This is a genomic window from Pseudoalteromonas haloplanktis ATCC 14393 (genome assembly GCF_000238355.1).
Classification (GTDB): Bacteria; Pseudomonadota; Gammaproteobacteria; order Enterobacterales; family Alteromonadaceae; genus Pseudoalteromonas; species Pseudoalteromonas haloplanktis.
Window position 1 is genome coordinate 113832 of the sequence record NZ_AHCA01000002.1, and the last position, 57671, is coordinate 171502.

General features: G+C 41.1%; 52 protein-coding genes (2 of these 52 cut by a window edge). 27 read left to right on the forward strand and 25 right to left on the reverse strand.

The window, feature by feature from the left end:
- The 7 genes from PHAL_RS0104700 to PHAL_RS0104730 all read right to left on the reverse strand — a co-directional run.
- A protein-coding gene (locus PHAL_RS0104700) for an ABC-F family ATPase (protein ID WP_016707268.1) crosses the window boundary here: on the reverse strand, positions 1–1210 show its 5' portion. Its footprint begins 404 nt before the window's first position; only the first 1210 of its 1614 coding nucleotides appear in the window; it begins with the start codon at positions 1208–1210; the stop codon falls past the left edge of the window.
- Positions 1211–1361: 151 nt separating this feature from the next.
- A complete protein-coding gene (locus PHAL_RS0104705) occupies positions 1362–1979 on the reverse strand; it encodes an NUDIX hydrolase (RefSeq protein WP_016707269.1) in 618 nt (205 codons plus the stop codon).
- Positions 1980–2085: 106 nt separating this feature from the next.
- Positions 2086–3642, reverse strand: a complete 1557-nt coding sequence (locus PHAL_RS0104710; RefSeq protein WP_016707270.1) for a SulP family inorganic anion transporter — start codon at positions 3640–3642, stop codon at positions 2086–2088.
- Positions 3643–3766: 124 nt separating this feature from the next.
- Positions 3767–4225, reverse strand: coding sequence for an Lrp/AsnC family transcriptional regulator (locus PHAL_RS0104715; protein WP_016707271.1), 459 nt, complete (start codon positions 4223–4225; stop codon positions 3767–3769).
- An 89-nt stretch (positions 4226–4314) separates the two neighbouring features.
- Positions 4315–4956: an MBL fold metallo-hydrolase gene (locus PHAL_RS0104720; protein WP_016707272.1), complete on the reverse strand. Its 642-nt coding sequence runs from the start codon at positions 4954–4956 to the stop codon at positions 4315–4317.
- Positions 4957–4959: 3 nt separating this feature from the next.
- Positions 4960–6765 carry a M14 family metallopeptidase gene (locus PHAL_RS0104725; protein ID WP_029216025.1) on the reverse strand — a complete coding sequence of 602 codons (1806 nt, stop codon included), beginning with the start codon at positions 6763–6765 and terminating at the stop codon, positions 4960–4962.
- 185 nt (positions 6766–6950) lie between these two features.
- Positions 6951–8849, reverse strand: a complete 1899-nt coding sequence (locus PHAL_RS0104730) for a beta-ketoacyl synthase (RefSeq protein ID WP_016707274.1) — start codon at positions 8847–8849, stop codon at positions 6951–6953.
- Positions 8850–8975: 126 nt separating this feature from the next.
- Here PHAL_RS0104730 and PHAL_RS0104735 point away from each other — a divergent pair, with 126 nt between their 5' ends.
- Positions 8976–10001, forward strand: coding sequence for a GlxA family transcriptional regulator (locus tag PHAL_RS0104735; RefSeq protein WP_016707275.1), 1026 nt, complete (start codon positions 8976–8978; stop codon positions 9999–10001).
- Between the two features lie 18 nt (positions 10002–10019).
- Here PHAL_RS0104735 and PHAL_RS0104740 read toward each other — a convergent pair whose 3' ends face one another.
- From PHAL_RS0104740 to PHAL_RS0104765, 6 genes are all read right to left on the reverse strand, one after another.
- A complete protein-coding gene (locus PHAL_RS0104740) occupies positions 10020–10535 on the reverse strand; it encodes an MgtC/SapB family protein (RefSeq protein WP_016707276.1) in 516 nt (171 codons plus the stop codon).
- A gap of 14 nt (positions 10536–10549) precedes the next feature.
- Positions 10550–11656 (reverse strand): GNAT family N-acetyltransferase/peptidase C39 family protein, encoded by a 1107-nt coding sequence (locus PHAL_RS0104745; RefSeq protein WP_016707277.1) that lies wholly within the window; start codon positions 11654–11656, stop codon positions 10550–10552.
- Complete coding sequence (locus PHAL_RS0104750; RefSeq protein ID WP_016707278.1) at positions 11656–13050, reverse strand: RimK family protein; 1395 nt, start codon at positions 13048–13050, stop codon at positions 11656–11658. The genes PHAL_RS0104745 and PHAL_RS0104750 overlap by 1 nt, the downstream gene beginning before the upstream one ends.
- A 251-nt stretch (positions 13051–13301) precedes the next feature.
- Positions 13302–13778, reverse strand: a complete 477-nt coding sequence (locus PHAL_RS0104755; protein WP_016707279.1) for a GreA/GreB family elongation factor — start codon at positions 13776–13778, stop codon at positions 13302–13304.
- A 193-nt stretch (positions 13779–13971) separates the two neighbouring features.
- Positions 13972–14640 carry a DUF2987 domain-containing protein gene (locus PHAL_RS0104760; RefSeq protein WP_016707280.1) on the reverse strand — a complete coding sequence of 223 codons (669 nt, stop codon included), beginning with the start codon at positions 14638–14640 and terminating at the stop codon, positions 13972–13974.
- Complete coding sequence (locus tag PHAL_RS0104765) at positions 14633–15439, reverse strand: glucosaminidase domain-containing protein (RefSeq protein WP_016707281.1); 807 nt, start codon at positions 15437–15439, stop codon at positions 14633–14635. The genes PHAL_RS0104760 and PHAL_RS0104765 overlap by 8 nt, the downstream gene beginning before the upstream one ends.
- A 176-nt stretch (positions 15440–15615) precedes the next feature.
- On the opposite strand from PHAL_RS0104765, the gene PHAL_RS0104770 reads away from it, so the two are divergent.
- The 10 genes from PHAL_RS0104770 to PHAL_RS0104820 all read left to right on the forward strand — a co-directional run bounded on the left by PHAL_RS0104770 (position 15616) and on the right by PHAL_RS0104820 (position 27142).
- Complete coding sequence (locus tag PHAL_RS0104770; protein ID WP_016707282.1) at positions 15616–16905, forward strand: anti-phage deoxyguanosine triphosphatase; 1290 nt, start codon at positions 15616–15618, stop codon at positions 16903–16905.
- A 90-nt stretch (positions 16906–16995) separates the two neighbouring features.
- A complete protein-coding gene (locus tag PHAL_RS22785; protein ID WP_016707283.1) occupies positions 16996–18090 on the forward strand; it encodes a DUF481 domain-containing protein in 1095 nt (364 codons plus the stop codon).
- 10 nt (positions 18091–18100) lie between these two features.
- Positions 18101–19498, forward strand: coding sequence for a DcaP family trimeric outer membrane transporter (locus PHAL_RS0104780; protein WP_016707284.1), 1398 nt, complete (start codon positions 18101–18103; stop codon positions 19496–19498).
- A 171-nt stretch (positions 19499–19669) separates the two neighbouring features.
- Positions 19670–19981, forward strand: coding sequence for a DUF962 domain-containing protein (locus PHAL_RS0104785; protein ID WP_016707285.1), 312 nt, complete (start codon positions 19670–19672; stop codon positions 19979–19981).
- Positions 19982–20134: 153 nt separating this feature from the next.
- A complete protein-coding gene (locus PHAL_RS0104790; RefSeq protein WP_016707286.1) occupies positions 20135–21982 on the forward strand; it encodes an ABC transporter ATP-binding protein in 1848 nt (615 codons plus the stop codon).
- Between the two features lie 364 nt (positions 21983–22346).
- Positions 22347–23447: a tRNA 2-thiouridine(34) synthase MnmA gene (gene mnmA, locus PHAL_RS0104800; RefSeq protein ID WP_016707288.1), complete on the forward strand. Its 1101-nt coding sequence runs from the start codon at positions 22347–22349 to the stop codon at positions 23445–23447.
- Positions 23447–24049, forward strand: coding sequence for a high frequency lysogenization protein HflD (gene hflD, locus PHAL_RS0104805; RefSeq protein ID WP_016707289.1), 603 nt, complete (start codon positions 23447–23449; stop codon positions 24047–24049). The genes mnmA and hflD overlap by 1 nt, the downstream gene beginning before the upstream one ends.
- 32 nt (positions 24050–24081) lie before the next feature.
- Positions 24082–25452: an adenylosuccinate lyase gene (gene purB, locus PHAL_RS0104810; protein WP_016707290.1), complete on the forward strand. Its 1371-nt coding sequence runs from the start codon at positions 24082–24084 to the stop codon at positions 25450–25452.
- 73 nt (positions 25453–25525) lie between these two features.
- Positions 25526–26671, forward strand: a complete 1146-nt coding sequence (locus PHAL_RS0104815; protein ID WP_016707291.1) for a ribosomal protein uL16 3-hydroxylase — start codon at positions 25526–25528, stop codon at positions 26669–26671.
- 12 nt (positions 26672–26683) lie between these two features.
- A complete protein-coding gene (locus tag PHAL_RS0104820; protein ID WP_016707292.1) occupies positions 26684–27142 on the forward strand; it encodes a GNAT family N-acetyltransferase in 459 nt (152 codons plus the stop codon).
- A gap of 99 nt (positions 27143–27241) precedes the next feature.
- Here the strand turns inward: PHAL_RS0104820 and PHAL_RS0104825 are convergent, their stop codons facing one another.
- The 5 genes from PHAL_RS0104825 to PHAL_RS0104845 form a co-directional block, all read right to left on the reverse strand.
- Positions 27242–27706 (reverse strand): DUF4826 family protein, encoded by a 465-nt coding sequence (locus PHAL_RS0104825; RefSeq protein ID WP_016707293.1) that lies wholly within the window; start codon positions 27704–27706, stop codon positions 27242–27244.
- Positions 27707–27846: 140 nt separating this feature from the next.
- Entirely contained in the window at positions 27847–28638 is a 792-nt protein-coding gene (locus PHAL_RS0104830) for an SDR family oxidoreductase (RefSeq protein WP_016707294.1), read from the reverse strand.
- Positions 28639–28664: 26 nt separating this feature from the next.
- A complete protein-coding gene (locus PHAL_RS0104835) occupies positions 28665–29165 on the reverse strand; it encodes an Mpo1 family 2-hydroxy fatty acid dioxygenase (RefSeq protein WP_016707295.1) in 501 nt (166 codons plus the stop codon).
- Between the two features lie 87 nt (positions 29166–29252).
- Positions 29253–29666: a hypothetical protein gene (locus PHAL_RS0104840; protein ID WP_237709896.1), complete on the reverse strand. Its 414-nt coding sequence runs from the start codon at positions 29664–29666 to the stop codon at positions 29253–29255.
- A gap of 87 nt (positions 29667–29753) precedes the next feature.
- Positions 29754–30428 carry a Crp/Fnr family transcriptional regulator gene (locus tag PHAL_RS0104845; RefSeq protein WP_016707297.1) on the reverse strand — a complete coding sequence of 225 codons (675 nt, stop codon included), beginning with the start codon at positions 30426–30428 and terminating at the stop codon, positions 29754–29756.
- A gap of 50 nt (positions 30429–30478) precedes the next feature.
- Between PHAL_RS0104845 and PHAL_RS0104850 the strand changes: the two genes are divergently transcribed.
- Positions 30479–31804 (forward strand): amidohydrolase, encoded by a 1326-nt coding sequence (locus PHAL_RS0104850; RefSeq protein ID WP_016707298.1) that lies wholly within the window; start codon positions 30479–30481, stop codon positions 31802–31804.
- 57 nt (positions 31805–31861) lie between these two features.
- Here PHAL_RS0104850 and PHAL_RS0104855 read toward each other — a convergent pair whose 3' ends face one another.
- Entirely contained in the window at positions 31862–33748 is a 1887-nt protein-coding gene (locus tag PHAL_RS0104855; RefSeq protein WP_016707299.1) for a M61 family metallopeptidase, read from the reverse strand.
- Positions 33749–34038: 290 nt separating this feature from the next.
- Here PHAL_RS0104855 and PHAL_RS0104860 point away from each other — a divergent pair, with 290 nt between their 5' ends.
- The gene (locus PHAL_RS0104860; protein WP_016707300.1) at positions 34039–34665 is read left to right on the forward strand and encodes a trimeric intracellular cation channel family protein; all 627 of its coding nucleotides are present in this window, start codon (positions 34039–34041) and stop codon (positions 34663–34665) included.
- A 417-nt stretch (positions 34666–35082) separates the two neighbouring features.
- Here the strand turns inward: PHAL_RS0104860 and yejK are convergent, their stop codons facing one another.
- Positions 35083–36096 (reverse strand): nucleoid-associated protein YejK, encoded by a 1014-nt coding sequence (yejK, locus tag PHAL_RS0104865; protein ID WP_016707301.1) that lies wholly within the window; start codon positions 36094–36096, stop codon positions 35083–35085.
- Between the two features lie 62 nt (positions 36097–36158).
- Here yejK and PHAL_RS0104870 point away from each other — a divergent pair, with 62 nt between their 5' ends.
- From PHAL_RS0104870 to PHAL_RS0104900, 7 genes are all read left to right on the forward strand, one after another.
- Positions 36159–36371 carry a YejL family protein gene (locus PHAL_RS0104870; protein ID WP_016707302.1) on the forward strand — a complete coding sequence of 71 codons (213 nt, stop codon included), beginning with the start codon at positions 36159–36161 and terminating at the stop codon, positions 36369–36371.
- A gap of 5 nt (positions 36372–36376) precedes the next feature.
- Complete coding sequence (locus PHAL_RS0104875) at positions 36377–37873, forward strand: DUF3413 domain-containing protein (RefSeq protein WP_016707303.1); 1497 nt, start codon at positions 36377–36379, stop codon at positions 37871–37873.
- Positions 37874–37947: 74 nt separating this feature from the next.
- Positions 37948–38424, forward strand: a complete 477-nt coding sequence (locus tag PHAL_RS0104880; protein ID WP_016707304.1) for a DUF4124 domain-containing protein — start codon at positions 37948–37950, stop codon at positions 38422–38424.
- Between the two features lie 82 nt (positions 38425–38506).
- Complete coding sequence (gene aceK, locus PHAL_RS0104885) at positions 38507–40219, forward strand: bifunctional isocitrate dehydrogenase kinase/phosphatase (protein WP_016707305.1); 1713 nt, start codon at positions 38507–38509, stop codon at positions 40217–40219.
- Between the two features lie 15 nt (positions 40220–40234).
- A complete protein-coding gene (locus PHAL_RS0104890) occupies positions 40235–41173 on the forward strand; it encodes a LysR family transcriptional regulator (protein WP_016707306.1) in 939 nt (312 codons plus the stop codon).
- A 173-nt stretch (positions 41174–41346) separates the two neighbouring features.
- The gene (locus PHAL_RS0104895; RefSeq protein ID WP_016707307.1) at positions 41347–41790 is read left to right on the forward strand and encodes a ferritin-like domain-containing protein; all 444 of its coding nucleotides are present in this window, start codon (positions 41347–41349) and stop codon (positions 41788–41790) included.
- Positions 41791–42005: 215 nt separating this feature from the next.
- Complete coding sequence (locus PHAL_RS0104900; RefSeq protein WP_016707308.1) at positions 42006–42401, forward strand: ExbD/TolR family protein; 396 nt, start codon at positions 42006–42008, stop codon at positions 42399–42401.
- 56 nt (positions 42402–42457) lie between these two features.
- Here the strand turns inward: PHAL_RS0104900 and PHAL_RS0104905 are convergent, their stop codons facing one another.
- The 4 genes from PHAL_RS0104905 to PHAL_RS0104920 all read right to left on the reverse strand — a co-directional run bounded on the left by PHAL_RS0104905 (position 42458) and on the right by PHAL_RS0104920 (position 48136).
- On the reverse strand, positions 42458–45454 hold the full coding sequence (locus tag PHAL_RS0104905) for a TonB-dependent receptor plug domain-containing protein (RefSeq protein WP_016707309.1): 2997 nt from the start codon (positions 45452–45454) through the stop codon (positions 42458–42460).
- A 30-nt stretch (positions 45455–45484) separates the two neighbouring features.
- Entirely contained in the window at positions 45485–46561 is a 1077-nt protein-coding gene (locus PHAL_RS0104910; protein WP_016707310.1) for a FecR family protein, read from the reverse strand.
- Positions 46558–47115 (reverse strand): RNA polymerase sigma factor, encoded by a 558-nt coding sequence (locus tag PHAL_RS0104915; RefSeq protein WP_016707311.1) that lies wholly within the window; start codon positions 47113–47115, stop codon positions 46558–46560. The genes PHAL_RS0104910 and PHAL_RS0104915 overlap by 4 nt, the downstream gene beginning before the upstream one ends.
- Positions 47116–47245: 130 nt before the next feature.
- Complete coding sequence (locus PHAL_RS0104920) at positions 47246–48136, reverse strand: LysR family transcriptional regulator (protein ID WP_016707312.1); 891 nt, start codon at positions 48134–48136, stop codon at positions 47246–47248.
- A 113-nt stretch (positions 48137–48249) separates the two neighbouring features.
- Between PHAL_RS0104920 and PHAL_RS0104925 the strand changes: the two genes are divergently transcribed.
- Positions 48250–48897, forward strand: a complete 648-nt coding sequence (locus PHAL_RS0104925) for a peroxiredoxin-like family protein (RefSeq protein ID WP_016707313.1) — start codon at positions 48250–48252, stop codon at positions 48895–48897.
- A gap of 74 nt (positions 48898–48971) precedes the next feature.
- Positions 48972–49661 (forward strand): haloacid dehalogenase type II, encoded by a 690-nt coding sequence (locus PHAL_RS0104930; RefSeq protein ID WP_036980543.1) that lies wholly within the window; start codon positions 48972–48974, stop codon positions 49659–49661.
- Between the two features lie 82 nt (positions 49662–49743).
- On the opposite strand, the gene PHAL_RS0104935 is transcribed toward PHAL_RS0104930, so the two are convergent.
- A complete protein-coding gene (locus tag PHAL_RS0104935) occupies positions 49744–50346 on the reverse strand; it encodes a TetR/AcrR family transcriptional regulator (RefSeq protein ID WP_016707315.1) in 603 nt (200 codons plus the stop codon).
- A gap of 229 nt (positions 50347–50575) precedes the next feature.
- Here PHAL_RS0104935 and PHAL_RS0104940 point away from each other — a divergent pair, with 229 nt between their 5' ends.
- The 5 genes from PHAL_RS0104940 to PHAL_RS0104960 form a co-directional block, all read left to right on the forward strand.
- Entirely contained in the window at positions 50576–51778 is a 1203-nt protein-coding gene (locus PHAL_RS0104940; protein WP_016707316.1) for an efflux RND transporter periplasmic adaptor subunit, read from the forward strand.
- Positions 51779–51792: 14 nt separating this feature from the next.
- Complete coding sequence (locus tag PHAL_RS0104945) at positions 51793–54966, forward strand: efflux RND transporter permease subunit (protein ID WP_016707317.1); 3174 nt, start codon at positions 51793–51795, stop codon at positions 54964–54966.
- A gap of 109 nt (positions 54967–55075) precedes the next feature.
- Positions 55076–55687, forward strand: a complete 612-nt coding sequence (locus tag PHAL_RS0104950) for a hypothetical protein (RefSeq protein ID WP_016707318.1) — start codon at positions 55076–55078, stop codon at positions 55685–55687.
- 74 nt (positions 55688–55761) lie between these two features.
- Entirely contained in the window at positions 55762–56817 is a 1056-nt protein-coding gene (locus tag PHAL_RS0104955; RefSeq protein ID WP_016707319.1) for an agmatine deiminase family protein, read from the forward strand.
- Positions 56814–57671, forward strand: the 5' portion of a protein-coding gene (locus tag PHAL_RS0104960) for a carbon-nitrogen hydrolase (protein ID WP_016707320.1). It continues 36 nt past the right edge of the window; only the first 858 of its 894 coding nucleotides appear in the window; the start codon lies at positions 56814–56816; its stop codon lies off the right edge, out of view. The genes PHAL_RS0104955 and PHAL_RS0104960 overlap by 4 nt, the downstream gene beginning before the upstream one ends.

A 57671-nucleotide genomic window follows, 5' to 3' on the forward strand; every position in this document is an offset into this window, starting at 1 on the left:
AATCAAACAGGGTTAAATCGTTATCAAAATCTTTGCTGCTATCTTGCGGGCAATAACCAATAGAAGCATTTTCTGACCACTTAACCACGCCGTGGTTCGCTTCAAGCTCACCTACTAAGCAACGAATAAATGTTGATTTACCAACACCATTTTCGCCAATAATCGCCAGTTTCGAACCCGCTTCTAGGATCAGTTCGCCACCTTCAAACAGTACTTCTCCATCAAACCCATGACCAAAATTTTCTAAGATCAATGCCTGACGGTGCATTTTTTTACCTTCATCAAAATACAATGACGGCGCCATACGGCTTGAAGACTTCACTTCGTCTAAACTAATTTTCTCCATGCGTTTAGCACGTGAGCTCGCTTGCTTCGCTTTTGATGCATTGGCACCAAAGCGATTTACGAAGTCTTGTAGTTCTTCAATTTCTGATTGCTTTTTCGCATTACCAGCTAGTAGTTGCTCACGGATAAGCGTTGATGCTTCAATGAATTTTTCATAGTTACCAGGGTAAATGCGCAGCTCACCATAATCAATATCTGCCATGTGAGTACACACAGCATTAAGGAAGTAGCGGTCATGAGATATAATGATCATGGTACATTTACGTTGGTTCAGCTCTTGCTCAAGCCAGCTAATTGTATGAATATCCAAGTTATTAGTTGGCTCATCCAATAATAAAATATCTGGGTTGGCAAAGAGTGCTTGGGCTAGTAGTACACGTAATTTCCAACCAGGGGCAACTTGTGACATTAAGCCAAAATGAAATTCTTCCTCGATACCTGCTTTTAACAAAATATCACCAGCGCGGCTTTCTGCACTGTAGCCATCCATTTCAGCAAAAATACTTTCAAGCTCGGCGACTTTCATACCATCTTCTTCACTCATTTCAGGGAGCGAATAGATGCGTTCACGTTCTTGTTTTATTTTCCATAATTCAACATCTCCCATGATCACCGTATCAACTACTGTGTATTGCTCAAAGGCAAATTGGTCTTGGCTTAAATTACCAACCTTTAAGCCCGGTGTAATTGACACATTGCCTGAAGTAGGTGTTAGTGAGCCGTTTAATATTTTCATAAACGTTGACTTACCGCATCCATTGGCGCCAATTAAGCCATAACGGTTACCGTTACTAAATTTAGCTGAAATATTTTCGAATAAAGGTTCAGCACCAAACTGCATGGTAATGTTAGCGGTAGATATCAAGATGAATTTCCTAAGCAAATACTGGCAAGTAAACTGTTCGATAAATAAGGAAAAGTTAATACAGGCAATAACACGGTATAAAGAGGACGCGAATTATACAGGCAGCCTGCGCACTAGTCGAGCTTAGTCTTAGTTATTTGGGTAATGAGTGTTAATCAATAAACAATGCTTCGGTGGGCTGATAATAGTGGTGAAACAGCATCTGTATATCCTCAACGAGCACCCGGCCAACAGATAGCTCCGGTAAATTATCTAAAGCAAAAAAGCCAATTTCAGACACTTCTAAGTTAATTGTAGGTTCGCCGCCAATAAGCTCACACAGAAAAAATAATTTATAGATATGCTGTGCAGAGACAGGTAAGTATGGGTGAAGTGCCCGATCTTTTAAAGCGATTAAACGAGGATTCGTTACCTGATACCCAGACTCTTCTAATACTTCACGAATAATCCCTTCGCGAGGCGCTTCATTAACATCAGCCCACCCACCTGGTAACGACCATTTATCGTCAGTTCGTTCTCGTACTAGCAAGATTTTATTATCAACGATTACACCTGCACGCAAATCGACTTTAGGAGTCGGATAGCCTTGCTCATCAATAAATAGATTTTCAACCACACTGACAGGTTGCTCAGCAAGCGAAGCTAACATTTGGTGACTAATATCAGCTAATTGCTCATAACGTTCAATGTCATAACCATCTTTTGTATAGGCTTTACCTGTTTGACTAATGGCCTGTATTTGTTTGGCCCATGCTAACCACTGTGACATATGACTTTAATCTCGATTTAAGCGACCTATTTTGATTTTACACAATAAAGCATTCAATACAAAAAAGCGAAGGCAACTGCCTTCGCTTTTTACTCAAATAAACTGCTTAAGCAAGTTTGTCTGAGGCAACTTTATACGTTGGATCTTCAATCACATTTACTTCAACTAAGTCACGGGCTTTATGCAGTAGCTGAGTACAATCTTTACTAAGGTGGCGAAGATGTAACTGCTTGCCTGCTTTAGTGTATTTATCCGCTAACGCATCGATAGCTTCAATCGCACTGTGATCAGCTACACGACTGTATTTAAATTCAATGATCACGTCTTTAGGATCATTTTTCACATCAAACAATTCTGCAAACTTTTTCACCGAGCCAAAAAACAATGGGCCGTGTAACTCGTAAACTTTAGAGCCTTGTTCATCAATATAGTTTGTTGTGAAAATATGTTTTGCATGTTGCCATGCAAAAACTAACGCTGAGACAATCACACCCACACAGACGGCAATCGCTAGATCAGTGATTACTGTAACACCCGACACGAGCACAATCACAAAGGCATCTGACTTAGGTACACGCTTCATCATTTTGAAACTCGCCCACTCAAATGTGCCGAGTACCACCATAAACATTACGCCAACAAGTGCAGCCAATGGGATCATTTCAATTAAGCCCGCTGCAAACAGGATAAACGCAAGCAACATAACAGCTGCCGTGATCCCAGATAAACGTGAACGACCCCCTGAGTTAATATTGATCATAGATTGACCAATCATTGCGCAGCCCCCCATCGCGCCAAAGAAACCACACGTGACATTTGCAGCACCTTGGCCGATACACTCTTTATTACTTTGACCACGGGTCTCTGTTATTTCGTCAATTAAGCTCAATGTTAACAACGACTCAATTAAACCAATCGCCGCTAAAATAAGTGCATAAGGGAAAATAATTTTGAACGTTTCAAACGTAAACGGCACCATTGGAATATGAAATTCTGGTAAGCCACCAGCAATAGTCGCAGCGCTGTCCCCTGTCATATCTTTTAAGAAATCAAGTACAGTGCGCGCTTCAAGGTCCAAGCCCATCACAATGGCTGTCACAGTTACAATAGCCACTAAAGTTGAGGGCACTGCCGTCGTTAACTTTGGTAAAAAATGGATAATAGCCATTGTTAATGCTACCAGTGCAAGCATGATCATCAACGGAGTACCTGTCATCCATTGCACGCCGCCCGCGCCATCAGAGACTTTAAACTGGCCAAGTTGGGCAAGAAAGATCACAATCGCGAGTCCGTTTACAAATCCCAACATGACAGGGTGCGGAACCATCCGAATAAATTTACCGAGCTTAAACACCCCAGCTAATATCTGCAGGATCCCCATTAACAACACGGTCGCAAATAAGTATTCAACACCATGATCAAGCACTAAACTTACCATCACAACAGCCAGTGCACCGGTCGCACCAGATATCATGCCAGGGCGACCACCAAAGATAGCAGTGATCAGGCCAACAATAAATGCTGCATATAAACCAACCAAAGGCTCCACATTCGCAACAAACGCAAATGCAACAGCTTCAGGTACGAGTGCAAGCGCAACCGTAATACCTGACAAAATATCGTTTTTAGCAGAGCTTGGCGCCTTGCTTAGTAAGTTAAACATTGAATTCCTCTTGCGGATGTGGGATCAAAAAAGCGCCCAATTCTAACAAATTAAGCTAAGGTTAACAATTGCAGTAAGGGGTACAGGCTAAACACGAGAGTCGTTTTAGCCTGTTGGAATATAATTAAAGCGGTAGTGAAGTGCTGCGTTTTACGCAGGTCATCGTCACATTTGAATGAACTTCTTGGACAAACTCAAGGTTTAATAAATTATCACGAACAAACTGCTCGTAGCCTTCAATACCTTTTGAAATAATCCGCAACATAAAGTCCATAGTACCGGCCATGCTGTAGCATTCCGTTACTTCGTCGTAACTTAAGATCAATCGTTCAAACTCAGCAAGATTAGTACGGCCATGGTTCGACAAACGAACATGGGCGTACACTAACATATCAAAACCAAGTTTTTTCTCATCCAATAATGCAACCTTGCCTTTGATGTAACCATCTTGTTCAAGTTTTGCAATACGACGCCAACAAGGTGACTGAGATAAGCCTACTTTATCAGCAATATCTGCGGTCGAAAGACTTGCATCTTGCTGTAACAGTGCCAATATTTGGCGATCTACGTGATTTAGAGACATTTTATTTCTTTTTTATTTTACTAAATTGATTAAATTATACATTGCTTTATTAGCTGAGTCTTGTGTTTTTATGCATTTTTTATGCGTAACTAACCATATTTACCACTTATAAATGGATTCGATATGCGCTCTGTAACTACTTTAGTGTCAGGTCCATGCCCTGAAAGGATTTTGGTTTCATCTGGCAGAGTTAGGATTTTTTGTTTTATTGACGCAAGTAGCTGCTGTGCATCTCCTTTAGGGAAATCAGTACGCCCTACTGAGCCTTTAAAAATCACATCACCAACAATGGCCAACTGATGCTTTGCTTCATAAAAGACTATATGACCCGGCGTGTGGCCAGGGCAATGGCGAACTTCAAAGCGCAATTCACCCACAGGGAAAATATCCCCATCATTGAGCCAATGATGGGGGTAAAAAGGCGTTATTGGTGCAAAGCCAAACATTTGCGCTTGCATAGGTAATGCATCAAACCAAAATAACTCGTCTTGCTGTGGGCCCACAATATCAACTGAAAAATGTTCTGCCAGTATTTTTGCAGCACCCACATGATCAAGATGACCATGAGTCAGTAAAATACATTGCACACTCACTGAATGCTTAGCCAGCTCAGCAATAATTTTTTCAGCATCGCCACCTGGATCAATCACAGCTGCTTGGCGAGTCTGTTTACAAATAATAATTCGACAATTTTGTGCAAACGCAGTAACCGGTAGAGTAATAATTTCCATAAATTAATTCTTTTCTTGGGCGTGTTCTAAAAATGTCATAAGTACAGGATACTTTAAATAGGCTTGATCATAAAATGGCGTATGTTCGTAAAGCCAGTTCAAGCGCGCTTGCGGATCGTTTGCAAAAGCAGCATCTTCACGAATTTTTTTATCAAACTCTAATGCTAATGCCGGTTTGTCTTTTAACATCTGACGAGCATAAGGCGCTAACGCGTAGTTTTCCATATACTCAGTACGTTGAAAAATCGTATTAAACTCACCCCAAGCAAAAAATGAATCCGGTGCCTTTGGCTGTAGTAAATGCGTCGCTAATTCACCTAACGGTTGCGCAGTTTCGACTTTAGACCACCCGGTCAAATTCTTTTCCGTTACATCAACAAAGTCAAAATCAGCACTTACCCTAAAGCGACCTTCAAACGGCGTTTTAGCAAATTCATGACGTTTTACAATCGCCATTTTTAAATGGCTTGGTAGTGCATCTGCAGTCACTGTTTGTACTGCTATACCGTGTAGCTTTAACTTTTCGACAATCTGTGGATACGCTGGAGGAATATAAAATGCATTGGGTACTTTGATTGTTGTTTTTACTTCTTTCTGCCAAAAAATAGGTAATGCATCATAATGTTGCTTTTCACCAAGGTATTTTACTTCCATCTGGCCACTCAAAGCACTTTCACTACGTGTATATTTAATGCCTTCAAATATTAGCGTATTTGGCTCTTTAGCATAACCACGCTCAACAATCAGCTGGCTTGGTACAAATGCTAACTCTTTTTTAACCGCCTCCGTTAATTGTTGATGATGCTGCGCTAATGCTGAAATCGCGCCATCTAAAAACACGTAAGTACCAAGCACTCGTTGCTTATAAGGTTTAAGCGAATGGTTTTCAACAAGAATTGTAGGTAGTGAGCGTAAATCGCCCCAACCATTCGAATAACGAGGAGTCGCAACCCAGCCCGCTAGGCCTTTTTTAAAGTCGCGCTTATCCATAACAAAAACTAAAGGTCCAGGAAGATGACCTTGAGCCTGTAACTTTTTATCAATAACAGGTTTAAAATACTGATCCAATGCAGCTGAAACACTGGGTGATTCACTTGCAAATACAGGATTGTAACCATAGGTAACATCATACTGATAATCTGCCCCGTCTGTTACATGTACATCAATGTATAAGTCAGGCTTAAACTGCTTAATGACTTTTAATACGCCGCGTACTTCTGGGGTATCTAGCTTCGTGTAATCACGATTTAAGTTAAGGTTATTAGCATTAGTGCGAAAACCCATTTCTACTGGGCCACGTTGATTGATACGGTTGAATTGACTGCGACGCTCGTGACCATCCACATTCAAAATAGGAATAAACAAGATATTTACTTGGCTTAAAATGTCACGACGCTTACCGGTTGCGATATCACGTAGTAACATAAACGTCGCATCTTTACCGTCAATTTCACCTGCGTGAATACCCGCTTGAATGAATAGTGTTGGTTTTGTATTTTGCATCAGCTGAGAAGGCGTAAAAGCCCCCTCTTCACTGGCGACCAACATTTTTATCGCACGGCCGCTGGCACTATGGGCAATAGTTTGCACTTGAAATTGAGTCGGGTTTGCTGCTACAAGGCGATCAACAAACGCCATTGTTTGTTGGTAATTTGGCGAATTTAGCCCTTCGCTCAGTTCGAAGTCAGTGGTTAATGGGCCTTTTTGTTGTATCAGTGTCAGACTTTGCCCTTGCCAAGGTAGTAATGGCGGTAAATGGCTATCTAATGTGGCAGTAGTTGCACTTAACAATAATAAACTGGCGATCATAGGACTCTCAAACATTGGCCTCTTTAATAGGGTGAAATTATAACAAGGAAAAATGACAGATCGCGTAAACTGCGGTGATTCAACAAAAAAATGCAGCCAATGACAATTTGAAAACTTTATAGGGCTAATATTTATACATTAAAAAAGGCGCTATAAAAGCGCCTTGCCATTCAAGAATTATGTGCTTAAAACATATCTTGATAAGGATTGGTTTTAGTAAATGATATTGCTTTGTCAAATCCTGGGATCTGCATATCAGTTTCAGAAATAACAATGTCATTCTCTTCAATCATGCCATCACCAAAGCGATAAATAAGGTCATACTGACCTAAATCCGCTTGTTGCTGATAACTGGCTTGCGCAGCCGCAACGCTGTTATTGGCCACTGTGTATGCGTTCATTACATCACTGCCATGACGCTTTGCTAACATTTCCATGGTGACTTTAGGTGATAACACTGTCGCTGTCGCATTATTACCGCCAAAGCCTTTTGAATTGATAAAAGCAATGTCCATATCTGTACATTGGTAATGTGTTGTACGAATATCTAAATGTTGGTCATACACATCATCTGCCACTTTATCTATAGTGGTAATACCTGGCATAATATTGTGACTAAATACACCCAATGCCATGGCTAACTGATCGCCACTAGCAGGAGCAATAGTGTGCCCAACATACGCTTTAGGCGCAGCAACTTTCCAGTTATCAATTGCAAAGGTTTGCGCTACTCGATGATAAATTAGCGATTCAGTCACACGGTTTTGCGGCGTACTTGATCCATGCGCTAAAATAAAACTGCGTTGTTGAACCGCTTCAGTGCCTAAAATATTAGCCGCTAATGCCACCGATTTTGCCATAGTAATGTAGTTACCAGGTCCTGGTGCTGTGATCGACTTTTTCACACCATCGGCATTCACAAATACATCCGCTACAGCTCCCATAATATCTGCACCTAATGCTAATGCGAGCGCATCATCCATCAGGATAGCCACTTGTGCACCTTCACCAATTGTAAAGCCACAGTTTTCACCAAATGGACGGCTTGTACGGCGATGATCAACCGTCTCTGTATTATCTAAACGCTTCAGGCCTTCTTCGTTAGCCAGTGCGCCCATATTGCCAAAACCTTCAATGATCTCAGGTGTAATAGCACATTCAGAAGACGCTACAACAGCTACACGAGTACGCCCAGCTTGAATATCATTAACAGCTGCACGCAGATTATATAAAAACGTCGCGCAGGCACCGGAGGTGGTAAACGTAGTACCGACATTACCAGTTACATAGGCATTGATAAAATCGGTAGACATGGTATTTAAACCCAGTGCCAACTGCTTAGTGCTGACCCGCTCGCCTTGTTGGCGCGAACGAATTAAACCACCAAAACCTTCATCATTGACCTGCCCTGCCACAGATGCTGAATAGGTACCAATTTGGTCTGGCTCAACACTGTTCATAATATGCTGCCAATCAAGTCCTGTTGAGCGTATCGCATCCGTAGCAGCGAAAATTGTGGCTTGTAAACCACGCGGTTGGTAACGGCTATTGTACATAATGGCCGGATCAAAACCTGTTGGTAACTGACCTGCGGCTTTAATGGGGTTATCACGGGTGCTGTCATGCTTTATGTCTAGCTCAGCCGCAATAGTGACTTTAACTTTTTTATCAGTAATGTCTTCAATTAACCAACTTGACGGTACTGGTTGCGGTAAGTCACGACGACGTGCTTCAAATACAATCGCTTGCTCATCGCTAAGCGTTAATGTCATTTTTTGTTGCCATGGCGTCGCATCAACATCAAAATGATTTTTTTCAATTTTACGGATCAAAGTCCCCGCGATAATCTGTTCGCCAAACTGAGCCTCTATATCACTTTGTTTAATTGAGTTACCGTGTTGATCTTTTAATTCGCCCTCTTGTAATGAAACAAGATTCATTAAAGTCGCTAAGCCTAGAAACGTTTCTTGGCGTGCGTCGCCTGCTAAATTGTCTAACACGATACGACGATAACCTTGATGAAATGAGGTACGGCCCGCGGCGTTAATTCCGCCCATGCCGACAATAACGGGTAATGCTGTCATAATTTACCTTGAGAAAACGTGTTATAGGAGAAGTAACTAGTTTAGATGGATTTTACTGTAAGCATTGTGCTTAAATAGCCAAATAACAAGCTTAATAGGCCAGTAGCAACTGGTCGGAGCAATTAAATGGACAACAACTTCAAAGATAGCCCGTTACAGATCAGTATGTTGGTCTATCAGCATTTATTGATCACCAGTTTAACACTGCCCATCGAAATGCTTAGAGCAGGTGAAGCCTACGCAAAAGGTCATGCAAAAGGCCATTCAACCGCAACGCAATTTCGACCATTGCAGATCAATTTGATAGCTGAAGATCGACAGCCAATCCAAAATCGCAGTGGTTTGGCGATTATACCCGAATACACCTATGCCAATGCACCATACAGTGATTTGATCATAGTGCCCGGTATTTGGCGTAACCCGCGCCCCGTTGTTAGGGCAAACCAAGGGCTTGTGAAGTGGCTAACTTGTAGTTGGCAACAGGGTAGCTCGATTATTGGGGTCGGCACTGGTAACTGCTTAGTGGCTGAGGCAACGCTATTAAATGGTCATCCAGCAACAACTCACTGGCATTATGCAGAACAATTTAAACGCGATTACCCACAGGTATTACTCAAACCTGACTTTTTCATCACTCAGTCAGAACGTTTATACAGTGTGGCAAGTTTGAATGCATTAGCGGATGTCATTGTGCACATTATTAGTCAATACTATGGACAAGCTGCCGCTCAACATGTTGAACGTAACTTTTCTCATGAAATACGAAAACCTTATGAAGATCAGCGCTACCTTGAAGGTGCGGTGGATCGCCATCCCGACGAACTCATCGCTCAAATTCAATTTTGGCTAAAAAACAACTTAGCCACAGAACAAAGCTTAACCGAAGTGGCCCAATTATTTGGCTTAAGCTATCGCTCGTTTACACGACGCTTTAGAGTAGCCACCAATCAAAGTCCGATTGAATACTGGCAACAACTACGAGTGCAAACGGCAAAGGAGCTTTTAGCGTCATCAAACTTGTCGATTCAAGAAGTCGCATTAGAGGTGGGCTATAACGATCAGGGACATTTAACCCGAGTGTTTAAAAAGTTACTCTCGCAAACCCCTAGCGATTATCGCAACGTGGTCAGAAGAAAGTTATTTGGCAATTAATGATACAAATAACGCCACTTAATCGTGGCGTTCAGCTTCTTTTTTATTACTTCTGTAATACCGTTTTGAGTAAATTTTCACATGGCGATGTACACCTTTGCTCAAACTTTTGAATTTCGCTTCAAGCACATCAACACCATATAAAATACCCACCACGAGAATAGACAATTTAATCGCTGCCAGTAAATTATTCGTTGCAATCACAACTCCTATGGATGCCAATACCCAAATCGTTGCGGCCGATGTCACCCCCACCACAGCGCCATCTTTCGCAAGCATGACTCCAGCGCCTAAAAAGCCAATCCCAGTGATGATTTGACCAACCACCCGCGAATGGTCAATTACATCACCATGGAGCATAAACGCGGTGGCTAAAAACAAATACGTACCCAATATGATCAACACAGAGGTGCGGATCCCAACGGGTTTGCCTCGTAATTGCCGCTCCATGCCTATTAAGGCGCCACAAAAAGCCGCGCTACCAATTGCTGACCACGAATAAGGGGTAATATCTACTAATTCAAAAAAACTCACTCAACATCCTAAAATTACTTTATTTTTATAGCCAGTGCGGTACTCAAACGAGAGCTGCCAAAACTCGCCATTTTTACAAAATCACTTTTTGCAATGGGTACATGCTGGCAATCAATCGCTAGTTGTTTATCGTTTTCACAAAACGGATCATGCACATACAAGCAATGTTCATCTAGATGAGTCACACACACCCAATGAGGCGATTTTTTACCATCAAAGCGATATGTACTGATCAACAACACCACAGCCATTTTTTCAGCCAGCCAGCGCTCGATATGTTCCAGTGATAATTCCTGATATTTAACATCGAGTTTATGATTAATGGCTTCAACTACAAATTGATTATGCACAGTATGCAAAATCGCTTTTTTGTTGTCGTTTCTCACGCCACCTACAAATAAAGTATCACGGGTATTAATAACCACTTCAGCCTTAAAGCCACGTTTATTTGCCGCTAGTGCAAGCCCTAATGGATGACAACCACCATGTCCTGAAGTCATGAAAATAGTCGTTGCTTCACGCCATATCGCAAGTTCACTGACCTGGGTGATCACTGCTTTTTTTAGTGATGACATGGCCATCAATAACGCAGCAGGGCCACATGTAAACTCCGTGGTTTGCTGATACCAAGGAGTTTCTCGTGTAAACTCAAGTTCATTGGTGTTACGAATGTTTTTTTGCATTCGTAGCGCATCGCTATGGTCGTCGTAATAATCACTGTATTGCCCGAATACCCGATACCCCAGTTTCTTATACAAGGCAATGGCGGCTAAATTATTTACCGCCACTTCAAGGCGCATAAACACCCTACCGCGCTCTGCAGTAGCACGTTCAAGTGAACTTAGTAACTGCTGTGCAAGACCTTTCCCCTGCGCCTGCGGTGCTACTGCAAGTGAGTATAAACGAGCTAAACGAGTGCCTTTGTGACACCATACTAAACCATAGCCAAGCAATTGATTGTTTGATTCGACAACCTGCAAAATTCCATGCTTAGCCGTTATCCAACGTTTCAAACTGCGGGCACTTAACCGATCTTGACTAAAGCTTTGTTGCTCTATTGCAAGTAATGCCTTTAAATCAGCGTCTGTGGCAACTCGCACTGCCACATCATGAACAGACATTAACCTCGACCTCGAGCTTCAAGACGTTGCTTAAATTCATCCATAATAAGCATGTATAATTCATCACCTAAGTAGGCATCTTCTACTTTATGATCAATACTTGGGTTGTCGTTCACTTCTAGCACATAAGCACGGCCTTGATGCTCTTTAACATCAACACCATATAAACCTTTCCCCACTGTTTTGCAGGCTTTTAAAGCAGCATCAAGCACCGCTTTAGGTAGCTCAAAAGTAGGTAATGTTTCAAAGCCACCTGAGAAGAAGCGTTTTGCGTCGTGGTTATAGATTTGCCAATGGTTACGTGCCATTAAATAACGACATGCATAAATAGCACGGCCATTTAACACCCCTACTCGCCAATCATACTCGGTATACATGTATTCTTGCGCTAATACTAAGGCGCTAAATTCAAACAGCTCATTTAATTTTGCAACCAACTCAGTGCGATCAGCTACTTTATACACCCCTTTAGAGAACGAGCCTTCAGGCATCTTCAGTACTAATGGGTAAGTAAAAGTATTTTCAAGCTGAGTAATGGTGTCGTCATTTTGATCTGCAACCACTAATGTTTTTAAACTCGGCACTTTTTGATAATTAAACGCATCATGTAAATACACTTTATTACAGCAACGCAAAATAGAGTCAGCATCATCGATGACCACTAAACCTAAGCTTTGCGCTTTACTTGCCAGACGATAGGTTGGATGATCTATCGCCGTTGTTTGACGAATAAATAACGCATCAAACTGAGCAATATTATCTATCTCATCAAAACTAAGCGCTTGCGCATGAATACCGTGTTTAGCAGCAGCTTTAATAAATCGGGCAATCGCATCTTTATCACTTGGTGGTACTTTCTCATTGTGATCAACCAAAATCGCCATATCCCAACGGTAACGCTTTTGAGTGCTACTGATCCGCCATTGTGTTTGCGTGAATTCAGTTAGTTTAGCTACAAACTCATGGTGTTGTTCAGCATTAAGAGACGCTAAAGAACCTTGTTTTAGTAGCCCTTGTTGATCTACAAATAAAATCGGTGCTGGGTATTGTTTGAATACCGATTTAGCTGCTTTGTTTTGTAGCTCATTGACAGCCTGACCAAAGTAAACTGCATCAGTCAGCACGCCTATGCTTAGCATTAATGTTTGACCACTGCGTAACGCATTAATGGTTTTCACACTTGGTAAAACTTGATGTTTCCGTGCTTCAGCAAGTAATGAACAATAATAGCCTTTACTCAAGTACTGACTTGAGTCGCATAAATTAATTATGCGTGTTTTTGGCTCATTATGTTTTGGGTAATCTCGTAAGTAGGTATTGAAGGTAATTACGTTTTCGAATGAGTGAGCAAGAGACTGCTCGTTGTTATCAACCACGATCAAGGTTTTAAACACGACTTTTCCTAAAATAAGTCAAAATAAAAATGAATGTAAATAGAAACACCCATACTGCTAAGTAATAATTGTGCGTAGCACGTGTACTTAACAGGATGGGTGCTTTAGATTTAGCTACTGCTTAATCTACAGGTGATTTATAAAGGGTTTTGCAGCCTCTTTCCAACGAATAATTTTTGGCGTTAAGATAAGTAAATTTAATCAATCTCAGTTCAGCGATTAACAGCTTAGCGAATCGACTTGACATAAAGCTAACTGATTGAAATTATTTCCAAAAGCGTTGTGTTATTTGCTACTGTAAAACTAAGCTCATCATTTTGTTGCTTGTTTATGAGTAGTTTCCCTAATGGTGATTGTGGGGTCAGTACATACACTAAGGTGTTTTTTATTTTTATGCTTAAACCGCCTGACAGTGGCCCTATAAAATACCATTTGAGATTTTCATCTTCATCACAAATACACACCAATGACCCGATTGTAACCTGCTTTGAAGTCGGTGTTTTAAATGCTTTTTCAAATTCAATTATGCTTAAGTGACAATCATTCACCCGTTCGGCTTGCCCTTGTGCTAAATACGCCGCTTCAAGCCCTAGTGTATCGTACTTATTTTCAGCAATGTTTTCTTCATGGATAGCAGTATCGTAAGCTGTTTTAGCCGCAGCCTGTGCGGTTGCTAGTTGGGCCTCTAGAGCAAAACGTAAACACTCAATTACATGGTTTTTATTCATAGTTTAATAGATTAATTTCAATCAGTTATACAGGTATCTAAGCCTGCCATCGGCTGCGTTTAACAAGCAAGCCACGCAAACCAAGCACTGAATACCACAGTGCTTGGCCATCTTTTATACCAATCGTGTTAAGTTACTGAGCAACTATAGCTCGCTATAATGGTTAAATATTTAAGTCGATTGGTATTACTTACTATTTAGCAATCCAAGGAGTTACTTTTAATAATGGTGTTGTAATATCAAAAGCAAATTTATCATCTTCCCACTCGTCAGTAACACTGACATGGCAAATTGCATCTTGGCAATTAAAAGCAGGATCAGCAATGGTAACGGGGGAGCTAAATGTTAATACCACCCCTTTTTGTTCAGGTAACAAAAAGCTCATTAGTTTACTGATAAAAAAGCCTGATAAATCAGAAAGCAAGTCATCAAACTCTTGGTCAAGCTGATACAATTGATGTTTATTTAAATTACTGTTGGAAAATTCACGCGCTTCAATCTGTAATTTTAACTGACAATCATGATTTTTATTTTGTGGTTCAATTACAACCACAGCTTTGTTTGTATCAAGCTGTTTATCGTAGGGTAATAATAACTGGGCATGTTCAGTATAATTGAGAGCAAATTCTTCACGCTCAGTAATTATACGTCCACTTTCAATTAAACATTCGTCATTAGTCGCTATGTCAGTTATATAAAAGTTGACTTGAGCAAATTGAAAATCCCCTTTATTAACCACTTTTAAACGGTCATAAAAACCATCATAAGAGACCACAAACTCTTTTGCGTGTAGATTAAAAGTGGCCAGAAGCGCAATTACTGTGGCAATTACATAACTAAAACTAAATACTGGATTATTCATCAAAGTAAGCTCTATTTTGGTTGATCATCTGATTTAATTCTTCAATATACGCTTCACCACGTTCAGAATATGACGTGAGCCCGTAGCTCAATTCAGTGGCTGAAATCGGCTGTTGTTGCTGACGTAAATCGGCGCGAATACTACGTAATTGCTTATAAGCTGCATGCGTATTTATATTTCTAAAATACGAATTAACGGCGGCGCGAACTGATTTAAATGCTGCCACTTCATGCTCAGCCCCATCATTACGGCGGTTTGGCACCATACCGCAGCCTTTGCTATAACACCATTGCCCAAAAAAATTCAAACCAATACGAGCAAACCGCGAGGTTCCCCATGCTGACTCGTTAGCAGCTTGCATCAATGCGAGTTCCTTTGGAATAATATCTACTCGACGCAGAGCTTGCTTTAATGCCAATCGATCAATGGTTTTGGGTAATTTATAGCTGTTTAAAATCGTTTTAACTTGTTTTGTTTGACTAGCACTCAATGGCTCATCGTATTGCAGCATCATAAGCGCAATTTCTAAGGTAGCCCTTTGTTGTAAAATCTTTTTATTTTCAGCTTCAATGTGTGGGCGAATAAAGTCAAAAAATGCATGTTTCTTTTCTTTAACATCAACAAACCCATTAAAATCGGGTAGTTTTACAGAGTGTAGTGGCTTTTCTGGTTTTTTTATCGGGGGTTTAGTTGCAATTGTTTCACTGTCAATTAACGAAGTCGATTTTTCTATGAATGGGTAAATTAATGCCCAAATAAAAAATAGGCTAACAATTAAACGAAATAGGAACTTAAGCATGTATTCTCTCAAAAAAACTAACATATATGCATGGTATATCCACATGCATGTGACCCGCCATTATACCTAACACCACAAATAAAGGCGAATATCCCCATTTGGGTGATTTATAATCTAAAAAAATCGGCTACAATTAAGTTCATATAAACCTTAAAGAAGTTTTGGATGTTCATTTAATGGAATTCGCTTGGCAAAGTCGTATTATTGATCAAAATAAACACCGCCCTAATGATAACCGTTCACCATGGCAGGTTGATCGTTCCCGCATAATCCATGCAGCTGCATTTCGTCGTTTACAAGCAAAGACGCAAATAATGGGTATAGGGCTTAATGATTTTCATCGTACCCGATTAACCCATTCTTTAGAGGTGTCGCAAATTGGTAGCGGTTTACTTCGTCATTTAGAAAAGCAACACCCTGACTTCACTCATTTCCCCGATCCGAGCTTACTCGAAACATTATGCCTAGCTCATGATATAGGTCATCCTCCCTATGGTCATGGTGGTGAAATCGCGCTTAATTACATGATGCGTGAACACGGCGGTTTTGAAGGTAACGCACAAACGCTAAGAATTGTATCAAAGTTAGAACCCTACAGTGATGGCCACGGTATGAACCTAACGCGACGCACTTTACTCGGGTTTATAAAGTACCCAGCTTTTATTAATGATTTATGGCATACGATTCCTCATCATGATCCACTGCGTGCTTACATAAAGGCGGATGACTGGCGACCTGCAAAAGGCCTATATAAAGATGATCAAGAAACCTTTGATTGGATTATTGCCCCCCTGTCTTCTACTGATAAACAGCGCTTAGGCCAGTTTAATGTGATTGATGAATTTAGATCTAAAACCAATTTCAAGTCCCTTGACGCAGCGATCATGGAACTTGCTGATGATATAGCCTATGCAGTGCATGATCTTGAAGACGCCATTGCAACAGAACAAATTACCTTAAAGGAATGGCAAAATCATGCTTTACCAGCACTTGCTCAAGTAGAGTGTGACTGGCTTGTGCACAGCCAGTTAACCGAGCGGTTATTTTTAGGTAGTGAAGCACATAGAAAAGATGTGATCGGTGAGCTTGTAAACCTCTTTATCACCCAATCATCAATCATTAACACAGAAATAGGGTTTGAAAACCCGATATTGAATCACACTGTCACTTTAGCGCCATGCTACCAACACTTACTCGATACTTTAAAGTCTTTCATTTATCAACGGTTGATCAGAGCCTCTCATATGCAGCAAATTGAATTTAAAGGACAAAAGTTAATCATTGAGTTATTTGAAGCATTTGCTTGTGAGCCTTTACGGCTTTTGCCTGAAACGACTGCGAACATATTTCGCCACGTACAACAACAAAACGGCAATACGCAACGGGTAATTTGTGACTACTTAAGTGGTATGACAGATGAATATGCGTTTAAAACGCATCAACGCTTGTTTTCAAGTAATAATTAAACACTCAGCGTCCCCAAAGCTATACATTTATTTTAGCTTGGACTAGCATTACGTTGATTTATAGAAACTGCAATAATCAAGGATTGTACAATGAAAATATTGCCAGTAGCGCTCGCTATCGCTTCCATGACATCTTTTGGCTGTTTCGCAGCAACTAAAAATCCGGATCCCCATTTGGATGAACAACGCGCCATTGTAAAAGAAAGTGAAAAATATGACTGGGTGAGGCTCACATCGGGCGAGTGGCTCAAAGGTGATATCAAGGCCTACTACGATAAACAACTTGAATTTGAGAGTGATGTACTCGATACCCTCTATATTGATAGAGAGGACATTTTCATGGTTATTTCTGGGCGCAGTCATGCAGTGAGGTTTAATGATGGAACAGTACTTGAAGGCCCACTCAATATTTCCGGTGGTTATGTAGTCGTTGGTATGAGCCGACCCGATCAATACAAGTACAGTGATTTAGTTTCTGTCGCTCCCTCATTTGACGATGCCCTAAGTGCATGGAGTATCAAAGTGGGGATTGGGGCAAATATCAGTAAAGGTAATACTGAACAAACGGAATATTCTGCCTCTGTTGATATCAAACGCAGAACAGCATCAAACCGTTTACTGATCAACGCCCTTGCTGATCGTACAAGTAATGATGATGAAATTACCGAAAACAATATTCGTGCTAGCGGCACATTTGACTGGTTTTATACTAAATCACTGTATTTCAGACCAATCTCCTTTGACTACTTTCGTGACCCGTTTCAAAACATTGATCATAAATACACCATAGGGGCCGGTATCGGTTACTATTTAATTGATACGGATAAGACCGAGTGGGATATTGGTATGGGCCCTGCTTTTCAACATACAGAATTCTCTGATGTAGTTGAAGGCACTGATAAAACAAACTCATCGAGTTCTTTTTATATTGAATCTAATACTGAGTATGAACTAACGTCTGATATAGATTTAACGTTTGATTATAAGTTTACCTTTGCTGAAACCGCAGCAGGCGGTAATGCTCAATCAGCAAAAGCGGGAGCATCATTTGATATTACCGATGACATCGATTTTGATATTTCATTTGTTTGGGATCACTTAAAATCCCCTGTAGCCAATGCTGATGGCACTATTCCTGAAAATGATGACTACAAAATGGTCGTACAATTAGGCATAGAACTTTAAGGACATACAGATGAAGATATTTCATCGCTCAGTTTGTGCAACTGCTGTAGCAACGATTTTAAGCTTACAACCCGTGCTTGCTAATGAAACAGATAAACGCCTCGATAAACTGGAAAAACGTTTAGCTGAACTTGAGCAGCAAGTCGCTCAAAAAGATCGTAAAATTGAAGAGCTAGAACGAGAGACCGTGGTTACTGCACACCTAGCTGATAAAGCGGCAGAAGTGGCCATTTCGTCGGCATTATTCACACGTTTTTTAGAGCGGCCAAGCTATCAATTTGACGCCCCCGACAAGAGTATTCAACTCACTAACTCTGATACCACTTTACAGATTGGCGGACAAATTTGGTTAGATGCAATTTACAACAGTGGCGAAATGACCAATAGAGCGGGTTTTCAACCTTCTTCTATTGCGTATGACGAAGGAGCAACCCACGATAAAACCACCCTCAGTGCTGGACAATCTAACCTAACTATTAATAGCTCCACCCCCACTCAATACGGTGCAATGACCACCCGTTTTGGTGTTGACTTATTTGATTCCCAAGGAAATGCAAAATTTAATCTTACACATTTGTGGGGAGAGCTCGGTAATTGGGGGGCTGGGCAAACGTTTTCTGGTTTTATGGACATAGATGCGTTTCCAAATATCATGGATTATTGGGGCCCAAATTCAGTGGTCTTCGCTCGCCAACCGCAACTGCGCTATAACCTTCATACCAACACAGATGATAAATTCATGTTCACCATTGAAAAGTCAGATGCCGATTTAGCTTTGCCTAATTTTGTCACGGGTAATGACTTTTTATACGTAGAGCAAAATGACTTACCTGATATTACAGCCAGCTACATCAATGGCTTTACAAAAGGCTATATTAAATCATCGATTATTTTGCGCCAACTTGGTTATGAGACCAGTAGCAGCGATGACAAGGTAATTGGCTGGGGTATTAACGTCTCGGGTAAATACGCCATAGACCGCAAAAACACCCTAAAATATCAGCTTACTCATGGCGAAGGCATTGGCCGCTACATCAATGATGCCTGCTGCAGTTATTATGCAGATGGCACTGCGGATGGCGTTGCAACAGGTGGCAGTGATGCGGGAGTCGATATTAATGGCAAACTGCAAGCAATCCCAATCACCGTTGGCTACGCCTATTTAGATCACCAATGGAGTGATAAATACACCAGCTCTATCGGTTTTGGCTACGTTGAGATTGATAACATTGATTCACAGCGAAGTCGCGCGCTTAGCAGTTCATTTTACTCAAACGTTAATTTGATCTGGAACCCAACCCCAATGTCTCGCGTTGGTGTTGAACTACAATACGGTAAAGTTGAAAGTTTTGGTAACGAAGATGCTGATAACGTAAGGCTACAAACATCAATTGGTTTTAAATATTAATAAGGAAGTACCATGATGACAAAATTACAAGCCTGTTTGTAAGTACAATTTACTAAACTATCGATGAACCACCTTTATTCAGTTTATTGAGTTGGATAAATACTCAACGTTCGCCGAAATAAATGCCTCACAGGTATTGTTGACTATTAACAACATAAAAAGATAAGTAATATGAAAAGTACCCCAGAATTTACCAGTTTTAAACGCTTTTACCCTTTCTACTTACAAGAGCATAGAAATGCCACTTGCCGTCGTCTGCATTTTGCTGGTAGTTTTTTAGTCCTCCTTGTCATTTTATACGCGTTGTTTAGCCAGCAATTTTCGTTATTGTGGTTATTACCTATTATTGGCTACGGTTTTGCGTGGGTTGGCCATTTTTTCTTTGAAAAAAACCGCCCTGCGACATTCAAACATCCGCTCTATAGCTTGTTGGGAGATTGGGTAATGTTTAAAGACATGTTGGTTGGGAAAATAAAGTGGTAATTCCATGATAGCGAGTCGAAGTTAAAATCGTGGGCTACAAATCAACACGACTACCTCGCCTAATATTAAACACAAACAGTTCGTTATCTAATTCTGTTTTTGTCGCTTTTCAATGATATAGTTAACGTCATTTTAGCTATTCAAGATATTAGAATGTATCGATTATTTGAACGGATGACCAAGCCGTTTCCAGAGCGACAACCGACTCAACCGCCAACAACCTTGTTTGCCTTTTGCCGCCACTATACAAAGGGCATGGAAGTTTCATTATTCTTTATGTCATTAAGTGCGGCGTTATTGGCTATTTTAGAAGTGTCTTTATTTAGTTACATGGGCCAACTTGTTGATTGGCTGAGTATCTATACGCCTGAAACATTATTTGTTGAGCAAAAGTCCGAACTCATAAAAATGGCGGTTGTATTACTTATCGTCTTGCCAACCGTGGTGTTTTTTCATTCTGCGATACTACACCAAGCTTTATTGGGGAATTACCCCATGTCCATTCGTTGGCTTGCACACCGTTACCTACTGCGTCAAAGCGTCAGCTTTTATCAAAACGAATTTGCAGGACGTATTGCTACCAAAGTCATGCAAACCTCGCTTGCAGTTCGTGAAACGGTAATGAAATTACTCGATGTACTTATGTACATCGTTGTCTATTTTGGTGCTATGGTATTTTTAGTTGCAGAAGCAGACTGGCGGTTAATGATCCCACTCTTGGTATGGTTAGCTTTGTATATTTTGATTCAAATGTACTACGTGCCTAAACTTAAAAAAGTAGCCAGTTCACAAGCTGATGCCCGCTCAGAAATGACAGGCCGTATCGTTGATAGCTACACCAATATTTCCACTATTAAATTGTTTTCCTACACACAACGTGAAGAACAGTATGCAAAAGACAGTATGGATGTATTTTTACAACCTGTTTATAAACAAATGCGTTTAGTAACGAGCTTAAATTTTGCCATTCAAACCCTAAATTACTTTTTAGTATTTAGCGTTGCAGCCCTATCATTATATTTATGGACCTTGAGCGCTATTAGTGCGGGAGCAATTGCGATTGCCGTGAGCTTAGCACTGCGTTTAAACGGCATGGCACAGTGGATCATGTGGGAAATTAGCGGATTATTTGAAAATATCGGCACTGTCGCCGATGGTATGAAAACCCTTTCTAATCCAATAGAAGTTGATGACCTGCCAAATGCTGGCACACTGAAAGTCAGCAGCGGTGCAATTGACTTTAGCAACGTGCATTTTAATTATGGCAAAGCAGCAAATGAAACCAACCGCGGTGCAGTGATCAATCACTTAAATCTAAATATAAAAGCCGGTGAAAAAATAGGCTTAGTAGGACGCTCAGGCGCCGGTAAATCAACTCTGGTTAATTTATTATTGCGCTTTTACGATGTGGATAGCGGCAGTATTAATATTGATGGTCAAGACATCTCAAAAGTGAGCCAAGAAAGCTTACGACAGTACATTGCAATGGTTACACAAGACACCTCTTTACTACACCGCTCAGTAAAAGAAAATATCTTATATGGCCGGCCTGACGCCAGTGATGAAGAGATGCTACGCGCCGCCAAGCAAGCCAAAGCACTTGAGTTTATTGACGATCTTGAAGACAGCAAAGGCAATAAAGGCTTTGCCGCACAAGTAGGTGAGCGTGGTGTAAAACTCTCCGGCGGGCAACGTCAACGTATCGCCATCGCCCGCGTGCTGCTGAAAAATGCCCCGATACTGATTTTAGATGAAGCAACCAGCGCACTTGACTCCGAAGTCGAAGCAGCCATTCAAGCAAGTCTTGATGACTTAATGACCGGCAAAACCGTGATCGCAATTGCTCACCGCCTATCCACTATCGCACAAATGGATAGGCTTATCGTGCTTGATGACGGCGGGATTGTAGAGCAAGGCAGTCATGATGAACTATTAGCGCAAAATGGTATTTATGCTGCTTTATGGGCACATCAAACCGGCGGTTTTATTGGCGTAGAGTAATTTTACCTAGCCATAACACAAGGTTAAGTTTCAAAATCCAAGCGCTGTTTTTTTGAAACTTAACCTGCCACATGCCATTACAAAAAATTTTGTCGTTTTTAAACCAACCCGTTGGGCGTTTCACAGGTAGTTACTCTCGGCGTTGTTACTTCTTAAAAGGGACCGCCATTGTTGCAAAGTAACGCCTTGATATTAAGCCCCTGTGAAACGCTGAATTCTGCATCTTGAGGTGGTTTGGGTATACTGCTATAATCGCGGCCTTTCATAGCCTGCGTAATTTGTCAGAGTGTCTTTTCTTGAGCCCTGTAATGCGTATAAACGCTAGTAGTTTAAATGACAGCAACCTGTATAAGCGAAATTATCCATGAGCGAAAATAGTCACATTAAAGTCATCGTTGGCATGTCCGGCGGTGTTGATTCTTCTGTATCAGCTTATTTATTAAAACAACAAGGCTATCACGTTGAAGGCCTGTTTATGAAGAACTGGGAAGAAGACGATAATGATGAATATTGCGCTGCGGCAGATGATTTAAAAGATGCCCAAGCAGTCTGTGACAAGCTAGGGATTGAGCTACATACAGTAAACTTTGCTGCAGAATATTGGGATAACGTGTTTGAATATTTCCTTGCTGAGTATAAAGCGGGCCGTACACCGAATCCTGACATCATGTGTAATAAAGAAATCAAGTTCAAAGCTTTCTTAGAGTTTGCTGCAGGTGCACTTGGCGCTGATTATATTGCAACAGGCCATTATGTTCGTCGTGAATTGCGCGATGACAAATACGTAATGTGCCGTGGCCTTGATGATAATAAAGATCAAAGCTACTTCTTATATACATTAAGCCATGAACATATTGCACAAACATTGTTTCCGGTGGGTGATATTGCCAAACCAGAAGTACGGCGCATTGCTGAAGAGCAAGATTTAATTACCCACGATAAAAAAGACAGCACCGGTATTTGCTTTATCGGCGAACGTAAGTTTAAAGACTTTTTACAAAAATTCTTACCTGCGCAGCCTGGAGTTATCGAAGACACTGACGGCAATAATGTAGGTGAGCATGAAGGCTTGATGTATCACACTCTTGGTCAACGTAAAGGTTTACTAATTGGCGGCATGAAAGAAGGCTCAGGCGAACCTTGGTACGTGGTTGATAAAGATATTGAGCGTAATGTGTTAGTGGTTGGTCAAGGTAAAGATCACCCTCGCCTTTACAGCAATGGTTTAAATGCCAACCAATTACACTGGGTTGACCGTGTTGGACCTAAAGGCACTACACGCTGCACAGTAAAAACACGTTATCGCCAAGAAGACATCAACTGTACTCTACTGGTTGGTGATGATGGTGTAGCAAGAGTGTTATTCGATGAACCTCAAAAAGCCGTCACTCCAGGTCAATCAGCAGTATTTTATGCCAATGAAGTGTGTTTGGGCGGTGGTATCATTGATTCGGTGATCAAATAATGACTGAAAACCAAGTTATGGCGCTGGCCGCAATGTGCCAAGCAGCTAAACAAGTACAAAAAATAGCGCAATACGGCAGTAGTAACGATTACGAGTTAGAAAAGCTCTTAAACAGCATAGTAGAAACATCGCCAGAAACACCCAGCGATGTTTACCAAGGCACTGAAAACTTAAGAGAAGGCTATAAAATATTAGTTAATCAACTCAGTGCTGGTGAAAATAAAGATGTAGAAATCGTCAAATACGTTGGCGGTTTAATGCAACTTGAACGCGCTTTAAGCGCCAAAGCAAGCAGCTTAACAGAGCTTGGCAAAGGTATTGAAGATGTTAAGCGACGCCTTAATCACTTTGCCATCACCGATGACACCGTGATCGCTGCCCTTGCCGATATTTATTCAAAGGTGCTTAGCCCCCTTGGGCACCGAATTCAGGTTTATGGCAAACCTGATTTATTAAAACAGCAATTAGTACAACACAAAATACGTGCGTTATTATTAGCAGGTATTCGCAGTGCAGTATTATGGCGACAAATGGGCGGTAAACGCCGTCATTTTTTCTTTGCAAAAAGAAAAATTATCGCCATTGCTAAAAACCATATTTAATTATCGTTCAAAACTAAAATTTAGGAGTTATTATGGAGCTTTCAGCGTTAACAGCTATCTCTCCGGTGGATGGTCGCTACGGCAGCAAAACCACTGAACTACGCAGTATTTTCAGCGAATTTGGCTTGATCAAATACCGTGTAACAGTCGAAGTTCGTTGGTTACAAGCCCTTGCATCAGCGGATGCTATCCAAGAAGTACCGGCATTTAGCGACGAAGCCAATGCTTTACTTAACGCGATTGTTGATAACTTCAGCGAAGCCGATGCGCAACGTGTAAAAGATATCGAACGTACCACAAACCACGATGTAAAAGCGGTTGAGTACTTACTAAAAGAAAAAGTAGCAGATAACGCCGAGCTACATGCAATCAATGAATTTATTCACTTTGCTTGTACATCAGAAGACATCAATAACTTGTCTCACGGTTTGATGCTAACCGAAGCTCGTAACGAAGTATTACTGCCTTACTGTGATCAATTACTTAATGCGATTAAAGAAAAAGCCATTGAGTACAAAGCTGTTCCAATGATGACCCGAACTCACGGTCAACCAGCAACACCTTCGACGATGGGTAAAGAATTTGCCAACGTGTATATGCGCTTAAAGCGTCAACGTGACCAAATTGCTCAAGTTGAAATGCTCGGTAAAATTAATGGCGCGGTAGGTAACTACAACGCTCACCTAAGCGCTTACCCTGATTACGATTGGCACAACCATGCTGAGCAATTTGTAACGAGCCTAGGCTTAACATTCAACCCGTTTACAACACAAATTGAACCGCATGACTACATTGCTGAATTATTCGATGCCATTGCCCGTTTTAACACGATTTTATTAGACTTCGATCGTGATGCATGGGGCTACATTGCGCTTAACCACTTTAAGCAAAAAACCATTGCTGGTGAAATTGGTTCATCAACTATGCCACACAAAGTTAACCCGATTGATTTTGAAAACTCAGAAGGTAACTTAGGTCTAGCAAATGCTATTTTTGGCCATTTAGCACAAAAGCTACCTGTCTCTCGCTGGCAGCGTGACCTTACTGACTCAACGGTACTTCGTAACTTAGGTGTTGGTATGGGCTATGCGTTAATTGCATACCAATCAACGCTTAAAGGCGTGAGTAAGTTAGAAGTTAACGAAGAGCGTTTACTTGAAGAACTTGACCAAAACTGGGAATTGCTCGCAGAGCCAATCCAAACAGTTATGCGTAAATATGGCATCGAAAAACCATATGAAAAGCTTAAAGATTTAACTCGCGGTAAACGTGTTAACCAAGAAATTATGGCTGATTTCATCGATGGTTTAGAATTACCAGAAGAAGCTAAAGTTGAAATGAAAAAACTTACGCCAGCTAATTACATTGGCCGTGCTGTCGAGTTCATCGACAACTTAGCATAAAGGCTTTTAGCTAAAACGTTTATAAAGCGAAAGGCCCTTGCCTTTCGCTTTTTTTATTTTTAATAGGCGCAGCATGTATCAACTAACTATAAATGGCTTAACTGAGCAACAATTTCTAACCCAATATTGGCAAAAACAACCGCTCTTGATCAAACAAGGTTTTGTAGAATTTGCAGATCCACTTGATGCTAATGAGCTTGCTGGCCTTGCTATGGAAGAGAGTATTGAATCACGAATAATCACAAACCAGAACAACGATTGGCAAGCACACCATGGTCCATTTGAAAATTTTGAATTACTAACAGAGCAAAATTCGACCCTATTGGTACAAGCCGTTGACCACTGGCATCCTGCAGCTGCACAGCTTCTTGAGCCATTTAGATTTATTCCGAATTGGCGTATTGACGATTTAATGATCAGCTTTTCAACGCCAGGCGGCGGTGTAGGCCCACATTTAGATCAATACGATGTATTTATCATTCAAGGTGAAGGTAAGCGCCATTGGCGGGTTGGAATGCCTGATGCGAGTTTAAAACAATTTGCACAAAATAAAAGCTTATTACAAGTTGAACAATTTCCTGCTGTTATCGATTGTATCCTAGAACCTGGCGACATTTTATATATTCCGCCTGGCTGTCCACATGAAGGTTACGCTGTAGAAAATGCGCTGAATTACTCTATCGGTTTTCGCGCCCCAAATCAGCGTGATTTACTGTCAAACTTTGCCGATCATATCATTGATAAAGAAGCTGGAAATAAACGTTATCAAGATCCAGCAATCACATTACGTGAGTCTAAAGGTGAGATCCAATCAACAGAGGCCGATAACGTAAAGCAATTAATGCAGGCTATCTTAGAGGACGACATCTTATTTAAATCTTGGTTAGGAACTACATTGAGTCAACCTAAGCATGAGATGGATCTAATGCCACCAGAAGATTTATTTAGTAGTGAGCAAGTGAGCGAGCTAATAGCGGATGATGAGATTATTTTTGAGCGTTTAGGTGGTACTCGAGCGCTATATCAAGTTTTTGAAAACGAAATACTTCTAAGTATTAATGGCGAAAATTATACCCTCCCTGAGAGTGATTTAAGCGCGGTTAAATTACTCACAGATCACACCACAGTGACAGCAGAGCAACTTAATAGTTCAAAAAATAGTTTATTATTTGTACAAACCTTTACTACACTTCTTAATGAGGGGATTTGGTTTTGCTAGGAGTGGGTATTTATGGGCTATCATATCAGCAAAGTAGAATGGGAGTTAGGTAAGGAGTTACTGCAACAGATCAGAGAGCGGGTTTTTGTATATGAACTACATATTCCCAAGCATGTTGAGTTTGATAACCTTGATCGGTGCGCTCATCATATTTTAGTCACCGATGATAGCCAAAGCCCTATTGCAACCGGCCGGTTATGTAACGATGGGCTAATTGGGCGAATTGCGGTGCTACCCGAGCATCGCAACCGTTCTGTATATCGCTCACTACTCACCTATATTGTTGAGCTTGCACAACAACAAGGCTGTGATTGCGTCAGTATTAATTGCATTTTAAACGAAGTAGAGCGATTTAAACGCAATGGTTTTGAGCAACAAGGTCATGTGTTTATGGAAGCAGGAATTCCGCGGCTGCGTATGCAATGCCCGATAAATAGATTTAATACAAAACCGTTCACGCTGGTTCATTAAATAAATATAAAAAAGCGAACTTATTAAGCTGAAGAGCCAAATAATACGTTCGCTTTTGTACTTATTAACTTAAGTTGAGCTAGTATAGCTGAGCTAATGTTATTTAGGTTCGTTTAGCCACAACTCTTCTTTTTCGTACATCTCATAAAGACCGTGTGCACGATTAATTAAAAGATTAGCAAAATCAACTTGGGTTTTATCACGCGCGCCGCCGCTGTGAATGATTTGATCTGCTTTTAACTGCCATTGCAAAGAAAAATAACGCAATGCTTCACGGGCGTTTTCTGCCACTGACGCTAGCGCATGATCTGTTGGCAGACGACCTGTTATAACCCAGTAGCTTTTTCCGTCTTGGCCTTTAAACTTCCAAAGTGCACACAGTGGGGCAATAAATCGGCTTTCTTTTTCTATTAAGCTCTTTGGCATTACGCCTTTTTCTGCTAAATGTTTTTGCGCGTTTTGAAAGCATTCTCGCTGCCACATTACACTCTGCTGATGAGCCAATGCTTGCTCTTCGGCTGTTAGCGGCTTGGCTTGCTTTGATTCCACTTGTTCTTTATCCATTACAATAGTTACTCTTTTACAACATTTTTTACACTTTAAGGGCATATAATTGATGGTGCAAGTAATAAAAGACAAAACGGTGTGGTTACCCGCGTGTTTGTTTGCTATTCAACCAATATGCACAACTGACCAAATTTATATTACCGATAGCTGGTTCTTGCCGTTAAACGGTTAAATAAACCCGGGAAAAAACGTTTTATAGTAGGCGCCCAACCACTGATCCCCTCACCTATTACAACTTCATCTTTTCTGTTCGCAATGGCGTGTATCATCTGTTTAACGGCAACCGTAACGTCCATGCCATTTTCAATAGAGGGTTCCGCTTTATTTTGCGCCACACCATGCTCATTTAACGAATTATGTGCGATAGCCGTTTTAATTGAACCAGGGCATACTGTTAAACAATGAATGTTTTTATTTGACACCTCTGCGCGCAGGCAATCCATAAAACCCACTACCGCATATTTAGAGCCTGAATAACCCGTTCTAAACTGAGAACCTACTTTCCCCGCTACACTGCTGATTGATACAACCGCCCCCCCGCCTTGTGCCACCATTGAAGGTAACACTGCTTTGGTAAGTGCCACTAAACCAAAGTAGTTCACTTCCATTAACTGGCGATACACTGAGAAATCATTTTCCAAAAATAAGCTACGCTGCGACACACCGCCGTTATTGATCAGAATATCAACCTTACCAATGTCGTTGATGTGCTGAGTGACGTATTCAAGTACCTGCTCTGGTTGTGCTAAATCAAGAGGGATAACTTGATGCTGGCTACCGTTTAACTCACTGCATAACTGTTCAAGCTTAACAACATTCCGTGCTGACAAAATAACCCGCGCCCCCAGCTGTGCAAATTGAATTGCCAACTCTTTACCAATGCCTGAAGATGCACCGGTGATCCACACTGTTTTATTATTAAAATTCATTATTTACCTTTATTGATATTGGGTGTTTAAGGTTTAGTTGGTCCGGCAATTTCAGTCACTTCATGTTCGAGTTTTTTATACAGACCCAACATAAAAAGTAGTTCGGCAAGGACAAACAAAGGACCAATAACAAGGCCCACTATATCATCAACAAAGGCTGGCTTTTTTCCTTCATAATAATGACCGATAAACTGTAATACCCAACCAAGTACAAAAAGTCCAACACTTATCAGCAACCAATGACTAAAAGCAAGCTGCGCTATGGGGGCTGCAGCAATCGACAATAATACTAATAACACGGCCATCATTAACCCCAATGACACACTGAGCATTAAGTAATAAACCACAGACGCGAACACCACAAGCTGTGCACCATTTATCACAAACTCTCCAAGTGGAATATGAATACGTGCAAGTAAACAAATGACCGCAAATACAATCAAAGGTATACCAAAAAAGTGCGTTAAAACATTTCGTTTTGAGCGGTGATATAAGCCATACTTACCTAGTTGTTGTAACGTTTTCATCGCATATCCTAGTTTTATCATGTAATAAAATTACTTTAGCAAATAACTATAAAGTAACAATGTCTGCTAGCCGACATTTGAATAAAACTATACTAATGCACTGATAATCTTCCCTTTGTCGTGTTCTGGTGCTTTGGGTTGCAGTTCTCGCCCTTTTTGATACTCTTGCTCAAGCATTTTTTGCATATTTGCCATTTGTTCAGATAATGCTGTTGTATCACCGTCATGCTCTTGTATTTTTTTCGCCAGCTCTTCTATCGCCGCCTTAAGTTCAGCTATCTTTTCTTTATCGACACCTAATCGTTGATAAATAAGCGCTTCTTTTGCCTGTTCAAGAAAGCTTTTTTCATAGCGTGGGTTTTTAAGAGATGTTGTTGTATCAACTTGGCTAGTATTTGCCATATCCGGCAATTCAGTTGCCGCTTTAGGAGGTATCACTGTTTGTGTTTGATCAGGCGCACGATATGGCTGTGTACGGTACTGATTATTAAAGGTAAGCATGCTCATTGCCTCAATTCCATTGAAAAGATGGGTCACTCCCCATGCTAAGCAATTATGAAGCCAGTTAGCTAAAAACGGATAAGAAATTTACTGTGCCAATGCCGCCAACTTTTCTTTATCTATAATTTCTACCCGTTGATAATGTAAAGATACAATGTTTTTTTCGCTCAGCAGTTGCAGAATTTGATTAATTGTTTGCCGAGTTAAGTAGGTCATATCTGCAAGTTGTTGTTGTGATAACATGATTGTTGCAGTATTTCGAGCAAGTGAAGTCGCTGTCATTATCAACAATCGCTTACACACTTTTTGCTGTGCAGTTAATAAAGCGTGATCTTCTAATGAAGTGAACAATAAGCGCATTTTTTGTGATAATAATACCCCAAAGTCATGCCAATATATCGGCTTAGCGGCCAATAGTTGTATCAGTGCGCGATAGGGGATAAACAGTAATCGGCTCGGTATTTGTGCATGTACATCATGAGTGCGCAGGCCGCCATCGAATAATGCTACTTCGCCAAACCAAGTCGAAGCGTCGATAAAAGTCAAAACCGCCTCTTTTCCTTCGCTATTTGCACCACTGACTCGCATTACCCCATTAAGTACAGCGTATAAACCAGAGTTTTCATCACCACGCAAAAATAACGCCTCACCAGCGTCGAGTTTAATTACTTTTGCATGTTGCAATAACGACTGCTGAAATTCGTCAGCGCGGCTACTAAACCAGTTTCCTTGGTTAATTATCGCACGGTCCTGTTCATTCATATCGCTTTACTCTACAGTAGTTTAATACTCTAATAATAAAAGGGATTGCTATGTTAAACAAAATTATTTACAGCAGTTTATTACTAAACGGCATATTGATAAGCACGTTATCTTCCCCTAGTTTTGCAGCAGCTTATGATCAGCAGCTCAACAATAATCTAAAAAAAGCCAATCACAGTGTCAGTGAAAAAGTGATCACGTGGCGACGTCATCTGCACCAATACCCTGAGCTGAGTAATCGCGAATTTGAAACTGCTAAATACATTACTAAGCATTTAAAAGCACTGGGCCTCGAAGTTCAAACTGGGGTAGCTCATACTGGTGTGGTGGCTAAACTAAAAGGCGGTAAAAAAGGCCCTTTAGTGGCGCTGCGTGCCGATATGGACGCCCTCCCAGTTACTGAGCAAGTTGACTTACCATTTGCATCAACCCAGACCTCAACCTACCGTGGCAATGAAGTCGGTGTTATGCATGCCTGTGGTCACGATAATCATGTTGCTATTTTGATGGCTGTGGCAGAGTCTTTAGCTAAAGTTCAAGATGACTTAGCCGGTGATGTCCTGTTCGTATTCCAACCAGCGGAAGAAGGTGCACCAGACGGCGAGGAAGGCGGTGCTAAACTGATGCTCAAAGAAGGTTTATTCAAAGAAAAACCCGTAGCGGTATTTGGTTTGCATGTAACCAGCTCATTAAATACAGGCCAAATTGGCTTTCGTGAAGGCCCACTTATGGCCAGTGAAGATTCTTTTACTATTAATGTTCAAGGTCGCCAAACCCATGGTTCACGACCTTGGAATGGGGTTGATCCAATCGTCGCAGCTTCGCAAATTATTATGGCCACACAAACCATTTCATCTCGTCAAGTTGATGTTACCAAAGCGCCCTCTGTTATCTCCTTTGGGGCTATTAATGGCGGCGTCCGCTCAAATATCATTCCTGATAGTGTTGAGTTAATTGGCACAATTCGCACCTTTGACCAAACAATGCGTGCAGATATTAAAACACGATTAGCGAAAACCGCCGAGCTAGTAGCAGAATCTGCCGGCGCTAAAGCCGATGTACATATCGATCATGGCTATCCGGTTACTGTGAATGATGTAAAACTCACCCAAAAAATGACGCCAACACTCGCTAAAGTGGCAGGGGCTGAGAATATCATTACCACTGATTTGATCACCGGTGCTGAAGACTTCAGCTATTACGCATTAGAAACTCCGGGCTTGTTTTTTTTCTTAGGTGTTACACCCCAAGGCCAAGATGCCAAAATGGCGGCAAGTAATCACTCGCCACAGTTTTTCGCCGACGAGAAAGCATTGCAGCTGGGGGTTGATTCAATGACTCAATTGGTTGTGGATTTTTTTGCTAATGAAAAATAATTCTTAATAAAATATACCCACATGATGTGGGTATATGAACATTTATGGAGCTAAGGCTTAGCGCGCAGTAAGTAACTGCGATAAGTAATCTGGTTTTCCTTCGATACGCTCAAGATGAGGGTATTTAAGGCCATCATGGTAATCTATCTGAATTTCACTGTACTGATCAAAGTTTTTCACCAGTAGCTTAATTGGCGCTGTTGTGCCTTTAGCATCAGTGACGGCATCTTTAAGTGCATCACCACTGAACTGCGTATTATTAACCGCAATAATTTGCATACTTGGCGCAAGACCCGCATTAAATGCAGGGCTATCCCATAATACATCGCGCATTTTGCCCTCTTTATTTACTGAAAAGCCCAGAGAATAAAGTAGATCCGTCGCTTTATAGCGGGTTTCAATTGCTTTAATGCCATCAGAGGCTTTATCGTTATAAATCAATTGCCAACCTTGATCTGCAAGTGAGTTAGACAAATTTACATGGCCTTTTAAACGCGCATTAATAAACTCATCCCATTGGTACTTTTCAATCCCATTGAGAGTATTGATCACATCGTCAAATTTATAGGTCAGTACATTCCAATCACCGGGGTTTACACCAAAAAAGTCGTGAGCAAAATCATCTAATGAATGACCGTTGTTACTCAATTCACGTAATTTCGCATCAACAGCAAACCAAATTAACTCGCCCCCTGAGTAATAATCTTCACTCATTTGATAGCTGCGATAAGGCAAAGATGAGCGCTGAGCGATGGTTGGATCGTTAGTAGTATCTAAAATATTGCGCCATGTCATACCAGGGCGACCTTGATCATAGGTTGCGCCTAAACGGGCTAGCATGTCCATCGTATTTTCTTGGCTCCAAAGTCCTGAACGAGCCGCAATAACTTGCCCCCAAAACTGGGTTTGCCCTTCATAAACCCAAAGGCCATTCGCTTCTTTTACCTGATTATAGGTCGGTGTCCATAAGGCTTCAGGTCGACGATATTTACCATTCCAAGAATGGTTAAATTCGTGCGCTAATAAATCGCGACCCACCCATGACTTATCCCAATCGGTAAAGTAATTTTCTTTCGCGCTATTTTCACTTGAACGATGATGCTCCATACCAATACCGCCTAACTTATCTGTAAGGGCAAGTAAAAAGTCATAATGATCAAAGTGGTGTGCACCATAAAGCGCATACATTTGCTGAATAAGCTCACGGTGTGCTGTTAACCCTTCGTCACTGTTCTGAAGGTCTTTTTCTTTATCTGCAAAGATATTTAAGAACACTTTAGTATCAGCATTTGGGTTTAAATCAACACGTTTATAGTGGCTACCAGCAAACATAGGCGAGTCGACTAGGTTTTCAAAATCAATTCCCTCAAAGGTAACTGTATTGTCTTTTTGCGAAGACTTTTCAAGTGCAGTAGCAAATTGCCAGCCTTTCGGCAACGTTACACTTGGTTGAAATTTAATTTTACGACTGTAATGCCCTGCGGGATAAAGCGCTACTGTATCCCATTGTAAGTTGAGCATTTCTGGCGTCATCATAACGCGTCCTTGCTCTGAACTTTGTGGTGACAAAAATTGATATTCAACATGCAACTCACGTACACCCTTAGGAACCTTAAAGTTAAAAGCGTATACGTTAGCAGGATCGCGTTGCCATGCGATCGCTTTACCTTTTGCTGAAATTTTCAATCCAGCCAACTGACTTATTGGTCCAACCGGTGAATGGTGTCCTGGTATCCACTGTGGATAAAGTAATGTCATATCACCAGAGTTTACTGGGATGGTTTCGTTTATTTGAAAAATACGATGAGCAAGATCGGTAGCATCAACTTTGATTTTAATTGTTCCGGGAAATACTTTATCAACCGGATTTTGAACGCCAGCCGAAGCTGATAGAGCAAGGCCCATAAAAGAACTGAGGGCAGCAGCGATAACATAATTTTTCACTTACTTCTCCAATAAAGAAGCGCAAAGCACGCGCATTTAGACTTGTCCTGATAATGTGAGTGCAAAACACTCGGAAACCTCCATTTGTTTCAGTAATTACTGAAACAACCATAACCTTATAACGCCATGAAACCCTTATAGCAATAACTTATGGGACCAATGACGATTAAAAGCGTTAAAGCGATCACTACCTATTATGACAATTAATCACATAGCGTTATATTAAGGTGCTATAAATTCAAAGTCAGTTACACTTATCCACAGTTATTTTTAATGGAATAAATATCAAAGTGACCGCTGACTATTTTCACTTTTTAAACATTATTGGGGTTGCCTTTTTCGCAATTTCAGGGACGTTGCTTGGCCATGATAAAGATATCGGAGGATTCGGTGTTGTCGTCGTCGGTACGGTTACAGCCTTAGGCGGCGGCACACTACGTGATGTATTATTAAATCAGCCAGTGTTTTGGATTGCCCAGCCCGATTACTTATACGCAACGTATGCTGCAATCTTCGTTGCTGTAATATTTATTCGCTATATGCCTGATGTATCGAACTATTATATGTTACTTGTTGATGCCATTGGCATGGCAATTTTTAATGTAGTTGGTATCGAAAAAGCATTAATCGAAGGCACGACCATGATAGTTGCAATTACCATGGGCATGACCACGGGTATATTCGGCGGTTTGATGCGCGACGTAATTTGCCGCGAAGTCCCGCTGGTGATGCGTGATGAACTCTACTCCACCGCTTGTTTTTGCGGTGGCCTTGCTTACGCAGCACTATTTTTATTAGGCGTTCCTTACTTATGGTGTATATTTGGCTCGTTATTTATTACCGTATTTTTACGACTCGGTGCCCTTCACTGGGGCTGGCAACCAAATATATTCAGAAAGAGGACTATCAGAAAGTAATAAGCTATTCGTTAAATAAATAGCTGAGTTGTTATTTTAATTTTTAATTCTCGATTACAATTCAATAATACCAATCGTGTTAAGTTACTGACCATTTATAGCGACAGATAAATGGAGTGATAACAAGGCATAAATTTTGACATGTGGTTGTTCTCGGCAATTGCTCCTGCATTGCTCTACCTCCTGCATCCATGCAGTCGTACATGAAAAATTTATAACGCTGTTAGCGCTTTATTTAGCCCGCTAGAATGGTTAAATATTTAAGTCGATTGGTTTAACTTTCTGACCCCCTGTCAGGCTTATCATTTTGACTGTAACTATGCTGCCACATACAAAAAAAAGCGCGGTGTAAACACCACGCTTTCAACTAACTCAAATCTGCTTAAAACTTACCACTTATGGCATAAAGCTGGCGGTTTAGTCTTCACTTTCCATAAACCGTTGTAATTGGTCTTTAAGATTCGGCGGTATGCCTTTAATAACTAATGTATCCGTGGCTTCGTTGTACATAACGCGCTCGCCTAAGTGTTTACGCTCAAAGCTGATGCTCACGCCGCCGCCAAGACCTGAGAATTTGACCATGCTGGTGACCGTTTTTTTATCAACAGGGAATGACTCTTCTAAATCATAGCTTTGCTCTTTGCAAAAGCTTTCAAACGGATTATCATCACCTTTGGTAAGCGTGGCTGATAACTCGCTAACGTTAGCATCTTCACCTGTAGTGACACAGTCATTACAGTAATCAAACACTTGTTTACGCAGTTCATCTTTTTCTGATTTATCAAACTGTTGCTCTGATAAATAATCTTCAACAGCATTAAGCATGACTTGGCTCTGCTGTTTTGGATCAATCCCTTCTTCACAGCCTAAAAAGTCTAAGAAGAAGTCAGCAACTTTGCGCCCTGCTCGACCTTTGATAAAGGAGATATAACGATTATCTTCAGCTTGGGTATCCCAACCAGTTAAATCTATGCGCGCAGCTAGTTGCATACGCGAAATATCTAAATGCCGCGATGAAGCTAAATCAAGCTCCGAGGTGATTGAATAATGCTCTTTAATGTTGATCATCGCAATCAACATGTAGTCAGTGGCAACATATTGGTAGTGGCAAAATACTAAATACCCGGTTTCGTTAAATGCATATTTATTTAACTCTTCTTTTAAAACCGTTGTCGCTTGCTCTGTCATGTGCCAAAAACCAAGCTCATCGTTACGGTAGCTTTGCATAGCTGATGCGACCACTGAGTTTTTTTCACCACTGAAAGCACAAAACCCTTTGCCAGGTTTGCCATTGTATGCGTGATGAAGTTGCTCGATGAATACAGCGACTTTATCATTCACTGCCATTTCGTCATTGCGCAAATGAATTTGCGTATCGTCGTCTTTTTTGTCTACATAATGAACGACTAACTTTTTAACATCTATTGCCATCTTTGTTTTTCACGCCTCTGGTGTTAAAATACGAGAATATAACTCTTTTATTGAACCAACTGATGCCAATCTTATCAAAATATTCTAATGATGAAGTAGAACAAATCGTCGATCAGCTCATTGATGTGTTAACTAAGCACAATGCGCCGGTTGATTTAAGTCTTATGTGTTTAGGAAATTCTATCACGCATATCTTAAAAGAGCATGTACCAACAGGGAAAAGACAAGCGGTTGCTGACAATTTTGCTAAAGCACTTGCGCAATCGGTTAAATAAACTTTATGAATTTATCGCAGCACAATCAATTTTCGTCTAAAGCAAGTCAATTATTAAGTTGGGGCCATTGGTTCACATTTGCCAATATCGGTTTAGTGTTGCTTATAAGTTCAAGCTACCTATTTGCCGATTCACCACCAACCAGCTTTATGGGTATTCTTTATATGCTAGTGACATGGCTTAGCCACACTAGCTTTATTACCTTTATTGCTTTTGTGCTGACGGTATTTCCGCTGAGTTTGATATTTCCATACCCACGCCATATTCGCGGTATGGCGGCTATACTCGCCACTTGTGGCGCATCATTACTAACCCTAGATGCATATGTATATTTTAACTTAGGTTATCATTTAAGTAGCTCTGCGTTACCTGAAATTGTGTCGCTTTTATGGCATCGCTTAACCAGCTCACCAGCTTTAACCACTTTATTAGCCGGTGGCATTGTTATGCTAATTTTAGCGTTTCAATTACTTGCAAGTAACTATACTTGGCATCATTTAGCGCGTTTAAAACAGTATAAATTTGCCCGCTATGCCAGTTCATTTTTATTAGTGTGTTTTGCTCTGAGCCACAGTATTCATATATGGGCTGATGCTAATTTAAAGTTTGATATCACTAAGCAAGACAATGTTTTACCTTTGTCTTATCCAACAACGGCGAAAAGCTTGTTGGCGAAGAACGATTTATTGGATATTGAAATTTATAAGCAAGCGCATAACGTAAAGCTTAATACGCAAAACGTTAATTACCTTGCTCCTTCGCCACTTGCTCGCTGCGATAATTTTAACGCCACAACCATTGATATTTTAGTTTTTAATACCCCCGCAGCATTAACTAATTTTGCTGAACAACAAACTAATTTATACAAAACAGAACGATTTTTGCAACCAACAGCAGCGCAAGATGCCGTATTTAGCCTAATTTATGGTTTACCTGCGTATTACAAATCGGCCTTAATGGCAGAGCAAACGCTCCCTGTTTGGCAAAGCAACCGTCGCAGTATAAGTGTCGATGGCTTTGTTGACTACGGCTATATTAATAGTGAAACAGTGAATAATGCTGCAATACGCATTATTCAAGCAGATGAAAATACAGTACTTCGCACAGATGTTAAGCAAATATTTGCATTTAGTTTAGCGAGTAATGAACAAGGGATTGTTACTGCTTCGCCTTTATACAGTACAGATAAAAAAGTAACCCGAATTGAAGGTTTGATCCAACCTAGCGATTTAATTGCGACCAGTGTTGGTCAATACTTGGGCTGCAAAACTATCGCACACCAAAGTATGTTAGGCGTTAATTTATATGGCAAAAAAGACGATATGGGGGTTAACTATTCGCAAGGAGTCTTTATTGCTTATAAGAAGGACCGCATCACGTTAATCGATTCTGATGGTAATTATAAGAATATTTCTGCTGCGCAAGGTTTTTCTATTGAACAAGGTTTGGATATTCCGTTTTTAGTGCAAAGTATTAAAAAACTAAAAACATTTACCCAATAACGACACTGGCGATTTGCCCTAGTTAGGTTATAGTTTTATATTTGATTGTGACCAAACTAGGGAAGGCTTGCGTAATGAAACCGTGTACATTTTTCGCTATTTTTATTAGTTTGTTATTATTTGCTGATCCGGCAAGCGCCGCTGATCAATATTATAAATGCGTGACAAACAAAGGCACTACATTTAGCCAGTTCCCATGTAGTGAGCAAGCTACCGAGCACAAACTCACTGTCTCACCTAATGTTACCCCTTCGAATAGCAACCATGTTAAAGTTCTTAACTCGCTTGAACGCGAGCAAATTATTCGTAATCTCAACGCTGAAATTCGCAGCGTTAAACATAAACTGGCCATTTTAAGCCGTGACCGTGATCGCGCTGAATATTCGCAGCAACAACGGCTTAATCGTTTAATGAGCGATGATGAGAAAAGAAATGTTAGCAAAGATATCAAAAAACAAATAAAAGTACTTAATAAAACCTATGCCAAAAATACTAAAGCAATTAACAAACAACTCTCCGAATTAGAAAAAAAACTAAAACGTTATGATTAAGCTATTGGGTTTTACCATTATTTAGCATACTCTTAACAACTGTAGAGCATATACTCTACCTGTCATTTTGGAGTACTCATTCATGCTGCCACAAAATATCGCCGAGCTAATTTTAAATGGCTTTAAAAAACATTATAAGTTATTTCAGCAGATCACCTCGCAAGCTCCCTTGGCTTTTGCCCACAGAGACTGGGCGAAAATGCATGATATCAGCCGCTTACGAATAACCTATTATGATGATCGGGTAAATGAAACCACCCAACAGCTGCAGCCGCATGCCAATCAACTCGATGAATCACTGTGGTTACAAACAAAACAAACGTATCAGCATTTTTTAGCATTTCATCCCCAAGCGGAATTGGCAGAAACTTTTTACAACTCGGTGTTTTGTCGATTATTTCATCGACGTTATTTTAATAACGATTTCATTTTTGTAAAAGCGACTTTAGCTGATGCACCAGCACTACCAGTTGAAGCTGAATACCGTAGTTATTTTCCTGTAGTCGACGGCTTAAAACCCACCATCAAAAAAATAATTAATCAATTTGATTTTAAAACGGATTTTGTGAATTTGGAACGTGATGTAAGATTGCTTGTAAAAGCGTTTTACAAGCAAGCACCCGATACCCATCACCGTGCGTGGCAAATGCGCTTTGATATTCTGCAAACCCCTTTTTATCGTAATAAAGCCGCGTATATAGTTGGCCGAGTCGTGTCGCAAAGTGGTGTGCAACCGTTTATTATTGCCGTGCTACATCACCAAGATGAAGGCCTTTTTTTAGATGCGCTACTGACTAACTCATCGCAAATGCGGGTTATTTTTGGCTTTGCGCGCGCCTATTTTATGGTTGAAACTCATGCCCCGTCGGCCTTAGTTCGCTTTTTAAATCAACTGATGCCCAACAAAACTTTAGCAGAGCTTTACAACGCCATTGGCTTTCATAAGCAAGGTAAAACCGAATTCTATCGCGAGTTTCTAACCCATTTACAACGATCTAATGATGACTTTGTCATTGCACCTGGTACACCCGGCATGGTGATGATGGTATTTACGCTGCCTTCTTTTGACTATGTATTTAAAATAATTAAAGACAAGTTTGGCGAGAGCAAACCATTCGGCCGCGATACGGTCCTTAAACGATATCAATTAGTCAAAAGCCACGATCGAGTTGGCCGCATGGCCGATACCATAGAGTATTCAAACGTCGTATTCCCATTAGCACGTTTTGACGCTACATTACTTGCACAGCTTAAAGCAACTATTGGGTCATCGATGATCATCGAAGGTGATTTACTGATCATCAAACATATGTATATTGAACGCCGCATGACACCGCTTAATTTGTACTTAGAAAACGCTAATGAGGAAGATGCTACTGTTGCAATTACAGAGTACGGTCAAGCGCTTAAAGAAATGATTGCAGTTAATATATTTCCCGGCGATATGTTGCTTAAAAATTTTGGTGTAAGTAAGCATAAACGGATCATTTTTTACGATTATGATGAAGTACAGTATTTAACTGATATGAACTTCAGAGCACTACCCAAAGCAAAAAGTTATGACGACTACTTAACCAATGAACAAAGCTACTCAGTAGCACCACAGGATGTATTTCCTGAACAATTATGTACTTTTGTAATGCCTAACCCGCGTTATAAAGCAATCTTTACTCAGGCACACCCTGAATTACTCGATGTAATATTTTGGCAGCAAGCACAACAAAATGTAAAAAAAGGTATTGTTAGCCATATATACCCATATCCGGCAGCACAGCGATTTATCCACCAGTGGTAAACGAAAGGACACACAATGAATATCAGTAAAATAGATTTAAACTTACTCGTTTATCTCGATACCCTATTACGCGAATGCAATGTTACTCGCGCCGCACATCAACTGAGCATTACACAACCAGCTATGAGCAATGGTTTAAAACGTTTGCGTAATTTATTTAATGATCCGATTTTAGTACGTACCAGTGATGGTATGGTGCCTACCGAACGGGCAATTGAATTACAGCCGGTGATCCGGGGTATATTAATGACCCTAGAAGAAACCCTGGCGCCTAACCGCGAGTTTGAAGCTAGTCAAAGTAAACGAGTGTTTCGGATCATGGCCAGTGATTATGCTGCCAGTACGTTGGCACCAAAACTATTAAGTAAACTTCATGCTGAAGCGCCAGATACCACCTTAGATATCCTAACGCCGAGCGACGTTACCTTCCATGATGTAGAAAATGGTAAAGTTGACATGGCGATTAACCGTTTTGAAAACTTACCACAATCGTTTCATCATAAGCGGATCTGGAAAGACAGCTTTTGTTGCTTAGTCAAAGCCGACAACCCGATAATCGAGAACTTTAGCCTAGATAGTTATTTAAAAGCCCGCCATATTTGGGTGAGTAAAACAGGCTTTGGTGTCGGCGTGGGTATGGATCCTAAAGATGTGCAGAAACTAGGCTGGGTAGATGAAGCCCTCGCCCATTTTGGCAAACACCGCAATATTGCAACCTTTACCCGTAATTATCATGTTGCTATTCACTTAGCAAAAGAACAAAATCTCGTTGCTACACTGCCTTCAAAAGCCGCCAATATTTATTTAGACGATGCTGGTTTAAAAATACTTGAACCCCCTTTTCCTATTCCGCCCTTTGAGCTTGATATGATCTGGAGTCCACTATTACACCGTGATGCAAGTCATATTTGGTTACGGCAAAAAGTAGCCGAAGTAGCCGAAGAATTAAAATAACCATCTTACAAAGTTTGTGTAAAATTTGCTTACTGAGCTTTGTCTAGTAAGCAAAGTCTTTCAAGAAACAATATTTTCTCACTAATAAACAAGATGTTATATTTATTTCTCATACTGGAACATGGCTTGCTTTAGTTAGTGTGAATTTCATTAAACTTAAAGAGGTCACAATTATGAATACCCATCAAGGACAAGACGTTAATCATATCACTGACATTATCCAAGTAATGAACAGCGGCATCGACTTTTATGAAAAAGCCCAAGAGAAAGTAAAAGATCCGGCAATTGGTGCATTATTTCAACGCATGATAGATGCCCGTAAAGTCAGTGTTGAAAACTTACAGCCCTATGCAATCAATGAGCAAGGTGAACGTGAAGATGGCTCATCATTTGCTGTTGAAGCTCGCCGAGCCTACACTGCGCTGATCACTAAATTTAGCTCAGATAACGATGAAACATATGTTAAAGAGCTTGAAGAAGTGGAAGATAAAACACTCTCAGAAATCAAAACAGCGATGAAAAAACCACAACCACATGACTGTGAAGCTGCGCTGGCTAAAGTATTATTAACCATGCAAAGCTGCCATACTGAAATGAGCCGTATGCAAAAGCATTAATCACAATACTTAAATAGAAGCCCAGCTAGATGCTGGGCTTTTTTATGCCTATAACAATGCCCATACAATTTTTAATAACAAAACAATGCAAAGAATTAATAAAAATAGAATATTTATTTAACCACGGCATAAATTTAATCGTCTAGGCTTATTAATAGGTACCTACTACCGTGCTGTGGCGCCGCAGCATTTTATTAAAAAAATAAGGTTCCACTATGAGAAATAAACAACATATACAACAAAGTAATGCCGACGTAGATATGACCCCGATGCTTGATATCGTGTTCATATTATTGATTTTCTTTATAGTTACAACATCATTTATAAAACCCGTTGCTATTGAGTTACATCGCCCATTAGATAAGCCTAATATTGATAAATTAACGAAAAGCGCTCATTTTAGTATTGACCAAAATAACGCTATACATTTTGGTGAACGCTTAATCACATTAGATCAAATCGCCACTAACCTCGCTATGTTCGCAGCAAACTATGATATATCTACTGTGCAAATAACAGCGGACGAGAACAGCACTCACCAAACCTTAATGACTGTAATGAACAACATCAAAAGCTATGAAAACTTCCCAATAACACTGACTTCTAATTAAACACAAAAAAAGGGCCTTACGGCCCTTCAAAAGTTAAATAACGTAGGAGAAGTTATTTAGAATCGGTATTCAGCACCTACATAGTAGTAAGCACCATTAAAGCCAAATGGCGCAGAGCGACGTGAGTACTCAAACACCCCTGTAGAACTAACTATCGTATTCCCCGATGCATCCACTATAGTGCCTGCGCGTGAGTTACCAATGGTGTTTTTATCTGGGTATACGTCAAATAAGTTGTTAGCGCCAATATTTAATGACAGGTTATCAGTAACGTAATAGTTCACTTTAACATCTGTTAGAATTTCAGCCCCGTAGGTTTGACGACCACCGTCTTCGACTGTATATTCACCAAAGCGGTTAAATGACAAGTTGACTGTCCAATCTTCTACACGATATAAAGCACTTAAGTTAACTCTATCTTGTGGTTGCCACTCTTCGATGATTGAGGTTTCTTGCGAAGAAAATACATCTTCAACAGGAATAGTCTCAAGACCACTGCCTTGTGGGGTAAATAAATCCACGACATCGGTTTCAGTAAAATTAGCTGCTAAGGTAAAATCTAGCGTGCCGCCTAACCCTTCAGTATTCCAGGTTGCTACAAAATCAATGCCTTGTGTCTCAGTGTCGGCACCATTTAAGAAAAACTGTCCAGCCCCTGCCCCAGAACTTACTAATGCAGCATCTAAGGTGTCTGATAAGCCTTTGCCTAAACGATTACTGATCACAATGCGGTCATCAATATCAATTGAATAGTAATCTAACGTCACATTAATGTTATCAGTCACGTTATATACAATACCCATACTTAGATTTTGTGATTGCTCTTCTTTAAGCTTTGGAATACCGATACTTTGCGCAAGCGTACTGTCGTTTCTAAACGTACCAACTTCTTCAGCCACTAAAGCACCATTAGGACCAACCACAAATTGCGTGCTTATGTTATTAAAATATAACTGCTGCATAGAAGGTGCTCTAAAGCCTGTACTCACCGCACCACGTAACGATACGTCATCAGTCACAGACCAGTTACCAGCTAACTTAAAGTTTACCGTGTCGCCAAACCCCTTGTAGTTATCATAGCGCAGCGCACCTGAAATAATGACATCATCAATAATGTAGGTTTCAGCATCAAGATAAAATGAAATAACATCACGAGATTCATCCACTGATGACGCAGGCGCTGAGCCACCAAACCCTTGCGTACCACCAGCGGCATTTTCGCTGCCAATACCTGCGCTCAGACCGTCGTAAATATTTACACCATTATTGGTATCGTAATCACGGTATGCGTATTCGCTACCTTCGAGAATACGGTATTCATCAGTGCGTAATTCCGCCCCCATCGCGAGCGAGAAATCATCATAATCTTGCGTAAAGTCAAGGTTAATCGTTTGCAGTGATAACTCCATGCCATACGCATACGCTTGGCGAGGGATAGTGGCACGAATATCATCGGCACTTAGACCTTGCTCGTATCGCAGTAAATTTGCATATGAGCCATTGATGGTATCACTGGTCGTGTAATCGATGCTGTTTTCACCATAAGTGTATGACAAATCAAGACTTGAGCTATTATCAAAGTCTTTTTTAAAGCCAAAGTTGTACGACACATCATCAATGGTGGTATTAATTTTTGGTAAGAAACCCATCGGGATCACCGCATCACCATCTTGCAATACCGGGTTACCAGCACCATTAGCATTTTCACGGAAAAATGCGGCAGATTCATTATCACGGGTAGAGTAAGTGATGAAACCGTAGAGCTCACCACCTGCAAGCTCATAACCCGTATTCACTGTTAACGCAAACTGTTGAGAGTCTGCATCACCAATTCTAAAGGTATCACGAGGAGCTGTTAACTCACGAGGCTCACCCGCTAACAAGGTGCCATCAGAAAGTTCTGTACAGCCATAAAATTGGCAAGAGCCATGCAAACCCGCGCGATTAGTTGGCGCACGGTCACGGTAATTAATCGTCGTATTTAAATAACCCTCATCACCTAAAGCGAAGCCTTTATTAAAATCAACGGTTACGGTTTCACCATCTCCTTCAGAATATTGACCATAGTTAACGGCGGCTTTTCCACCTTCATCAGCATCTTTTAAAACAATGTTAATAACACCTGCAATCGCATCAGAACCGTATTGCGCAGCAGCACCATCACGTAACACTTCGATACGTTTGATTGCAGCAGCTGGAATTGCATTCATATCAGTACCTGCAGTGCCACGCCCTACCGAAGTATTAATATGGATAATACTGGCTTGATGGCGGCGCTTACCATTGATAAGAACTAAAGTTTGATCAGGCCCTAAACCACGTAACGTAGCAGGACGAAGTGCATCAGTGCCATCACTGATCGATGAACTTGAAAAGTTAAAAGAGGGTGCAATTGCTTGCAGCATACGACCAACTTCTGTTTGCCCTGTATTTTCCAGTGCTTCGGCACTTAAAATATCAACGGGGACGGGTAAATCTTCAACTGAACGCCCTGCTACACGGCTACCAACAATAGCAATTTTTTCAATGTTTTCTTGCGCTGCTTGCTCTTGTGCGTTTGCCACTTGACTGTTAGTTGCCATTAAAAGTGGTAAAACAGCGGCACTGACCCCTGAAAGCTTTCTCATGTTGTTATCATTCCTATTGATTTGTTTGAGTTTTATACTCAGTAAACCATTTTGATCAACAACCGCATCGAGTTCAGTCTGTTTTAGCATATTGCTAAGCGCTTCTAACTGAGTGTAATAACCATACACTGATTGAGCTTGGTATTGTTTGGCTAAATCAAACGAAAAAACCACTGTTTGTTCCGTTTGTTTAGCAAATTCAATCAGTGCTAAGTCTGCTCGTTGCGCTTTTATGTCAAATTGTATCATCTGTGATTCAGCCGCCGCGCTCACATTAAAGCTTAATGCAAGCGGTGCAGCCGCTAAAAACCCACACATTGAATACGTTTGGTTACTGCGCAACTTATATAAACAGTTGAGAATGAATAATCCGCTATATAATTTTATCTTTTTATTAATTATTTTATTACTTTTTGCTTTAACCATTATAACTTCTGACACTTTTAATCAAAAAGCTTAACCATGATCGGACTGTTTAAGGCTCACAATGTGTTCACCTAAACGTTCATGTTCAATGGCTAAATTTAATCGTAAACTATCGAGCAACCCGACAATATCCCCAGCCTTAAAAACACCCGCTACTTTTAGTGAAGCTAAACGTGGATCTGCTAATTCAAAGCGTGTTGCGGTATACCTACTCACTTCTTGTAATGCATCGCTAAGCGGTTCACCGTTAAAAATTAACATACCTTGTTGCCATGCTAAATCGCGCTGTACATCATCTTGTGTTAAACGCGTAATTGGCTTTGTAATACTTTCTTTTATGACCGCTTTTTCACCAGAGATGACAATACTTGCATTGATATTTTTAACCTTTGCAGTATCGTTACTGGCATTTTGTAATTGTACGAAATCATCCGCATTAACAGCGACTGAAGGGTCAGTGATCATCACTTTGCCTTCTGTCACCACTAACTCTAGATCTGATGCTGCATTACGCTGCACATTAAACACCGTACCTAACGCTGTAAATGACTTATCCCCTGCCATCACCGTAAAAGGACGGGCAGCATCTTTAGCAACGTTAAAACGTCCTTCGCCTCGAGTTAAGATCAACTGGCGACGACTCTTTGTATACGCCACTTCCAATAAACTATTGGTATTTAGTTGTACTATGGTGCTGTCAGGTAATACAAACGTGGCTTGCTCTCCCACTTTAGTACGATAAATTTTGCTGTACTTTGCCTGTTCATGAGGCGCACTAGGCCAATGCTCAATACCAATAAACATAAAACTAGCAATCAATAAAGCGGCAAAAATACTGGCAGCAATCGAAAAATGTGTGGTTTTACGCGCAGGTTTATTAATACCATGCTTATTGGGGAATAAACTACTTAGCTCATTAAGCACGCTTAATTCGTCCCACAATTGGGCTAATTCGAATACCGCATCTTGATGGGCTTTATTTTCTTTAACCCAGCGCTGGAATTGCTGACGTTCTTGCGCAGATAAACCACGATCCATGGCACTGATCCAACGACTCGCTTTAGCTTGAATAGCGTCTTTAGACGAAAACTGATGAATATTACTCATTCTCCCACCCTCCTGGCAGGTTTAATTGTAGGTTTATGCTGCTCACCCAACTGTTCATGCTGCTGCATATAATGCATCGACTGTAACAAACCTTTAGCAATATGCTTTTCGACGGTACTTTCACTTAATTTCATATGCGCTGCGATTTCTTTTTGGCTCATGCCGTATACTTTCTTTAATATAAAACATTTTCGTACTGGCTGGCTTAGCTGCTCAGTAGCGCGACAAAATAATAAGAAGCGCTCTTTTGAGGTCACTTCATCCTCAAGTTGCATTGATTTTAATGCTTGCTGGTAATCATCCGTCGTGTCTAGTGAATCACACTGTTGATTATCCCATTTTGCAATATGATTAAGCGCTAAATGCTTGGCTGTTTTTAACATGTAACTACGAGCATACTTAATATCTTGTTTTAAATCAGCCTGATAGCTTTTAACAAAGGTTTCTTGTACGATATCTTCTACATCATCTGGTTGCACAATACGCGAAACAAACCGACGCAACTGCGAAGACAACTCTAGAAATGTAGTGGATAATGCAAGCTTACGCGTCATTATTGACTGTACCTTTGTTATTATTGTTACGCTAAGAGTACGAGTTTTGGCGACAATTACAAGCGCGATTGTTAATTTTGTGGTTATTTACGCCGCTTCCCTCACAAAACACTTACACTATTTATTAATTTTAAACTAAGGGTGTGCTGAATAACGATTTCATAAAATCATAAAACACTTCTGTTTTTCGGGTGGTTAAACTGTTTTGCGGTTTCAAAAACCAAACCGGTGCATCGTTATCAGCTAACACACCTGGAAGTACTTCAATTAACTGCCCGCTGGCTAACTCTTCAAAAATTGCTAATTTCGACTTAATTGCGATTCCGTGCCCTGCAATGGCCGCTTGAGTCATATTATCTGAGTTTGAAATAGTAAAACGTGTTTTGGCGTTAAAATTAACGACTGTTTGATTGTCACTTCTTAACTTTAGTTGTCGCTGCCAAGGTAGGCATACCCAATAATGTTGTGCTAATTCAGCGAGATCAGTTGGCATACCATATTTTGCTACATAACTTGGGGCAACACATAAAATACGATGATTACTTACCACTTTACGAGAAAGCAATCCAGAGTCCGTAAGTTTCCCCACGCGAATAGCAACATCTTGTGCATCATCTACAACATTAACAAAGTTATCTGAAATCAAAAAATCTAAGGTCAGCTCAGGGTATTGCGCTTCAAATGCAATGAGTTTAGGCATCACAAACTTTGAAAACACCCAAGGCGGCATGGTGACCCTAAGTAAACCACTCACCGATGATCCCCGCGCACCAATACTATGCTCTGCATCATGTAATGCTTCTAAAATAGAGCCAACTCGTTGATAAAATACTTCACCCGCAGGCGATAAGCGAATTCGTCGGCTATCTCTGAACACCAGTACAGTTGATAACTCTCGCTCTAGCTTCGTCAGCCTATGGCTCACCGTTGCGGGTGATAGCCCTTGTGCGCTGGCTGCCGCTAACACCCCTTTGTTTTCAACAATCGCTATAAATGTTTCTAAATCACTAATACTGTACATGCAGGCCTCCTAATATGTTCAACATTTTCGAACACAGCTTTTAGTTTTACAATGTTTATTTAAATAAGCCAAACAGTATACTGGTTAACATTCAAGCCTAAGAGGAAACAATCATGAACTTAACAGCTCAAATTACCGCCTACGAGCAGCAAAAAAAAGCCAATGTACCCAGTGATATTCTTGCTGTGATGGACCAAACCACAGAACAATTAATAGCAACCCACCTTAAAGATAACGCCTTAAAGGTGGGTGATGCTGTCGCTGATTTCAGTTTAACTAACCAACATGGTGGCACAACAAGATTCGCTGACTTACTTGCCTCAGGCCCTGTCGTCATCAGTTTCTATCGTGGTGGTTGGTGCCCATATTGTAATTTAGAGCTAAAAGCGCTCAATGCACTCTTGCCTGACTTTAAAGCACTGGGAGCAAAACTTGTGGCGATTTCTCCACAGTTGCCTGATGCATCATTAACCACTGCACAAAAAAATGCACTTGAATATGATGTACTCTCAGATGTGGGCAATCAAGTCGCCGAACAGTTTGGTTTAGTGTTTACGCTCGATGAGCGCTTAAAACCTATCTATGCGCAATTTGGTTTAGATATTGCGCAAGCTAATGGCGATGATAGTTTTCAACTACCTTTACCTGCAACTTATGTTGTAGATCAACACGGGATCATCACCTACGCTTTTGCTGATGAAGATTATACATTACGCGCAGAGCCAAGTGATGTGCTTAACTCATTAAAGGTGGATAAATAATGATGCTAATTAAAAAAATACATACCGTGATTGTTACTATTTTAGTCACTTGCAGTTTATTTGGAGCAAACGTTATGGCAGATCAATCTCAGCTAAACAAACCAAAAGTAATTATTTTTGATGTAAACGAAACACTACTTGATCTTGAGTCTATGCGCACATCGATTGGTGCTGCATTGGGCGGTCGTGAAGATTTATTACCTTTATGGTTTTCAACCATGCTGCATCATTCACTCGTCAGTACAGCGATTGGGGATTATCAAGACTTTAGTAAAATCGGTGTTGCTTCATTACTCATGGTGGCACAAAACAACAAGATAAAACTCGATGCCGAGCAAGCGAAAACAGCCATTGTTACACCGTTATTAAGTTTACCCGCACACCCTGACGTAAAAGCTGCGTTGCAAACGTTGAAAGATCGTGGTTATAAATTAGTGAGCCTTACAAATTCATCTAACCATGGTGTAAAAACACAGTTCGAAAATGCTGGCCTAACCGCATTTTTTGACGCACGTTACAGCATCGAAGATATTAAAATTTACAAACCAGATTTACGTGCTTATCAGTGGGCGTTGGATAAATTAGGGGTAAAACCAGAACAGGCACTGATGGTTGCCGCGCATGGTTGGGATATTGCAGGGGCAAAAGCTGCAGGCTTACAAGCCGCTTTTATTGCTCGCCCTGGTAAAGCGCTGTATCCACTTGCAGAAAAACCTGACTACAACGTGAAAGATTTAACAGAGTTAACCGCTCTACTCAAATAAGCCTGATTTAGGTTGTAGTTCAAAGTTGATTTACCCAAATCAATACCCAAGCGATCCACTCATGGATGAGTTGTGGTCGCTTTTATTTTTGTAGTTTAATACCGCTGATAAAAAATCGTGACGTTAGGTCAATTAGCTGTTCAATTTTTTCCTCATCAAGCGCTGGCTTCCATTGGATCACTTGCTCCCAGTAGGCCATTTTTTTTAACCCACCGTAGAAAAATGCCGCTGCAATATCCGCGGGAATATCGTTTAAAATTCCAGCCTCATGTGCTTGAGCAAACCACCCTTGTAACCCTTTACCACAATCTAAAAACTTTTCTTCTAAGCGCGCCGCTTGTTGTTGATCTCGCATTGACTCAATAATCACAATACGCGACAACGTTAAATAATCTTGATCACTGCCCAACGCAAGCGATAGTCTCGCAAGCTCCTTTAACTGATCATACACAGCCACATCACTGCGATAATGATAATTTTGTAGCTGCTCAATACGTGATAATAGCAATTGCACTACGTTATCAAATAAAGCTTGTTTATTGGCATAATGCTTATACAGTGTCCGCTTTGAAACATTCGCTTTTCTGGCGATGGCCTCCATGGTCGTACCGACTAAACCACGATGTGCAAACTCCTCGATCGCAACACACAATACATCATTGTGCTTTGTATTATTTGGTTCCATACTGCCCCCAATATTTATCCAAACATGATACATGAATAAACGAACCGATAAAAAGTAAACGTAAGTGTATACCTTAAACTTGAATAGGTATACACTTGCGTTTACTTAAGCTAAATGGATTCTGCATTACTCAATGTACGTTGATCATAAAATCAATCAGTGTGTCATGCTGCTAACCTAGAAAACATTTAATACTTTCATACTTAACAATTGGAACTGTGGAGTAATCATGCGTCTGCCTTTCGCACCATCACAATTATCTTTACCTGTATTATTATTAACCTCAGCCGCATTATTACTGCAAGGTTGTAGTGAGGCACCTAAAGCCGAGCAAGCAGCAATGCACCCTGCGGCTGTTGCAACCACTATTGCAAGCTATGAAGATGCCCCTTTTACTATTGAACTGCCTGCGACCTTATCAGGGTCTAAAGAGGTTGAAGTCCGTGCCAGAGTTACTGGAATATTAGAATCACGTAATTTTGATGAAGGCCAAACCGTCAACCAAGGACAGTCACTATTCACTATCGATTTAGCACCATATCAACTCGCGGTTGAGAGTGCACAAGCCGCCTTAGACGGCGCAAAAGCGTCATTGGTGCAATCTGAGCGTGAAGTTAAACGTTTAGCAAAGCTACGCGCCGACAAGTCAGTTTCACAACGTGATTACGATAACGCCAGCTCCACCAAAGACATTGCAACTACCACGTTAGCAGCCGCTAAAGTGGCACTAAAGGAAGCACAGCTCAATTTAGAATATGCACAAGTTAAAGCACCTGTTGCGGGAGTGATGGGTCGTGAATTTGTCTCTGAAGGCACTTATGTATCAGGTCCAGATCTATTATTAACGCAGATAACTCAACTTGATCCTATTCGCTTACGCTTTGGTATTTCTGAGCGTGAGCAGTTACACATGCGTCAAGATGTCGAAAATGGCTCATTAACCTTGCCAGAAAAAGGTCAATGGCATACCAGCATTAAACTACAAGATGGCTCTTTGTATCAGCAAACAGGCAAAGTGAACTTCTCTGACGTGCGTATCAACCCTAATACCGGCACCAGTGAACTACAGGCTATTATCCCTAACCCTGATTTTAAACTACGTCCTGGGCAGTTTGTGCGTGTTAGATTAAGTGGCGCGGTTCGTAAAAACGCTTTCGTTATACCACAGCGCGCAGTGCTTGATAATGGCACAGGCAAATTTGTTTATGTAGTCGCAAAAAATGAACAAGGCGGCACAATTGCCCGCCCCGCACCAGTTGAAGTGGGCGAATGGATCCAAAAACCTGACAATCAAGGTGATAAGAACTTTTGGTTGATTAAGTCAGGGCTAAACGCTGGTGATGAAGTGATCATTGATGGTATGGCAAAGATTTTCTTTCCTGGTATGCCAGTGGCTGTTAACAATGCAACACACAACGTAAGCGCAAACTAAGCGCAGGGAGTTTTATGTTTTCTCGTTATTTTATCGACAGACCTATTTTTGCGTTTGTTATCTCTATTGTGATTGTTTTGGCGGGCCTTGCCGCCATGCGCAGTTTACCCATTGCGCAATACCCTGAAATTGCTCCGCCTGTTGTGCAAGTAACGGCCGCCTATCCTGGGGCGTCCGCTGAAGTACTTGAGCAAACCGTTGCAGCACCTATAGAAAATGCCATTACAGGTGTAGAAGGCATGATGTATATGTCATCGACTTCAACCAGTTCAGGTGCAACGACTATCGAAATTACTTTTGAAATCGGCACCGATATTGACCAAGCAGCGGTCAATGTTAATAACCGTGTTAAGCAAGTTGAAGCACGTTTACCAGAAGAAACCCGCCGCCAAGGTGTCGTTGTACAAAAAGGTTCATCGAGCTTTTTGCAGGTTCATGCGTTTTATTCGCCAGATGATAGTCGCGACAGTTTGTGGACGTCTAATTATGTGACCCTGAATATTTTAGATCGCATCAAACGCATTCCTGGTACCACCAGCGTGCAGATTTTTGGTGCTAAAGATTACGCTATGCGCATTTGGTTGCGTCCGGATGTAATGAGTCAGCTCGGTGTGACTGTTGAAGAAGTTGCCGGCGCTATTCGCAGTCAAAACTCGCAATATGCAGCAGGCTCGATTGGTGCTACCCCAACATCACAATCTGCACAAGAGCTGGTTTACAGTGTCACTGCGCAAGGGCGCTTATCAGAGCCTGAACAGTTTGAAGAGATCATTATTCGCTCAAACCTAGATGGCAGCAGTTTACGTTTAAAAGATATAGCCCGTGTTGAACTCGGCGCAAAAGATTACAACTTTAGAGGCACCATCAACGGCAAGGAAGCGGTATTATTAGGTATTTTCTTACAACCTGGTGCCAATGCCCTTGATGTAGCCGCAGAAGTTAATGGCGTACTAGCAGAAGTAACTCAGCAATTCCCTGCAGGTCTTGCTCATTTAAATTCTTACGACACCACCCGCTTTGTAGAAGTGTCGATCCGCGAAGTAGTTAAAACACTACTTGAAGCGATGGTTCTGGTATTTCTAGTGGTATTTTTGTTTTTACAAAATTGGCGCGCAACGCTTATTCCAACCCTTGCCGTTCCAGTATCATTACTTGGTACATTCGCCGGTATGTATATGCTCGGTTACTCAATTAACTCGCTAACCTTATTTGGTATGGTGCTATCGATTGGTATCGTGGTCGATGACGCTATCGTGGTACTTGAGAATGTTGAACGTATCATGCATGAAGAGCATGTTAGCGCCCATGAAGCCGCCATTAAAGCCATGAAAGAAGTATCAGGTCCAGTGGTGGCTATTGTGTTGGTGCTGTGCTCTGTGTTCGTGCCAATAGCCTTTTTAGGTGGATTAACCGGTGAATTATTCCGCCAGTTTGCAATTACTATCTCAATTGCCGTTAGTCTATCCGGCGTAGTCGCACTGACCATGACCCCTGCTTTATGTGTACTGATTTTAAAACAAGAACACAAACAAACTGCTAAGTTCTTTTTATGGTTCAATCGTGTATTCACCAGCATAACCAGTAAATATGTCGGTGCTGTAGGATTTATGGTTCGCCGTGGTGCACTCGGCTTATTGCTGATGATTGGTATGGTGTCAATCACTATTGGACTTTGGAAAAATACCCCAGGTTCACTGGTGCCCGACGAAGACCAAGGTTTTTATATCTCAGCTATTTTCTTACCTGATGGCTCGTCCCTTGAGCGCACAGAAAAAGTAGTCGCAGAAGTCATTAGTGCCGTACAGTCAAATCCAGCCAACGAAAATGTCGTGGCATTCACTGGCTTTGACTTTATCGGTGGCGGGTATAAAAATAGTGCCGCAACCTTATTCGTAACGCAAAAGCATTGGGATGAACGCGAAGTTGATACTAAGAGCCTCGTCAATGAACTGTTTATGAAAACAGCGCATATCAATGAAGCGTTGGTGTTAGCGTTTAACCCTCCAGCTATTTTTGGTTTAGGCAATACTGGCGGTTTTGAATTTTATATTCAAAACAAAGGTGCTGGCGGCCCTGAAAAGCTACAGCAAGCCATGGGATTGATGATGGCTGAAGCGCAAAAAAGCCCTGTTTTAAGCGGTTTACAAACCTTATGGCGACCGAATGCGCCGCAGCTTAAAGTTGATGTTGACCGCGAACAAGCCCGTGCTATGGGTATTGAAATTGACGATGCGTTCACCGCCTTAGCAGGTACTCTAGGCACATATTATGTTAATGATTTCAATAAATTTGGTCGTGCATGGCAAGTACTGATGTCGGCAGAGGCAGAGTTTAGAATGAAGCCAGATGACATTGGCCGAATTTATGTGAAAAACAGCCAAGGGACTATGGTGCCCATGTCAGCGTTTACTAATATAGAGTACAGCCGCGGCCCTGAAAGCCTAAACCGTTATAACAATCTACCCGCGGTTAAATTACTGGGTAATGCAGCACCGGGTTACAGCTCTGGTCAAGCAATTGCAGAAGTTGAACGTATTGCAAAAGCCGTCTTACCACCGGATATGACCTACGACTGGACCGGCTCTGCGTACCAAGAAAAACGCAGCTCAGGCACCACAGGTATCGCCTTAGGCCTAGCAGTGATCATGGTGTTTTTAATTCTTGCAGCACTGTATGAGCGTTGGTCATTACCATTATCTGTCATGTTAGCTTTGCCATTTGGTACCTTTGGTGCATTGGTTTCAATTTGGTTAGTTGGTATGACCAATGATGTCTACTTCCAAATCGGTTTGGTTACCCTACTTGGCTTAGCCAGTAAGAACGCAATTCTGATTGTTGAATACGCCTTGATGAAACATCAACAAGGTTGGAGCGCAAGCGCTGCTGCACTTGAAGCTGCTCGTCTACGTTTTAGACCTATTATTATGACCTCGTTAGCGTTTATTTTAGGCGTAGTTCCTTTGGTTATCAGTTCTGGCGCCGGTGCTGGTGCTCGTCACAGTGTCGGTACTGGGGTTATGGGCGGCATGATGGCCGCAACATTCCTAGCCGTGTTCTTTGTGCCGCTGTTCTTCTATTGGTTAACCGAGCGCAAATTAACAGAGCAGCGCTCACGTACTGATTTAGCGGATGAAATCGCAGCTCACCATAAACGAGAGCATGTTGATACTCAAGAAGGTAACGTTTAACAAAAATATAAGGGCAAACAGTAGTTTGCCCTTTCTTTTGGCTATTTGATAACTAGCAATTTAATCTCGTCAGCGCTACTATTAGGTTATTACGTTGAGGAGCTTAATTATGAACAGTGAAAAATTAACCGAGTTTGAGCAGTACTTTCAAATAGATGAAAGTAATCGTGTGAACTTGTTTGCTGTTAATGATGACAAAGTTCCTGCTACATTAGCGCAACTAGAAGCAGATATTCCCCCCTTATTTAAACTTGCCAATGAAGTCAGTGAACTTGAACAAAGCTCTCTTAGACCACTGCGTAATTTAGGGGATGTGGCACAAGAACTGGCCGTATTTTTGCAGGCGCAATCACGCAAAATTGACTTAATAATGAGTCATATTTTAGCTTCAGAGCAGCCTGAAGATAATGCTATGTATTGCGATAGTTATGGCGGTGGTGGCGTTAAATTCACCGACACCAAGGCGTATTCTATTGGCCAAGCATTTCGTACGAAACTGTTTTTACAACACGAAGCCTCAGCAATCTATTGCTACACTGAGGTCGTCGCTGTTAATCAAATTGACGATGAACATTACCAATACACACTTCTGTTTAAAGCTATTCGCGATAGCGATCAAGAGCTTGTTGTCCGTGCCAGTTTACATGCACAAACCAGACAACTTAAAAAGCGTCAACAGCAAGAAAGCAATAACTTTGATAATAAACCACCAACTGAGTAACAATAGCGACGAAAAAGCTGACATATGCGACTGAAATGCTAAACTAGCCACACCTTTGTTTGTTTATTAAATTCATGAACTTTAGACTTTTACCCGAATGGGCCGAGCAAGACGCCGTTATGCTCACGTGGCCACACCAAGCCACTGACTGGTGCGACAATTTAACCGCTGTAGAACCAGTATACGTGCAGCTATGCCAACACATCAGTCGTGTTGAGCAGCTAGTTATCATCGCGCATGATGAAGCCTTAAAAATACATATTAGCCAGTTGCTAAGCAACAATAATGTTGATTTAAGTCGTGTACATTTTGTCGTAACACCGTGTAATGATACTTGGGCACGGGATCACGGTCCGCTTACCTGCGCTGCATTAGAAGACAGCAAGCAGCTAAAAATTGTTGATTGCACCTTTAATGGCTGGGGTAATAAATTTACCAGTGATTTAGACAACAAAATAAATGCGACTCTAGTAAAGCAGCTTGCTGCTGCGGCTAATCAATACCAAGCGCTTGATCTAGTTTTGGAAGGCGGTGGCGTTGAGATTGATCAACACGGGGTATTGTTAACCACCAGTGAATGTTTACTTAACCCAAATCGCAATCCGACTCTAACCCAGCAAGACATTGAGCAGTGCCTGCGTGATCAACTAGGCGCTAGCGACTTTTTGTGGGTTGATCACGGTTATTTAGCCGGTGACGATACTGACAGCCACATCGATACTTTAGTGCGCTTTGCACCCAATGATACCTTAGTGTATGTAAAATGTGATGATGAAAGTGATGAGCATTTTACAGCCCTTGCTGCAATGGAAAAACAGCTACAAGGCTTTAAAACGACTGTTGGTGCGCCTTATACGTTAATCGATTTACCGTGGCCAAAAGCCGTTTTTAACGATGAAGGTGATAGATTGCCTGCCACTTATGCTAATTATTTAATTATTAACGGTGCTGTTTTAGTTCCTACCTATGCGGATGAGAATGATAACTTAGCACTTGCGCAAATTCAGGCAGCTTACCCTGATCATCAAATAATAGGCGTTAACTGCTTACCAATTATTCATCAATTTGGTAGTTTACACTGCATTACTATGCAATTACCCCGTGGATTTTTAGCTGGAGCATCAATATGAGCAGCCCTGCAAATTTAACCGTTGCCCTAGTGCAACAAAGTAACAGTGATAATGCCGAACAAAACATGGCTAAATCAATCGCCGGTATTCGCGATGCGGCAAACCAAGGTGCACAACTGGTGGTGTTACAAGAATTACATCGCAGCCTGTACTTTTGTCAAACCGAAGACGTAGATGTCTTTGATTTAGCTGAAACCATCCCAGGTCCAAGCAGTAATACACTCGCTGAGTTAGCAAAAGAGCTGGGGATTGTGATTGTTGCCTCACTATTTGAAAAACGTGCTACCGGTCTTTATCACAATACTGCGGTTGTGCTTGAAAAAGACGGTACCATTGCAGGCAAATACCGCAAAATGCATATTCCTGACGATCCTGGTTTTTATGAAAAATTTTACTTCACACCGGGTGATTTAGGCTTTCAGCCGATTCAAACCTCTGTTGGCAAGCTTGGTGTACTAGTATGTTGGGATCAATGGTTTCCCGAAGCTGCACGCCTAATGGCAATGGCCGGTGCTGAATTATTAATTTACCCAACAGCAATTGGCTGGGATCCCCGTGACGATAACGCAGAGCAAACGCGTCAAAAAGATGCCTGGGTCATTTCGCAACGTGCACACGCGGTTGCCAATGGTGTGCCAGTGATTAGTTGTAACCGTGTTGGTCATGAAAGTGATCCAAGTGGGCAAAGTGACGGTATTCAATTTTGGGGTAATTCATTTATTGCCGGTCCTCAAGGTGAACTGTTAGCTGAAGCCAATAACACCGATGAGCAACTGTTAGTGGTTGAACTTGATCAAAAACGCTCTGAAAATGTTAGACGAATTTGGCCATACCTACGCGACCGTCGTATTGAT

Coding starts and splice junctions, on each gene's coding strand:
- PHAL_RS0104940 (WP_016707316.1), top strand. CDS start 50,576: ATGCGTCTGCCTTTCGCACCATCACAATTATCTTTACCTGTATTATTA.
- PHAL_RS0104745 (WP_016707277.1), bottom strand. CDS start 11,656: ATGTCTGTTCATGATGTGGCAGTGCGAGTTGCCACAGACGCTGATTTA.
- PHAL_RS0104870 (WP_016707302.1), top strand. CDS start 36,159: ATGCCAATCTTATCAAAATATTCTAATGATGAAGTAGAACAAATCGTC.
- PHAL_RS0104930 (WP_036980543.1), top strand. CDS start 48,972: ATGGCAGATCAATCTCAGCTAAACAAACCAAAAGTAATTATTTTTGAT.
- PHAL_RS0104725 (WP_029216025.1), bottom strand. CDS start 6,765: ATGATCGCCAGTTTATTATTGTTAAGTGCAACTACTGCCACATTAGAT.
- PHAL_RS0104830 (WP_016707294.1), bottom strand. CDS start 28,638: ATGAATTTTAATAATAAAACAGTGTGGATCACCGGTGCATCTTCAGGC.
- PHAL_RS0104925 (WP_016707313.1), top strand. CDS start 48,250: ATGAACTTAACAGCTCAAATTACCGCCTACGAGCAGCAAAAAAAAGCC.
- PHAL_RS0104935 (WP_016707315.1), bottom strand. CDS start 50,346: ATGGAACCAAATAATACAAAGCACAATGATGTATTGTGTGTTGCGATC.
- PHAL_RS0104945 (WP_016707317.1), top strand. CDS start 51,793: ATGTTTTCTCGTTATTTTATCGACAGACCTATTTTTGCGTTTGTTATC.
- PHAL_RS0104840 (WP_237709896.1), bottom strand. CDS start 29,666: ATGCTTACCTTTAATAATCAGTACCGTACACAGCCATATCGTGCGCCT.
- PHAL_RS0104895 (WP_016707307.1), top strand. CDS start 41,347: ATGAATACCCATCAAGGACAAGACGTTAATCATATCACTGACATTATC.
- purB (WP_016707290.1), top strand. CDS start 24,082: ATGGAGCTTTCAGCGTTAACAGCTATCTCTCCGGTGGATGGTCGCTAC.
- PHAL_RS0104850 (WP_016707298.1), top strand. CDS start 30,479: ATGTTAAACAAAATTATTTACAGCAGTTTATTACTAAACGGCATATTG.
- PHAL_RS0104785 (WP_016707285.1), top strand. CDS start 19,670: ATGAAAAGTACCCCAGAATTTACCAGTTTTAAACGCTTTTACCCTTTC.
- yejK (WP_016707301.1), bottom strand. CDS start 36,096: ATGGCAATAGATGTTAAAAAGTTAGTCGTTCATTATGTAGACAAAAAA.
- PHAL_RS0104900 (WP_016707308.1), top strand. CDS start 42,006: ATGAGAAATAAACAACATATACAACAAAGTAATGCCGACGTAGATATG.
- PHAL_RS0104820 (WP_016707292.1), top strand. CDS start 26,684: ATGGGCTATCATATCAGCAAAGTAGAATGGGAGTTAGGTAAGGAGTTA.
- PHAL_RS0104705 (WP_016707269.1), bottom strand. CDS start 1,979: ATGTCACAGTGGTTAGCATGGGCCAAACAAATACAGGCCATTAGTCAA.
- PHAL_RS0104955 (WP_016707319.1), top strand. CDS start 55,762: ATGAACTTTAGACTTTTACCCGAATGGGCCGAGCAAGACGCCGTTATG.
- PHAL_RS0104910 (WP_016707310.1), bottom strand. CDS start 46,561: ATGAGTAATATTCATCAGTTTTCGTCTAAAGACGCTATTCAAGCTAAA.
- PHAL_RS0104730 (WP_016707274.1), bottom strand. CDS start 8,849: ATGACAGCATTACCCGTTATTGTCGGCATGGGCGGAATTAACGCCGCG.
- PHAL_RS0104905 (WP_016707309.1), bottom strand. CDS start 45,454: ATGGTTAAAGCAAAAAGTAATAAAATAATTAATAAAAAGATAAAATTA.
- PHAL_RS22785 (WP_016707283.1), top strand. CDS start 16,996: ATGAAAATATTGCCAGTAGCGCTCGCTATCGCTTCCATGACATCTTTT.
- PHAL_RS0104825 (WP_016707293.1), bottom strand. CDS start 27,706: ATGGATAAAGAACAAGTGGAATCAAAGCAAGCCAAGCCGCTAACAGCC.
- PHAL_RS0104760 (WP_016707280.1), bottom strand. CDS start 14,640: ATGAATAATCCAGTATTTAGTTTTAGTTATGTAATTGCCACAGTAATT.
- PHAL_RS0104815 (WP_016707291.1), top strand. CDS start 25,526: ATGTATCAACTAACTATAAATGGCTTAACTGAGCAACAATTTCTAACC.
- PHAL_RS0104710 (WP_016707270.1), bottom strand. CDS start 3,642: ATGTTTAACTTACTAAGCAAGGCGCCAAGCTCTGCTAAAAACGATATT.
- mnmA (WP_016707288.1), top strand. CDS start 22,347: ATGAGCGAAAATAGTCACATTAAAGTCATCGTTGGCATGTCCGGCGGT.
- PHAL_RS0104790 (WP_016707286.1), top strand. CDS start 20,135: ATGTATCGATTATTTGAACGGATGACCAAGCCGTTTCCAGAGCGACAA.
- PHAL_RS0104920 (WP_016707312.1), bottom strand. CDS start 48,136: ATGTACAGTATTAGTGATTTAGAAACATTTATAGCGATTGTTGAAAAC.
- PHAL_RS0104755 (WP_016707279.1), bottom strand. CDS start 13,778: ATGAATAAAAACCATGTAATTGAGTGTTTACGTTTTGCTCTAGAGGCC.
- PHAL_RS0104880 (WP_016707304.1), top strand. CDS start 37,948: ATGAAACCGTGTACATTTTTCGCTATTTTTATTAGTTTGTTATTATTT.
- PHAL_RS0104780 (WP_016707284.1), top strand. CDS start 18,101: ATGAAGATATTTCATCGCTCAGTTTGTGCAACTGCTGTAGCAACGATT.
- PHAL_RS0104720 (WP_016707272.1), bottom strand. CDS start 4,956: ATGGAAATTATTACTCTACCGGTTACTGCGTTTGCACAAAATTGTCGA.
- PHAL_RS0104950 (WP_016707318.1), top strand. CDS start 55,076: ATGAACAGTGAAAAATTAACCGAGTTTGAGCAGTACTTTCAAATAGAT.
- PHAL_RS0104915 (WP_016707311.1), bottom strand. CDS start 47,115: ATGACGCGTAAGCTTGCATTATCCACTACATTTCTAGAGTTGTCTTCG.
- PHAL_RS0104845 (WP_016707297.1), bottom strand. CDS start 30,428: ATGAATGAACAGGACCGTGCGATAATTAACCAAGGAAACTGGTTTAGT.
- PHAL_RS0104875 (WP_016707303.1), top strand. CDS start 36,377: ATGAATTTATCGCAGCACAATCAATTTTCGTCTAAAGCAAGTCAATTA.
- aceK (WP_016707305.1), top strand. CDS start 38,507: ATGCTGCCACAAAATATCGCCGAGCTAATTTTAAATGGCTTTAAAAAA.
- PHAL_RS0104735 (WP_016707275.1), top strand. CDS start 8,976: ATGGACAACAACTTCAAAGATAGCCCGTTACAGATCAGTATGTTGGTC.
- PHAL_RS0104890 (WP_016707306.1), top strand. CDS start 40,235: ATGAATATCAGTAAAATAGATTTAAACTTACTCGTTTATCTCGATACC.
- PHAL_RS0104770 (WP_016707282.1), top strand. CDS start 15,616: ATGGAATTCGCTTGGCAAAGTCGTATTATTGATCAAAATAAACACCGC.
- PHAL_RS0104835 (WP_016707295.1), bottom strand. CDS start 29,165: ATGAAAACGTTACAACAACTAGGTAAGTATGGCTTATATCACCGCTCA.
- hflD (WP_016707289.1), top strand. CDS start 23,447: ATGACTGAAAACCAAGTTATGGCGCTGGCCGCAATGTGCCAAGCAGCT.
- PHAL_RS0104765 (WP_016707281.1), bottom strand. CDS start 15,439: ATGCTTAAGTTCCTATTTCGTTTAATTGTTAGCCTATTTTTTATTTGG.
- PHAL_RS0104715 (WP_016707271.1), bottom strand. CDS start 4,225: ATGTCTCTAAATCACGTAGATCGCCAAATATTGGCACTGTTACAGCAA.